Origin of the sequence: Pseudomonas sp. 32_A (assembly GCF_017490905.1) — a bacterium.
GTDB classification, from domain to species: Bacteria; Pseudomonadota; Gammaproteobacteria; order Pseudomonadales; family Pseudomonadaceae; genus Aquipseudomonas; species Aquipseudomonas inefficax.
The window spans coordinates 57,672-102,363 of sequence record NZ_JAFGYI010000021.1; the positions used below are offsets into that span (position 1 = coordinate 57,672).

Consider the following 44,692-nt stretch of genomic DNA (forward strand, 5'->3'; position numbering starts at 1 on the left):
TGCTGGCCAACTCCGAACAGATCAACAAGGTCATGGACACCTTGGTGCGCATCAACACCGACCAGACCCGCGCCACCAACGAGAAGGCTGCCAACCAGTATGCCGCTGCCTTCGCCCTGGTGATCGGCCTGCTGGTCGCCGCCACCGTGCTGACTTTCGTCTGCGCCTTCCTGCTGACCCGCAGCATCGTCAAACCGATTGAAGAAGCACTCAAAAGCGCCGAACAGGTCGCCGACGGAGACCTGACCCACATCATCCGCGCCGAAGGCACCGATGAAGCCGCGCGCCTGCTGCGCGCCATGGCCCGCATGCAGGACAAGCTGCGCGACACCCTGCAACAGATCGCGGGCTCCGCTACCCAGCTGGCCTCGGCGGCCGAAGAATTGAATGCCGTCACCGACGAAAGTGCCCGTGGCCTGCAGCAGCAGAACAACGAGATCGAGCAGGCTGCCACTGCGGTGACTGAAATGACCAGCGCTGTGGAAGAAGTGGCGCGCAATGCCGTAAGCACCTCGGAAGCGTCCAGTGAAGCCAGCCGCTCCACCGGCGATGGGCGTGACCTGGTAATGGAGACCGTGGGTGCCATCGAGCGCATGAGCGGCGATGTGCAGGCCACTGCCAGACTAATTACTCACCTGGCCGAACAGTCGCGCGATATCGGCAAGGTGCTGGACGTGATCCGTGGCCTGGCCGACCAGACCAACCTGCTGGCGCTGAACGCCGCCATCGAGGCGGCACGTGCCGGTGAGGCGGGCCGTGGTTTTGCCGTGGTGGCCGATGAGGTGCGGGCGCTGGCTCATCGTACCCAGCAGTCGACCAGTGAGATCGAGCGGATGATCGGCAGTATTCAGGGGGGTACGGAAGAAGCGGTGGAATCGATGCGCACCAGCACCGAGCGCGCCGAATCCACACTGAACATTGCACGTGGCGCAGGTATGGCGCTGGACACCATCGCCGGGGCGGTGGCGCAGATCAACGAGCGTAACCTGGTGATTGCCAGCGCGGCGGAAGAGCAGGCGCAGGTGGCGCGGGAAGTGGACCGCAACCTGGTGAACATCAATGATCTGTCGGTGCAAAGTGCTACCGGGGCGCATCAGACCAGTGCGGCGAGTGCGGAGTTGTCGCGCCTTGCTGTAGACCTCAACGGCCTCGTAGCCCGTTTCCGCACCTGAAGAAGCTGGGGCCGCTTTGCGGCCCATCGCCGGCAAGCGCGGCTCCCACACCGGCCGCAAGCGCAGTACCTGTGGGAGCCGCGCTTGCCGGCGATGGGCTGCAAGGCAGCCCCCTGCATAGCCGGATCAGTAATCGATCCGCACATCCCCTTTCGGCACGCTGCAGCACGACAGGATGTAGCCCTCGGCTTCGTCTTCTTCGGTAATGCCGCCGTTGTGTTCCATCTCCACTTCGCCGCCCAGCTTGAGCACCTTGCAGGTGCCGCAGATACCCATGCCACAGGCTTTCGGGATCATCAGGCCAACCTTGGCAGCCGCCGCGTGCACGGTCTCGCCCGGGGCGATGCGGATGCTCTTCTCGCTGCCGATGAACTCCACCAGGTTGAGATCGGCCGCATCCAGCTCCGGTGCGTCGGCCGCCTGCTCGGCATGCTCCACCGCATCGGCCTTGGCCTCGGGCGGCGTCGCACCGAACGATTCCTCGTGATAGTTCTTCATGTCGAAGCCGACCGCTTCGAGCATGCGCTTGACCGCGCTCATGTAGGGTGTCGGGCCGCAGCAGAACACCGTGCGCTCCATGTAGTCCGGCGCGATCAGCTCCATCAGGCGCTGGTTGAGGTAGCCGCGATAACCCGCCCAAGGCTCACCCAGGCCGTGCTTTTCACAAATGATGTGCAGGCTGAAGTTGGGGATGCGCGAGGCCATCTGCTCCAGCTCGCGGTGGTAGATGATGTCCTTCGGCGAACGGGCGCTGTGCACGAAGACCATGTCGACATTGCCGTTGGTATCGTAGAACCAGCGGGCCATCGACATCACTGGCGTAATACCGACACCGCCGGAAAGGTACAGCACCTTCTGCGCCGGGAAATCGATGGCGTTGAACAGCCCCACCGGGCCGTGCACCGGCAGCTCGGCACCTTCGTGCATGGTGTCGTGCAGGAAGTTGGAAACCAGGCCACCCGGCACGCGCTTGACGGTGATCGAGAAGCTGTACGGCACCGACGGCGAACTGGAAATGGTGTAGGAGCGCATCACCGGCTTGCCTTCGATCTCAAGCTCCAGGGTGACGAACTGCCCTGGCTTGAAGAAGAACATGATCGGCTGGTCGGCCATGAAGCAGAACGTGCGCACGTCCCAGGTCTCCTGGATGACCTTGACGCAGCGCACGATGTGGCGGCCGTTGGCCCAGGTCTGGGTAGTGACCGGATTGAGAAAGGTATCGGACATGTTCATCTCCAGCAGCCGACTATTGGCCTTTTTATGGCTTGGATAATGCGCAAGCTGAAGACGACGTACATTCCTGCCTGCGACATCGGCGTGCTTATCGCGACCAGCCCCGCGCTGCAAGGGCTGGCGCGTCGTAATTCAAATCGGCCATGTCGCCCATGGATACGGTTCATGACGCCTTCGGACGCACACTCCACGGCAAAACAACCAGCCTGCTGTTGAAACAAAGAGCCGTGAGAACAGCCTTGCGGCACAACAACGATTAGCCACCTTTTGCCGGCCGCACACGGCCCCGAGGAATACACGATGGACGTCACCGCAACCCTGAGCCTGGGCGATCCACTGGAACCTGCACGCAAGGCCACCGCCGAAATGCTGCAGACCCGCGAACGCACCTATTCGCTGCCCCAGCCTTTCTACACCGACGAGCGTCTGTTCCAGATCGACATGCAGGAGATCTTCCACAAGGAGTGGTTGATCGCCGGCATGACCTGCGAGATCCCGGCCAAGGGCAACTACATCACCCTGCAGATCGGCAAGAACCCGATCATCGTGGTGCGTGGCGCCGAAGGTAAGGTGCATGCCTTCCACAACGTCTGCCGCCACCGTGGTTCGCGCCTGTGCGTCAGCGAAAAGGGCAAAGTGGCCAAGCTGGTCTGCCCATACCACCAGTGGACCTACGAGCTGGACGGCCGCCTGCTGTTCGCCGGCACCGAAATGGGTGCCGACTTCGACATGAACCAGTATGGCCTGAAGCCAGTGAACGTGAAGGTTGCCGGCGGCTACATCTTCATCAGCCTGGCGGAAAACCCGCCTGCCATCGACGAGTTCCTGGCCACCCTGGACCACTACATGGAACCGTACGACATGGAAAACACCAAGGTGGCGGTACAGACCACCTTGATGGAAAAGGCCAACTGGAAGCTGGTGCTGGAAAACAACCGCGAGTGCTACCACTGCAACGGTTCGCACCCGGAGCTGCTGCAAACCCTGCTGGAATGGGACGACACCAACGACCCGCGCGCCAGCCAGGAATTCAAGGACCACGTGGCCGCCTCCGCCGCCGCCTGGGAAGCCGAGAAGATCCCGTACCTGCACAAGAGCCATGGCCTGCGTAACCGTATCGTGCGCATGCCGCTGCTCAAGGGCACCGTGTCGATGACCATGGACGGCAAGCAGGCCTGCCAGAAGCTGATGGGCCGCATCAAGAACCCGGACCTGGGCTCGATGCGCATCCTGCACCTGCCGCACTCCTGGAACCACTGCATGGGCGACCACATGATCGTGTTCACCGTGTGGCCGATCAGCGCCCAGGAAACCATGGTCACCACCAAGTGGCTGGTGCACAAGGACGCTGTGGAAGGCGTGGATTACAACCCGGAAAACATGCGCAAGGTGTGGGACGCCACCAACGACCAGGACCGTCGTCTGGCGGAAGAGAACCAGCGCGGGATCAACTCCACCGCTTACCAGCCAGGGCCGTACTCGAAGACTTATGAGTTTGGCGTGGTGAACTTCATTGACTGGTACAGCCAGCGAGTGTTGAACAACCTGGGGGCGGAGCCGGCGGCGTATTTGAAGGAAGTGCAGGCGCAGTAATACATACACACCCGCCATGCTTCGGCAGCAGGCCGAAGCATGGCGCTTTTACACCGCTGTATCTGGCCGCTGTGCGTCTGTACGCACATGATAAGCCATCGGTTGTATCGGATAGCGCCGTTCGGCAGACGACGTTGCCAACCCATAAAGCTCATAAGCTGACAGGGCCGTAGCAACTGAGGACATCCCAAAATCAACCCAGGCCAACCCCTCTGCCGCCGGTGTGAACAGCCGTCCGATAGCCGTGCCAATACTCATCGAGGCGATGACGCCTCCAGCGACCGAAAGCGCCTTATCCTGCTTAGTCCATGGTGCGACGGGTTGCTCTGCCGTGTTGTAAGTCAAAACCCCAGAGCGGCTTGCCGGGTAACCACTATTCAGGGCGAAGTCTCGCTCGACACGGTAGTTCCGGTACGCTTTCACGGCACTGATTGCCAGGTTGATCACCCCCGTGACGATGTTCCTGATCGGCGCCATGATGGCGGGGAAACGACCACTTGGGTCAACAAAGTTGACAGGGTCGCCTTGGCAGTAGGCATAAGCATTGAGCCCCCCCTTGCCGAACGGGCTTAACGCGTCAGGGCCAATGAACCGCCCCAGGCTCGGGCTGTAGACGCGGTGGCCATTGCCCAACGGGTAGCCACCCGTCAGTGGATCACGATACTGACCACAGAACGCCAGACCCGGCACAGCGGCAGCTGCCATGACGCCATAGGGTGAATATGCATTCACTTGAAAAGGAATGCCGCTCAAAATCGAATGCTGCCGATCGGTCCCCAACAAACGTCTGGCCATGATTTATCCACAATTAGGCGCTTTCGTGGATACGCTAACCAGCGCCTGCAAGTTTTGCTACTGGCAAAAATATCAGGCCGTACATTGATCATTATTTGATCATAACGGCCAACGCGGTGTCATTCCTGGGCTACAGCGGAGTTCGTACACCTTGTCCACAGAGCCACCAACAGAGTTTGTGAGCAACCCATAAGTGTTTTGCGATCGCCCTGTTGATAAGTCACCCAAGAGCTTGATTTTCAGGCATTCCGGAGGATCCTGGCGGAATTGATCAATTTTTGAGCAAGTCTGTCAAACCCTTTCACTACGCCGCTTACAGGAGATACCGAACAGATTATCCACAGACCGGCTAACAGCGATTGTGGGCAAAATCAGGAGGGTGCTGCCGCGCGTTGCATGCGAAGGCAGGATAAGACTGATCGTTTTTTGATCAAAAGCTTGGAAACCCCGTCATACAAGGGCTGCGGCTATGCGCCAACACTTTATCCACATGTTGGCGAACAGATTTGGTGGGCAAAATACGCAGTGGTTCTGGATATTGAGTGGGAGCTAATGTGTTGGGTTGTCTGTAAGGGCCTCATCGCTGGCAAGCCAGGCTCCTACAGGGACTGCGCATGGCTTGAGGCAATGCGATCTATGTGGGAGCGGCCTTGTGTCGCGAAAGGGCTGCGTAGCAGCCCGGCAATTTCTGCGATATTGCAGAAACCTGGGGCCGCTATGCGGCCCTTTCGCGACACAAGGCCGCTCCCACAAAGAGTTACATGACGCTTCAGGCTCTAGCGCAGCACGCCCTCTTCCACCAGCAGCTTGAGGATGGCCTCGGCGCCTTCCTGAGGCGAAACATCCTTCAGCACCTTGCCACCGCCGCCACTGGCCTTGGCCGTCGCTGCCTTCATCCGGTCGGCGCCGCTCTTGGCCTTGATCACCTTAAGCCGCTTGGGCCGCGGGCGAGCTGGTTGCAGTTCGGCTTCGGCCAGCAGTTCATCTTCGACAATCGCTACGTTGCGCGCCGCCAGTACGCCCCGGCGCGCCGGCCCGAAAGCGCTCTGGCGCGGCTTGGGCGCAGCGTTATCCACAGTCGCCAGCAACGGCAGGCGCACTTTCAGCCGACGCCGCTGACCACGCGGCAGCGCCTGCAGTACCTGGGCGGTGCCGTTGTCGATCGACTCCACTTCGGCCAGCCCTACAATCAACGGCCAGCCGAGCTTTTCGGCCAGCAGGAACGGCAACATGCCCGACCCTTCGCCGGTCTCGGCCTGGCTGCCGGTCAGCACCAGTTGTGCTCCGGCATCGCGCAGGTAATCCCCGAGCACCCCCAGCACATCGGCACCGGCCGGCTGCTCCAGCACATCCAGATGGTCCAGGCCCATGCCCAGGTAGGCGCGCAGCGCTTCTTCCCGAGGGTCGCCGGCATGCACCACCTGCAAGTTATCCCCAGCCAGCTGCAAACCCAGCTCCACCGCCCGCGCATCCTGCTCGGCGCGGCGAGCGCGGCCGGAGCTGGGGTGGGCACCGATGGAAACCAGGCTGATCACTTTCGTACTCATGCTCGTGCCCTTATGCCGCGTCGCGCTGGCCGCCGCTGCGGTAGTTGTCCACAGCCTCGATCAGTGCCTGGAGAATCGCCGAACTGTCGCCAATCACCGACAGGTCAGCCCGTTTGATCATGTCGCAGCCCGGATCCATGTTGATCGCCACCACCTTGTCGCAGGCACCGATGCCCTGCAGGTGCTGGATCGCGCCCGAGATACCCACAGCCACGTAGACCCGCGCGGTAACCCAGGTGCCGGTGGCGCCCACCTGGCGATTGCGCGGCATGAAGCCGTCATCCACCGCCACCCGCGAGGCGCCTTCGGTGGCGCCCAGGGCCGCGGTGGCCCTGTGGTACAGGTCCCAGTCCTTGACGCCGTTGCCGCCCGAGACGATGAACTCGGCCTCGGCCATGGCAATGGTGGCCGGGTCCACGGCCACCGAACCAAGGTCTTCGATGCGCGACAGGCTGCGCGCCACGCTTGTGGACAACTCCACGGGCAGCGCTTCGTGACGGGTCTCGCTGACTGGCTCGGCGCACTCGGCCGCCGCCAGGATCAGGCGTGGTACGGCGCGCTGCAGGTCTTGCTGGCCGGCACCGGCACGGCCGATGCACTGGCCGTCCTTGACCTGCCAAACCCGCGTCGCCGGGCGCTCGCCCAGTGCCGCGCCCAGGCGCCGGCCCAGTTCGCCACCACCGGTGCGGCTGTCGGGCAGCAGCCAGTGACGTGGCGTGAACTGGTTATCCACAGCACGCAGGCCCTGCACCAGTTGCTCCGGTGCATAACCTTCGAAGGCTTCGCCCTCGATAACCAGCAGGCGGTCGACCCCGGCTGTGGAAAAGTTGCTTTCCTTGTGCTCGCCAAACACCACTGCCAGCACCGCACCGTCGCTGCCGGCCAGGCTGTGGGCCAGGCCGAGCAGGTCACGGTCGTGGCTGCTCAGGCGGCCACCGACCATGTCGGGTACAACGGCGATGTAGAACGTCGGCGCCGGCACCTGGTGCAGCGGCAGCTTGACCTCGGCCGCCGCCGTGCGTCGCCCGCCCACAGCGGTGCCCTGCTGGGCGCCGCTGCGGTCGATGCGCTTGAGCCCGGCCGGGCCGATGAAACCCGCAGCAATCGCATGGGGGTTCTTGCGGATGAGGCCGTTGGGCCCCATCCAGCTGGTCTGCTGCGTCTGCATCGCTGCATGCAGCGGGTGCAGACGGTTACGGGCGATCCACTCGGCGCGCGGGTCGCGGCGGATAATGTCGCTCATCAGTGCACCTCCGCAGGTTCACGTTTGGCCGTTTGCGGCTTTGCGGTGGCCGGCGCATCCTCTTCGATCAATACGTCGGCAACCAGCTCGGCCAGGTCCTTGATCTGTGGGCGCGGTTCGACCACGCCTTCGAGCATCGCGGTGCACTGTGGGCAACCCACGGCTACCAGCTCGGCCTCGGTCTGGCGAATGTCGTCCATGCGCATGTCCGGGATACGCTGCTTGCCAGGGATATCGGTGATCGGCGCACCGCCGCCACCACCGCAGCAGCGGGAGCGGAAGCCCGAGCGCTCCATTTCGCGCACTTCGATGCCCAGCGCCTTGAGTACTTCACGCGGGGCTTCGTATTCGCCGTTGTAACGGCCCAGGTAGCAAGGGTCGTGGTAGGTGACGCTGCCACCCTTGTGCTGGCCCAGGTTGAGTTTTTTCGCTGCGATCAATTCGGCGATGTAGGTGCTGTGGTGCTGCACCTGATAGTCGCCGCCCAGGGCGCCATACTCGTTCTTCAGCACATGGAAGCTGTGCGGGTCGCAGGTGACGATGCGCTGGAACTTGTACTTGGCCAGTGTCTGGATATTGCGTTTGGCCAATTGCTGGAAGGTCGCTTCATCGCCCAGACGACGCGCCACGTCGCCGCTGTCGCGCTCTTCCAGGCCGAGCACGGCAAAGTCCACGCCAGAAGCCTTGAGCACTTTGACGAACGAGCGCAGGGTGCGCTGGTTGCGCATGTCGAACGCACCGTCACCGACCCAGAACAGCACTTCGGTGGATTTCACCTCCGACAGCAGTTGCAGATTGAGGTCGGCGGCCCAGTTCATGCGCCCGCCAGGAGCGAAGCCGCCCGGGTTGTCGGTGGCGATCAGGTTGTCCAGCACTTCGGCGCCCTTGTTCGGGGTGGCGCCTTTTTCCAGGGTGAGGTGACGGCGCATATCGACGATGGCATCGACGTGCTCGATCATCATCGGGCATTCCTCGACGCAGGCACGGCAGGTGGTGCACGACCACAGCGTTTCGGCGTCGACCAGGCCATTGACGATCGGCTGGTGCGGATGGCCGCCATGCTCACCGATCGGTTTGCCCGGGTATGGGCTGCCGGCGAACTGCGCGTCGGTGCCACCGGCCAGGCCGATGACCATGTCCTGAATGAGCTTTTTCGGGTTCAGCGGCTGGCCGGCAGCAAAGGCCGGGCACATGGCTTCGCATTTACCGCACTGCACGCAGGCGTCGAAGCCCAGCAGCTGGTTCCAGGTGAAGTCCACCGGCTTTTCCACGCCCAGCGGCGCGTTCGGGTCTTCCAGGTCCAGCGGCTTGAGGCCGGTGGAACGGCCGCCGCCGAAGCGTTCGGCGCGGCGGTGCCAGGCCAGGTGCAGGGCACCGGCGAAGGCGTGTTTCATCGGGCCGCCCCAGGTCATGCCGAAGAACAGCTCCGACACGCCCCACAGCACGCCCAGGCCGAGAATGCCCACCATCACCCAACCGCCGGTGTTGGCCGGCAGGATGCCGGCGACTGGCAAGGTGGCGATGAAGAAGCTCACGGCAAACGCCAGCAGGCTCTTCGGCAGGCGCATCCACGGGCCTTTGGACAGGCGCGAAGGCGGGTTGAGGCGGCGCTTGAAGACGAAGATGGCGCCGCTGAACATGATCACGGTGGCCACCAGCAACGCGTAGCCGAGGATCTTGCTCTGCAGGCCGAAACCGTGCACCAGGATCGCCAGCACGGCTGACAGCACGAAGCCGCCAGCAGTGGCCACGTGAGTCTTGGACATGTACTTGTCGCGTTCGACCACATGGTGCAAGTCCACCAGGTAGCGGCGCGGCATGGCCAGCAGGCCGCCGATCAGGTTGACCTTGGAAGGCCGGCCACGCCGCCACATGCGCACCCGGCGCAGGGCGCCGAGCGCCGCCAGGCCAAGGGCAGCGAACAGCAGGATGGGTAGAAGGGTGTTCAACATGGGAGGCTCCCACAACAGCTGGATTCTTGCGCCACTCTGAAGAGGGGGCGCGGACCCTGTGGGAGCGGGTTCACCCGCGAATGCGTCCGATCAGGCAACGATGTTGTCAGTGCTGACGCATTCGCGGGTAAACCCGCTCCCACAGGGGGCCAATCCCGCCCTCGGGGGCGGTGTTCATGCCAGTGCGATCAGAAGTCCTTGCACAGGCGCAAGGCGTCGTAGATCGCCGCATGCACGTTGCGCTGGGCCACGCAGTCGCCGATGCGGTACAGCAGGTAGCCTTCGCCCGGCTGGCTGAGGATCGGCTGTGGCTTGATGGCGAACAGCGCCTCCACGTCGATCTGGCCTTTGTTGCGCGAACCTTCCTTCAGCGCGTAATACAGCTGCTCGTCAGGACGCACGCCGTTCTCTACAACCACCTGGTCGACCACGCGCTCTTCCTTGGCGCCGGTGTATTCGTTCTCCAGCACCGCCACCAGCTTGTCGCCTTCGCGGTAGACCTTTTCCAGCATCATGTCGCCGGTCATGATCACTTCTTTCGGGTACATGCTGCGGTAGTAGGTCGGGAAGGTAGTACCGCCCATGGCCACACCCGGTTTGATGTCGTCGGTGACGATCTCGACCTGGCTGCCCTTGTCGGCAATGAAGTCCGCCACCGACATACCGGTGAACTCGCAGATGGTGTCGTACACCAGCACGTTCTTGCCCGGCGCAACCTTGCCGTCGAGCACGTCCCAGCTGCTGACCACCAGCCCTTCGGCAGCGCCCCAGTGCTCGTTCTGCTCCAGGAAGGAATGCCCACCCACCGCCAGCACGATGATGTCCGGGCGCAGGTCCTGGATGGCGGCCACGTCGGCGGCGGTGCCCAGGCGCAGGTCGACCTTCAGGCGCGCCAGCTCCAGCTGATACCAGCGGGTGATACCGGCGATCTGGTCACGCTGCGGCGCCTTGGCGGCGATGGTGATCTGCCCGCCGATCTGCTCCTTCTTCTCGAACAGGGTCACGTCATGGCCACGTTCGGCAGCCACGCGGGCCGCTTCCATGCCGGCCGGGCCGGCGCCAACCACCACCACCTTGCGCTTGGCGCCAGTGGTCTTCTCGATGATGTGCGGCACGCCCATGTATTCACGGGAGGTCGCGGCGTTCTGGATGCACAGCACATCCAGGCCCTGATACTGGCGGTCGATGCAGTAGTTGGCACCGACGCACTGCTTGATCTGGTCGATCTGGCCCATCTTGATCTTGGCGATCAGGTGCGGGTCGGCCATGTGCGCACGGGTCATGCCGACCATGTCCACGTAGCCGCCTTCGAGGATACGCGTGGCCTGGTTCGGGTCCTTGATGTTCTGCGCGTGCAGCACCGGGACCTTGACCACTTCCTTGATGCCGGCCGCCAGGTGCAGGAACGGCTCCGGCGGGTAGCTCATGTTCGGGATGACGTTGGCCAGGGTGTTGTGGGTGTCGCAACCCGAGCCGACCACGCCGATGAAGTCGAGCATGCCAGTGGCATCGTAGTAGGCGGCGATCTGCTTCATGTCCTCGTGGCTGAGGCCATCGGGGTGGAACTCGTCGCCACAGATACGCATGCCCACGCAGAAGTCGTCACCGACCTCGGCGCGCACAGCCTTCAGTACTTCCAGGCCGAACTTCATGCGGCCTTCGAAGGTACCGCCCCACTCGTCGGTACGCTTGTTGACCCGCGGGCTCCAGAACTGGTCGATCATGTGCTGGTGCACGGCCGACAGTTCAACGCCGTCCAGGCCGCCTTCCTTGGCGCGACGCGCAGCTTGGGCGTAGTTGCCGATCACGCGCCAGATCTCTTCCACCTCGATGGTCTTGCAGGTGGCGCGGTGCACGGGTTCACGGATACCCGACGGCGACATCAGGGTCGGCCAATTGAAACCGTCCCAGCGCGAGCGACGGCCCATGTGGGTAATCTGGATCATGATCTTGGCGCCATGCTTGTGCATGGCGTCGGCCAGGTTCTGGAAGTGCGGGATGATGCGGTCGGTCGACAGGTTGACCGATGCCCACCACTCCTGCGGGCTGTCGATGGCCACCACCGACGAACCGCCGCAGATCGCCAGGCCGATACCGCCCTTGGCCTTTTCTTCGTAGTACTTCACATAGCGGTCGGTAGTCATGCCGCCGTCAGTGGCGTAGACCTCCGCGTGCGCGGTGCTGAGCACACGGTTGCGGATGGTCAGTTTGCCGATCTGGATCGGCTGGAACATTGCTTCGAATGCCATGACGCTATCTCCGGCTTACAACGGCTTTGTAACGAACAGGCCATCTTCGTGGCCTTCTTCCGACCCGCCATAGACCTGTTCGGCCACGGTGCGGATCGAGCTGCCGCGGGCAGCGAGAATCTGGTCCATGGCGCCGGCGAACCAGCCGGTGAACATGTAGTCGACCTTGCGGCCGCACTTGCCATAGACGTACACGAACGCAGAGTGCTTGAGCTTGACGCTGCAGGTGCCCTTGTCGAGGTCGATGTCCTGGATTTCGAACAGGCCCCAGCCACGCTGGCTCAGGCGCTTCATGTAGTGCTCGAACACCGCCACGCCTTCCAGACCGTGGCACTCGGCTTCTTTTTCACACCAGTGCCAGGCGGACTTGTAGCCGGCCTTGTAGAGAATCTCGGCGTACTTGTCAGCGCCCAGGACTTCTTCGATACCCATGTGGTTGTTGACGAAGAAATGGCGCGGCACATACAGCATCGGCAAGGCGTCGCTGGTCCAGACACCGGTCTCGCTGTCTACTTCGATTGGCAATTGCGGGGCGATCTTGGCCATGGAAACTCAACTCCATAAAATTTTTTATTGGGATGCCCCGGCGTTGCTGGCAGGGGCTTTCAGGCTTGGAGAGCGGCTTACTCGCCCCACACGTCCTTGAGGACGTTGACCCAGTTCTCACCCATGATCTTGCGCACCACGCGCTCGGAGTGGCCGCGCTTGAGCAAGGTTTCGGTGAGGTTGGGGAATTCGCCCACGGTGCGGATGCCCAGCGGGTTGATGATCTTGCCGAAGTTGGTCAGGCGACGGGCGTAACCCTTGTCATGGGTCAGGTACTCGAAGAAGTCCTGGCCGTGGCCCTGGGTGAAGTCGGTACCGATACCGATGGCGTCTTCACCGACGATGTTCATGGTGTACTCGATGGCTTCGGCGTAGTCGTCGATGGTCGAGTCGATGCCCTTGGCCAGGAACGGCGCGAACATGGTCACGCCGACGAAGCCGCCGTGGTCGGCGATGAACTTCAGCTCTTCGTCCGACTTGTTGCGCGGGTGCTCTTTCAGGCCAGATGGCAGGCAGTGTGAATAGCAGACCGGCTTTTTCGACTCGAGGATGACTTCTTCGGAGGTCTTGGAGCCTACGTGGGACAAGTCGCACATGATGCCGACGCGGTTCATTTCGGCAACGATCTCGCGGCCGAAGCCCGACAGGCCGCCGTCACGCTCGTAGCAGCCGGTGCCGACCAGGTTCTGGGTGTTGTAGCACATCTGCACGATGCCCACGCCCAGCTGCTTGAACACGTCGACGTAGGCGATCTGGTCTTCGAAGGCATGGGCGTTCTGGAAGCCGAAGAGGATACCGGTCTTGCCCAGCTCCTTGGCCTTGCGGATGTCGGCAGTGGTGCGTACCGGCATCACCAGGTCGCTGTTGTCGCGGATCAGCTTCTGGCTGGCGGCGATATTGTCGACAGTTGCCTTGAAGCCTTCCCAGACCGATACCGTGCAGTTGGCCGCAGTCAAACCGCCTTTGCGCATGTCCTCGAACAGCTCGCGGTTCCATTTGGCAATGATCAGGCCGTCGATGACGATGCTGTCGGCGTGAAGTTCGGCTGGGCTCATCAGGCTGTCCCCTTTTATTGAATGGGTTTGCGCCAAACCTTGTGTCGGCGCTTTGGGGCCAGCATATGCCTGTGCCCAAAGGCGCCCCGATGCAAAAACGACAGGGGGTTTGCCGAAAGCGTCAATGCGCGACATCGCGCCCTCTGGCACGCTGTCTGGCGATGAGAGACAGTCTCGATAACGACATTTCCGGCCGTTTCATGAACATTTCTTCAGGGAGCTATCGTCTTGTCTGCGGCTGAGCGAGAATCCAGCCGATTCGTCAGCCTTGTTGAGGAGAAAACGGATGAAATCAATGGCATGGCTGGTATTACTGGCTGTGGTATCGGGCGCCCAGGCCGGCGAGGAAGAAAGCACCCCGTGCGACAACGTTGAGAGCGACCAACAGACATTCGCTTGCGCGGCGTTCAACAAGCAGACGGCGGAGCGTGAACTGAAGTCCGCGTATGACGACCTGATCCAGCGCATTCGCGACCAGTACGCCGACGAAGGCGACAAGGCTGCGGCCTTGGCCGGGCGCATGGAGGCGGCCGAGAAACTGTGGACGCAACTGCGCGATGCCGACTGCAAGGTCGAAACCTACGCCGAGAAGCCCGGCAGCAAGGCGTTCGAAGCGGCGTGGAACACCTGCGTGGCACAGCGCAGCGATGATCGCTCGGAGTACCTGCAGTCCATCGGCCAGCAGTAGGGGGACTTCCTCCGCAGGAAAGGCTTTCGGCTTATCTGTCTTGACGCCCCGAACCAAAGTACGTCCCAGGCGCCTCGCCCGAGGCGCCGATGATGAACTTGATCGGAAACCAAGACATGACCACCACTATCAGCAAGACCGACATGAACAGCGCCATCGCCGCCCTGAAGAAAGAAGGCGAAGAACGCGCCGTCATGGTTGCCAACACCGTCTGCATCTTTGCCCCTGATGTGCCCGCCAGCGTTGCCGAAGATGTGCTTGATGGCATGCGCCTGATGAACCTGTCGGCGAACAAGAAGTTCGACAAGGAAACCCAGCAGCGCGAGTGGTACAACTTCTACAACGACGGCCTGGGCAAGTTCGGCTGGACGCTGACCGGCGCCGCCCATGTCGAGGAAGCTATCGACAAGGACACCCACACGCTGGCCACCCTGGTGCCTGAAATCGTCACCGTCCAGATCGGCGCCAGCCACCGCCTGAGCCGCTGTGTAAAACGCTCCTTCGAAGTGATCGTGAAAACACCGAAGGCGCAGCAACTGCTTGAAGAAAGCAGCGTGAGCGTTTCGGGCAAATCCAGCACCATTCAGATTTCGGCTTGCGAGATGACACCTCAAGGCCTGCCGATCATGCACATGACCAGCGTTCAGCTGAGCTATGACAAGGCCGAGAAAACCGCAGGGTCCGCTGGCCGCATCATCGACAAGTCGAACACCCGGGTATATCGGGCCTCGCAACAGGGCTCGTTCAGTGTTCGCCACTTCGCCGCCATGCGCGAAGCCGTCAGGCTGAAGCTGGCCAGCCAGGCGTTCGACATCCTGGCGCTGGACATCTGACCTGGACCTGGCGCCGCCCTGCGGCGCCAGGCCCCCCCTCCTCCTGCCGCGAGGCCAGAAGCATGCCCACCAAACCTGCCGACCAACCCTGGGAAGACCTTCATGCCTGCCTGCGCCTGGCGCAACTGGAGGCCAACCAGGTTCACGATCGCCAACAGGATGGCCAGCGCTGGTTCAGCCGTTTTCTGCAGGGCCTGGAAGACAGCGGTGTCAAACTGATCGAACGGACGACGAAAAGCCTAGACTACGTACCCACGGATGCCGTGTTCGAAGACGTCTTCAGCGGCTGGATTCCAGCGCCCCAGAGGCGCAACCTCAAATTCGAGCGGGCTGCCAAGGACATACTCCATGGCTTGCAACAGCCAGACCTCGCCCTGCTGCGCAGCACCTCGGCCAGCTCGCACCTGCGCATCGAATTTGACCTGGATGACAGCGGTAGCCCGGTAGCGATCGTCTTTAACCTTTGCTGTTCGACCGACCCGGATACCCCGCGGACGCGCCTTGCCCTGCAGCTGGACCACATGGGCGCGAAGCTCGACGCCCGGGCTTTCGAGATGCGGCGAGAACAGGTCGAAAAACGCCTCCAGGCGCTATCCGATCTCGATCAGTTCTAGCCAGGCGGCATTGCACGCTGCGCGGGGTCCCACCTCGTCTAACCAAACAGGTTTTCCAGTAACGCGAGAGTTGAACCTCGAAGACTAACGAGGACCAGTCACACCACTCGGACCAACCGATCCTCCCGCGGACACCGCTCGAACCGTGCCCGGTAACTCCGTGTGAAATACGACGCCGACTCGAACCCGCACGCCACCGCCACCTCCAGCACACTCATGTCGGTCTGGCGCAATAGCTGCCGAGCCTTGTCCAGTCGCAATCGCAGATAGAAGCCACTGGGCGTGTCGTCCAGATGCAAGCGGAACAGGCGCTCCAGCTGCCGCCGGGTCACCTGCACTGCATCGGCCAGCACCTGGGTATTGAGCGGCTGCTCGATATTTCGCTCCATCTCGCCGATCACCTTCACGAGCTTCTTGTTGCTGATGCCGTAACGGCTGGCGATCTGCATGCGCTGGTGGTCCTGGCGTTGGCGAATGCGCCCGAGCACGAACTGCTCGGATACCTGCACAGCCAGCTCGCTGCCATGGGCCTGGCCGATCAGGTCAAGCATCAGGTCGATTGACGCGGTACCGCCTGCGCAGGTAATGCGCCGCCGATCGATCTCGAATAGCTCCTGGGTCACCTGCAAGCGTGGATAGCGCTCCTTGAATGCCTCCAGCGCCTCCCAGTGCACGGTGGCGCGGTGGCCGTCGAGCAGGCCGGCCTCGGCCAGTACCACCGCGCCGGTATCGATGCCACCCAGAACAACTCCCTCATGGTCCAGGCGGCGTAGCGCCTGCTGCAGTGCCGGCCCGTAACAGGCCAACGGCTCGAAGCCCGCGACGATCAGCAGGATGCCGCCAGGTTCGCCCGCCGCCAGCGCTGCATCGGCGTTTACCGACATGCCATTGCTGGCCAGCACCGGCCCGCCGTCCAGGCTCAACACCTGCCAGCGATACAACGGGCCCTTGAAACGATTGGCCACCCGCAGTGGTTCCAGAGCACTGATGAAACCCATGGCCGAGAACCCGGGCAACAACAGGAAATGAATGATTTGCGGCATTGCATGCTCCACGGCAAAGGTGGTCGCCTCCGTGCAAATGTTGGTCGCCAGGGTGCGATTTACCACCCTGGCAGCAGCGTAGCGTGTTCACACGGCCCAGAGAGGCCGGCCCCTATAAAAAATGCCCTGCCGATGGAGAGCCACCATGCAACGCTTGATCCGCCGCAGCCTGTTATCCGTAGCCCTGACCACTATCGTCGCTTCCCCGCTGTATGCCGCGGAACCCGCGGCCTGCAAGAACGTCCGTCTGGGCGTGGTCAACTGGACCGATGTCATCGCCACCAGCGCCATGGCGCAGGTGCTGCTCGATGGCCTTGGCTACCAGACCAAGCAGACCAGCGCTTCGCAGCAGATCATCTTCGCCGGCATCCGCGACAAACGCCTGGACATGTTCCTGGGTTACTGGAACCCGATCATGACCCAGACCATCACCCCGTTCGTCGATGCCAAGCAGGTCAAGGTGCTCGACAAGCCCAGCCTGGAAGACGCCCGCGCCACCCTGGCGGTGCCCAAGTACCTGGCCGACAAGGGCCTGAAGACGTTCGCCGATATTCACAAGTTCGAAAAGGAACTGGGCGGGAAAATCTACGGCATCGAACCAGGCTCCGGCGCCAACACCCAGATCAAGGCGATGATCACCAAGAACCAGTTTGGCCTTGGCAAGTTCCAGCTGGTCGAATCCAGCGAGGCCGGCATGCTCGCCGCCGTCGACCGCGCGGTGCGGCGCAACGAAGCTGTGGTGTTCTTTGGCTGGGCACCGCACCCGATGAACGTGAATATCGACATGGTCTATCTGGGCGACAGCCAGGACGCCCTGGGCCCTGACGAAGGCCGCGCGACAGTGTGGACGGTGACTGCGCCGGACTATGCCGAACGCTGCCCCAACGCCCACCGCCTGCTGGCCAACCTGAACTTCAGCGCCGAGGACGAGAGCCGCATGATGCAGCCGCTGCTCGACCACAAGGACGCGCTGGAATCGGCCCGCCAGTGGCTCAAGGACCACCCCGAGGACAAGGCCCGCTGGCTGGAGGGTGTGACCACCTTCGATGGCAAGCCGGCTGCGGACAACCTCAAGCTCGGCGCCAACTGATCCGGCCCCTTCGCGGGTAAACCCGCTCCCACAGGTTACGCGCATGCCAGGAACACCACGGTGCTCCTGTGGGAGCGGGTTCACCCGCGAAAAGGCCACCACAGACACCACAAGGACCCCCGCCATGAACCACGACGTCATCATCACCTGCGCCCTCACCGGCGCTGGCGACACCGCCTCGAAAAGCCACCTTGTTCCAGTCACCCCCAAGCAGATCGCCGAGTCTGCCGTAGAGGCCGCCAAAGCCGGCGCCACCGTAGTCCACTGCCACGTGCGCGACCCGCAAACCGGCCGCTTCAGCCGTGACGTGGCGCTGTATCGCGAAGTCATGGAACGCATCCGCGAAGCTGACGTGGACATCATCGTCAACCTTACCGCCGGTATGGGTGGCGACCTGGAAATCGGCCCGGGTGAAACACCACTGGAATTCGGCCCGGGCACCGACCTGATCGGCCCACTGGAACGTCTGGCCCATGTCGAAGCGCTGCTGCCGGAAATTTGCACCCTCGACTGCGGCACCCTCAATTTCGGCGATGGCAACTCGATCTACGTCTCTACCCCGGCGCAACTGCGCGCCGGTGCCAAGCGCATCACCGAGCTGGGAGTGAAAGCCGAGCTGGAAATCTTCGACACCGGCCACCTTTGGTTCGCCAAGCAGATGATCAAGGAAGGCCTGCTCAACGACCCGCTGTTCCAGCTGTGCCTGGGCATCCCGTGGGGTGCGCCGGCCGATACCACCACCATGAAGGCCATGGTCGACAACCTGCCAGCCAACGTCACCTGGGCCGGCTTCGGCATTGGCCGCATGCAGATGCCGATGGCCGCCCAAGCGGTGCTGCTGGGTGGCAACGTGCGGGTGGGCCTGGAAGACAACCTGTACCTGGACCGTGGCGTACTGGCCAGCAACGGTCAGCTGGTCGAGCGGGCGGCAGAGATCATCACCCGCATGGGTGGCCGCGTGCTCAGCCCGGCAGAAGGCCGGGAAAAAATGAACCTCAAGCGCCGCTGATTCCCTTTCAGGAGACCGATATGCCCTTCATCACCGAGATCAAGTCCTTCGCCGCCCTGGGTAGTGGCGTGATCGGCAGCGGCTGGGTCGCCCGCGCCCTGGCCCATGGCCTGGACGTGGTCGCTTGGGACCCGGCGCCCGGCGCCGAGCACGCCCTGCGCAAACGCATCGCCAACGCCTGGCCTGCACTGGAGAAACAAGGCCTGGCGCCAGGTGCAGCGCAAGACCGGCTGAAATTCGTGGCCACCATCGAGGAATGCGTGCGCGACGCCGATTTCATCCAGGAAAGCGCACCCGAGCGCCTGGACCTCAAGCTCGACCTGCACGCGAAGATCAGCGCTGCCGCCAAGCCCAATGCAATCATCGGCTCCAGTACCTCGGGCCTGCTGCCCAGCGAGTTCTACGAGTCATCCACTCACCCTGAGCGTTGCGTGGTCGGTCACCCGTTCAACCCGGTTTACCTGCTGCCGCTGGTGGAGATCGTCGGCGGCAACCGCACGGCACCCGAAGCTATCGAGGCCGCGAAAACCATCTACACCGCACTCGGCATGCGCCCGCTGCATGTGCGCAAGGAAGTCCCTGGCTTCATCGCCGACCGCCTGCTCGAAGCGCTGTGGCGCGAGGCCCTGCACCTGGTCAACGACGGCGTGGCCAGCACTGGCGAGATCGACGACGCGATCCGCTTCGGCGCCGGCCTGCGCTGGTCGTTCATGGGCACCTTCCTCACCTACACCCTGGCCGGTGGCGACGCCGGCATGCGCCACTTCATGGCCCAGTTCGGCCCGGCGCTGAAGCTGCCCTGGACCTACCTGCCGGCACCGGAGTTGACCGACAAGCTGATCGACGATGTGGTCGAAGGTACCTCCGAGCAACTGGGTGATCGCAGCATCGCTGCGTTGGAGCGCTATCGTGATGACACCCTGTTGGCAGTGCTGGAGGCCGTGAAGACCAGCAAGGCCAGGCACGGTATGGCTTTCGGCGACTGAGGAGACTGCGATGCCCGCACTGATCACCTACCGCACCCCGGTCCAGGAGGACTGGGTAGACTACAACGGGCATCTGCGCGATGCCTTCTACCTGCTGATCTTCAGCTACGCCACCGATGCGCTGATGGAGCGCATCGGCCTGGATGCCGACAGTCGCGGCCAGAGCGGTAACTCGCTGTTCACCCTGGAGGCGCACATCAACTACCTGCATGAAGTGAAGCTGGGCACCGAGGTGTGGGTGCAGACGCAGATCATCGGTTTCGATCGCAAGCGCCTGCATGTCTACCACAGCCTGCACCGGGCAGGGTTCGACGAGGTGCTGGCGGCCAGCGAGCAGATGCTGCTGCATGTGGACCTGGCGGGGCCGAAGTCGGCGCCGTTCAGTGAGCGTAGCGTCGGGTTGCTGCAAGGGTTGGTGGATGAGCAGCAGGGCCTGCCGTCGGCTGAATTCCTGGGCAGGGTAATAGGCCTGAACACAAAATCCTGAAGGTGACTGCGCGCCCTGTGGGAGCGGGTTCACCCGCGAATGCTTTGGTAGCTTCACCATCGCATTCGCGGGTAAACCCGCTCCCACAGGGATTTGTGCATCCTTCAAGTGTTGCTTCGGGAAAAAATAACCCCGGAAAGCCGTGAGCATCCGGGGCCAAGAGCGAGCAACATCCACTGTGCATGAACGAGGGTGACCAAACCCTCAGGTACCGTGAATGGCTTCAGTGTGCGGCCTTCCAAGGTGCTCGATTTAGCCGGAAACGACCTGTTCTTAGCCAATGCAGCCATGGCGCCATTCTGTTGTTGCGGGCATGTCGCCGGCGTCACAGAATCGGTCGTAAATCACAGCAGCACTCTCTTAGCGATAAAAGGGACAACAGCCATGATGCATGCGGATTTGATTGACCAGGACGATCTGGCAGGCCACCTGCGCGCGCGCGGGTTCGAGATTCCGGCCGGGGCAACTGCCGAGCAGGCCTGCGAGGCGGTGGTGCGCGGGCTGACCGAGCCCAATGCACGGGCGCTGAAGGGGATGGTGGAGCAGATGTATACCGGTAGTGCGACGATCCTGCCGGCGGTGCGCCAAGCCATCGACAAACAGCTGTTGCCGGCGTTGGCGCAGTTCAACAAGCGCGCCTGAATCGTTTTCCTGTACTGGCCTCTTCGCGGGTGAACCCGCTCCCACAGGTACTGCACTGAACTCGAAAGCAGTGCAGTACCTGTGGGAGCGGGTTCACCCGCGAAGAGGCCAGTGCCATTTCAGAGCCTCACACTGGCAAAGGTCGACTCGTTGCGCGCCTGGCTCAGGGCCGCCATCGGCCCGCTGTGCGGCGACAGAGTCATGGCCTGCGGGATCGGCATCATCGCCACCTGCTGCGCGGTGTTGGAGCCCACGCGCTCATCACGCGGCGGAATGCCGAAGTACTCGCGGTAGCACTTGGAGAAGTGCGGGGTCGACACGAAGCCGCATACCGACGCCACCTCGATGATCGACATCGGCGTCTGCTTCAGCAACTGCCGGGCGCGGATCAGGCGCAGCTTCAGGTAGTAACGCGACGGCGAACAGTGCAGATACTTCTGGAACAGGCGCTCGAGCTGCCGGCGCGATACCGACACGTATACCGCCAGTTCGTCCAGGTCGATCGGCTCTTCGAGGTTGGCCTCCATCAGCGCGACGATTTCCTGCAGCTTCGGCTGGTTGGTGCCAAGCATGTGCTTGAGCGGCACGCGCTGGTGATCCTGCTCGTTGCGGATGCGTTCGTAGACGAACATTTCGGAGATTGCCGCCGACAGTTCACGGCCGTGATCGCGGCTGATCAGGTGCAGCATCATGTCCAGCGGCGCAGTGCCGCCGGAGCTGGTGAAGCGGTTACGGTCGAGGGTGAACAGGCGGGTGCTCATGTTGACCCGCGGGTAGGCCTCCTGCATGGCAGCCAGGCATTCCCAGTGCACGCTGCAATCAAAGCCATCGAGCAGGCCGGCGCAGGCCAGGGCCCAGCTGCCGGTGCACACTGCACCCAGGCGTCGCGACTGGCGAGCCTGGGCCTGCAGCCAGGTGACATGCTCACGGGTAACGGTGCGCTGGATGCCGACGCCGCCACAAACAATCACTGTATCCATCGGCGGGGCGCTGTGCATGGCCGCGTCGGGAGTGATCTGCAGGCCGTCGCTGGCCCACACCTGGCCGCCATCGACAGTCAGGGTGTGCCAGCGGTACAGCTCGCGGCCGGAAAGCTGGTTGGCCATGCGCAGCGGCTCGACGGCCGACGCCAGGGAAATGAGAGTGAAATTGTCCAGTAGGAGAAACCCGATGGACTGGGGGGCTGTGCGGTTCTGGGTTGGGGTCCCGGAGGTGTACGACGTCATCGCGATTTCTCCTCACACAAATGCAGGGTGTGCCTCAGGCGAGCACTGATTTCTTGTTATGTACGGCCCCGGTTTCATGTGCAGGGGCCTTGGTGCCAATCTCAACGCAAACGCCGTGCCTGAAATTGAACGGCTATCCAAAAAAACCTGAAAACGACGCCTTTATCAGGCAAATCAAGCGCTTTGATCGAGCTGGCCAATCTTCGTGGAACGGGCGTGCTAGGCGCTGTGCCTGTAACGGCTGAGCAATTTGGTGACACGCGCAGTGTAGGATGCCCAGAAACGACACTCTTGAGTGTCACCGACAACGCCCACACTGATAACGACACCCGACGATCGGTATGCGTCGCGCTGCACCATAAAGAGACATTTGTGGCTGTGCTGCACCTGTTTCAATCTCAAGGGCCCCTTCGCGGGTGAACCCGCTCCCACAAGGATGATGCAGTCCCTGTGGGAGCGGGTTCACCCGCGAAGAGGCCCTTAAGGTCAGATCAAGAGTCAGCATTCAATGGCGCTGACCGCCAGGCCACCACGCGAGGTCTCTTTGTACTTGTCGTGCATGTCGGCCCCGGTATCGCGCATGGTGCGGATCACCTGGTCGAGGGAAATGAAGTGCTCGCCGTCACCACGCAGGGCCATCTGCACCGCGTTGATGGCCTTGACCGCGGCAATCGCGTTGCGCTCGATGCACGGCACCTGCACCAACCCGCCGACCGGGTCGCAGGTCAGGCCCAGGTTGTGCTCCAGTGCAATCTCGGCAGCGTTCTCCACCTGCGGTGGGGTCGCGCCCAGCACCTCAGCGAGGCCCGCCGCGGCCATGGCGCAAGCCGAACCGACTTCCCCCTGGCAACCCACTTCGGCACCAGAGATCGACGCGTTCTTCTTGCACAGAATGCCCACCGCGGCGGCAGCGAGGAAGAAATCGACCACGCTGGACTCGTCCACCGCATCACTGAAGCGCATGTAGTAGTGCAACACCGCCGGGATGATGCCCGCCGCGCCGTTGGTCGGCGCGGTAACCATGCGCCCGCCGGCGGCGTTTTCTTCGTTGACCGCCAGGGCGAACAGGTTGACCCACTCCATGGCGCTCATGGTCGAGCCGATCACGTTGGGCTTGCCGATTTCCTGCAGGCTGCGGTGCAGCTTGGCGGCGCGGCGGCGTACGTTCAGCCCGCCGGGCAGCGTGCCTTCGTATTTCAGGCCATTGTTGACGCATTCCTGCATGGCTTCCCAGAGCTTGTGCAGGCCGGCGCGGATCTCTTCCTCGCTGCGCCAGACCTTCTCGTTGGCCATCATCAATTGCGACACGCTGAGGTCGTTTTGCTTGCACAGGCGCAGCAGTTCGGCGGCGCTGTCGAAGTCGTACGGCAGCACCGTCTGGTCGGCATCCAGCACGCCGCTGGCGGCCTGGGCGGCATCGACCACAAAGCCGCCACCCACCGAGTAATAGGTGTCGCGGTGCAGCTCGCCCTGCTCGCCTTCGGCAATCAGGGTCATGGCGTTGGGGTGGTACGGCAGGTTCTCGTCCAGCAGCAGCATGTCGCGGGCCCAGACGAATTCGATGGGCAGGCGGCGGTCCAGCTGCAGGGTATTGGTTTCGCGCAGGTCGGCGATACGCGGCGCGATCTGGGTCGGGTCGATGGCGTCCGGCCATTCGCCCATCAGGCCCATGATGGTGGCATTGTCGGTGCCATGCCCCACACCCGTGGCCGACAGCGAGCCATACAGGCGCACTTCGATCCGCTTCACACGTTCCAGCTCGCCACGCTCGCGCAGGCCCTGGACGAACAGGGCGCCAGCACGCATGGGGCCGACGGTGTGGGAGCTGGAGGGCCCGACACCGATCTTGAACAGGTCGAACACGCTGATGGCCATTGTTGAATCACCTCTTGCTGGGCTTGTCTCTGCGCGCCATGCGCAGGGCGGGGCAGCTGCTAGGCTGAAGCAGCGGGCCGCCTTGAATGCACGCATCATCGGGCTTTTACCGCACCCCTCGCCGTCTGCAACCGACGTACTTTTGTCCAGCAGCGCCGCGCTGTTTTCTACCGGGGAGTAGCCCTCACCAGGCCGCTTTCCGGCGGCCTGGCGACGTAAAAATGCGGCTGAGGGGGTGGAAAAACCCATAAACGACATCGCCCATACTGGATACGACCCGTTCCGTACTGGTTACGACCCCACCAGTAGGCGATTGCCCGGCGCTGGAGGATTATCGAAAGCGACTCGTAAAGCACGGCCACGCATCCTGCCCTCTGCAGGCCTGGTCGACCGGACCCTGAGAAAGCCCGGCGACCCACGCGAACCCGAAGACAAAATCACAGGAGTCCATCCATGAAAGGTTCACCCTCGCTGTTGCTGGTTGCGATGCTGTCCGCGCCTTTGCTGGCCCAGGCCGCCGAACCCGAGCAATGCAAGACGGTACGGTTCTCGGATGTCGGCTGGACCGACATCACGGTCACCACCGCGACCACCAGCGTTGTGCTCGAAGCACTGGGTTACAAGACCCACACCACCATGATCTCGGTACCGGTGACCTACAAGTCGCTGGCCACCGGCAAGGACCTGGACGTGTTTCTCGGCAACTGGATGCCGACCATGGAGAACGACATCAAGCAGTACCGCGACGCAGGTACTGTGGAAACCGTGCGCGCCAACCTGGAAAACGCCAAGTACACCTTGGCTGTGCCCCAGGCGCTGTATGACAAGGGCCTGAAGGACTTCAGCGACATTCCCAAGTTCAAGCAGGAACTGGGCGGCAAGATCTACGGCATCGAGCCTGGCAACGATGGCAACCGCACCATCCAGAGCATGATCGACAAGAACGCCTTCGGCCTGAAGGACGCCGGCTTCAAGATCGTCCAGTCCAGCGAGGCCGGCATGCTGTCGCAGGTCGACCGCGCGCAGAAACGCGGCGAGGCGCTGGTGTTCCTCGGCTGGGAACCGCACCCGATGAACACCCGCTTCAAGATGCAGTACCTGACCGGTGGGGACGAGTTCTTCGGCCCCGACTTCGGCAAGGCGACCGTATTGACCAACACCCGCAAGGGCTATGTGCAGGAATGCAGCAACGTTGGCCAGCTGTTGAAGAACCTGTCGTTCGAGCTCAAGGATGAAAGCACCATGATGGGCTATGTCCTGGACGACAAGATGAAACCCGAGGCGGCTGCCAAGAAGTGGCTCAAGGACAACCCTGGCAAGCTGGATGCCTGGCTGGCCGGTGTCACCACCGTTGATGGCAAACCAGGCCTGGAGGCGGCCAAGGCCAAGCTGACGCAATAACGCAATACGCCATAGCGCTACCTCGGGGCAGGCCGTGCCTGCCCCGGGTTGATTTCAATCTATGCAGGTGGAAGCTCGCTATCATGCTTATCGATCAGAAAATACCCCTGGGTGAGTACATCGCGTCGTTCGTCGAGTGGCTGACCCAGAACGGCGCGAACTACTTCGACGCCATCGCGCAGGGCCTGGAGTTCATGATCCATGGCGTCACCAGTGCCCTGACCTTCTTCAATCCGTTCGTGCTCATCGCTCTGTTCGCCGCCCTGGCGCATTTCATCCAGCGCAAGTGGGCGCTGACCGCATTCGTCGCCCTGTCGTTCCTGCTGATCCTCAACCTGGGTTACTGGCAGGAAACCATGGAAACCCTGGCGCAGGTCACCTTCGCCACGGTGGTTTGCGTGGCCATCGGCGTGCCACTGGGCATCGTCGCCGCGCACAAACCGATGTTCTATACCGCCATGCGCCCGGTACTCGACCTGATGCAGACGGTACCTACATTCGTCTACCTGATCCCCACCCTGACCCTGTTCGGTCTGGGTGTGGTGCCGGGGCTGATCTCGACGGTGGTGTTCGCCATCGCCGCGCCGATCCGCCTCACCTATCTGGGCATCTGCGATGTCCCGCAGGAGCTGATGGACGCCGGCAAGGCCTTTGGCTGCTCGCGGCGCCAGCTGCTCACCCGTATCGAACTGCCGCACGCGATGCCGAGCATCGCCGCCGGCGTTACCCAGTGCATCATGCTGTCGCTGTCGATGGTAGTGATTGCCGCCCTGGTCGGTGCTGACGGCCTGGGCAAACCTGTGGTCAACGCACTGAACACCGCCGATATTTCCCTGGGCTTCGAAGCGGGCCTGGCGATCGTGCTGCTGGCGATCATGCTCGACCGTATCTGCAAGCAACCGGACCTGCCGGTAAGGGGTGAAGCATGAGCATCATTCGTTTCGAAGACGTCGACGTCATCTTCTCCAACAAGCCGCGCGAAGCGCTGGCCCTGCTCGACCAAGGCCAGACCCGCGAGCAGATTCTCAAGCAGACCGGCCTGGTTGTGGGGGTCGAGAAGGCCAACCTGGATATCCAGAAGGGCGAAATCTGCGTGCTGATGGGCCTGTCCGGTTCGGGCAAGTCGAGTTTGCTGCGCTGCATCAACGGCCTCAACACCGTCAGCCGCGGCAAGCTGTTTGTCGAGCACGAAGGCAAGCACATCGACATTGCCCACTGTACCCCCGCCGAACTGAAGATGATGCGCACCAAGCGCATTGCCATGGTGTTCCAGAAATTCGCCCTGATGCCCTGGCTGACGGTACGCGAGAACATCAGCTTTGGCCTGGAAATGCAGGGCCGCCCCGAGAAGGAACGGCGCAAGCTGGTCGACGAAAAGCTCGAGCTGGTGGGCCTGACCCAGTGGCGCAACAAGAAGCCGGACGAACTGTCAGGCGGCATGCAGCAGCGCGTGGGCCTGGCCCGGGCGCTGGCGATGGATGCCGACATCCTGCTGATGGACGAACCGTTCTCGGCACTGGACCCGCTGATCCGCCAGGGCCTGCAAGACGAGTTGCTTGGCCTGCAGGCCAAGCTGAGCAAGACCATCGTGTTCGTCAGCCACGACCTGGACGAAGCGCTGAAGCTGGGTAGCCGCATCGCCATCATGAAGGACGGGCGGATCATCCAGTACAGCAAGCCGGAAGAGATCGTGCTCAACCCGGCCGACGAGTATGTGCGTACCTTCGTCGCCCATACCAACCCGCTGAACGTGCTGTGCGGGCGCAGCCTGATGCGTAGCCTGGACAACTGCAAGCGGGTGAATGGCTCGGTGTGCCTGGACCCGGGTGGCGATTCGTGGCTGGACCTGGGCGAAGGCAACTCGATCAAGCGTGCGCGCCAGGGGCAGAACGGGCTGGAGATGCAGAACTGGGCACCGGGGCAGTCGGTGGAAGGGCTGGGCCGCAAACCGACCCTGGTGCATGCGGATATCGGCATGCGCGATGCGCTGCAGATTCGCTACCAGACCGGGAACAAGCTGGTGCTGCAGGAGAATGACAAGGTGGTGGGGATTCTGGGCGACAGCGAGCTATATCACGCGCTGCTCGGCAAGAACCACGGTTGATGCCATTGGGGCCGCGTTGCGGCCCTTTCGCGACACAAGGCCGCTCCTACAGGGGAACGCATATCCCTGTAGGAGCGGCCTTGTGTCGCGAAAGGAGGGCAAAGCCCTCCCAACAATGGGTCAGCGAACGACGATCCCGCGCGAAGCCATGTAGGCCTTGGCCTCCGGCACCGTGTACTCGCCAAAGTGGAAGATACTGGCCGCCAGCACCGCACTGGCATGCCCTTCCAGAATGCCGTCAGCCAGGTGCTGCAGGTTACCCACCCCGCCCGAGGCAATCACCGGAATACCCAGCGCATCACTGATCGCGCGGGTAACGCCAAGATCGAAGCCGTTCTTCATGCCGTCCTGGTCCATGCTGGTCAGCAGAATCTCGCCGGCCCCCAGGCCTTCCATCTTCTTCGCCCATTCAACGGCATCCAGCCCGGTCGGCTTGCGCCCGCCGTGAGTGAAAATCTCCCAACGCGGCTGCTCACCCGGGCCGGATACCTTCTTGGCGTCGATGGCCACAACGATGCACTGCGAACCGAAACGGTCCGCGGCCTCGCCAACAAACTCCGGGTTGAACACCGCGGCCGTGTTGATCGAGACCTTGTCGGCACCGGCATTGAGCAGGTTGCGGATGTCCTGTACGGTGCGCACGCCACCGCCCACGGTCAGCGGGATGAACACCTGGCTGGCCATACGCTCGACGGTATGCAGGGTGGTGTCACGGCCATCGACGCTGGCAGTAATGTCGAGGAAGGTGATTTCGTCGGCACCTTGCTCGTCGTAGCGACGGGCGATTTCCACCGGGTCGCCGGCATCACGGATGTTCTCGAACTTGACGCCCTTGACCACCCGGCCGTTGTCCACGTCCAGGCAAGGGATGATGCGCTTGGCCAGTGCCATGGTTCAGTCCTCAGCCTTGGTAGTTGTCGCAGAAGGCTTGGGCCTCGGCGACATCGAGGGTGCCTTCGTAGATGGCACGGCCGGTGATGGCGCCGATGATGCCCGGGGCCTTGGCGTCCAGCAGGGCCTTGATGTCACCCAGGTTGTGGATGCCGCCCGAGGCGATCACCGGGATCGAGGTGGCTTCTGCCAGCGCCTTGGTGAACGGCACATTGCAGCCCTGCATCATGCCGTCCTTGGCGATGTCGGTGTAGACGATCGCCGAGACGCCATCGGCCTCGAAACGCTTGGCCAGGTCGATGACCTGCACCGAGCTCACTTCAGCCCAGCCGTCGGTGGCGACGAAGCCGTCCTTGGCGTCCAGACCGACGATGACCTTGCCCGGGAAGGCCTTGCACGCTTCAGCGACGAATTCCGGCTGCTTGACCGCCTTGGTACCGATGATCACGTAGCTGACGCCAGCCTTGACGTAGTGCTCGATGGTTTCCAGCGAGCGGATGCCACCGCCGATCTGGATCGGCAAAGTCGGATAGCGCTTGGCGATGGCAGTGACCACTTCACCGTTGACCGGCTGGCCTTCGAAGGCGCCGTTGAGGTCGACCAGGTGCAGGCGGCGGCAGCCACCCTCGACCCACTTGGCGGCCATGCTCACCGGGTCGTCGGAAAATACCGTGGAGTCTTCCATGCGGCCTTGGCGCAGGCGCACGCAGGCACCGTCCTTCAGATCGATAGCGGGGATAATCAGCATCTTGGGAACCTGTCTGTTCTTGGGGTTTCAGGGCTTTTCGAGCGCCCACAGATCGCTTTCGATGCTCTCGAACCGCTCCTTGAGGTGCAGCTGAACATCGGCAATCGCCCTGTTGTAGTAATGGGGTGCAATTTCTTTGCTGAACAGCTCGAGGACCTCGGCCACTTCGAACGACCCCAGCTCCAGCTCGAAACGGTCTTCGAGGAAGCGCTTGAGCGTGTGCAGCGCTTCGCGCTCCTGCTCGGGGGCCAGGGTGATGACCGGGGCCTTGGTCTTCGACCTGCTCATTTACCAGCGCCCGTCCCAGGCGACGAAGTTCTGCAGCAGCTGCAGGCCATGGGTATGGCTCTTCTCCGGGTGGAACTGCACGGCAAAGCGCGAGCCATCGGCCAGCGCAGCGGCGAAATCGACACCGTAATGGCCGCGGCCGACCACCTGGGCCGGTTTGCCGGCATTGATGTAGTAGCTGTGCACGAAGTAGAACCGCGCACGGTCGGGGATGTCGTGCCACAGCGGGTGGTCGTTGGTCTGGCCGACTTCGTTCCAGCCCATGTGCGGCACCTTCAGGTGCTCGCCGTCTTCCTGCAGGTCTTTGCCGAAGAAGCGCACCTGGCCCGGGAACAGGCCGATGCAGTCGACACCGTCGTTTTCTTCGCTGTGGTCGAGCAGTGCCTGCATGCCCACGCAAATGCCGAGGAACGGGCGGTCCTGGCTGACTTCGCGCACCAGGCTGTCGAAGCCCAGGCGGCGGATTTCTGCCATGCAGTCGCGAATTGCGCCCACGCCCGGGAATACCACGCGGTCGGCTTCGCGGATGACTGTGGCATCGCTGGTGACCAGCACCTTACCGGCACCTACATGCTCGAGTGCCTTGGCCACCGAGTGCAGGTTACCCATGCCATAGTCGATTACGGCTACCGTCTGCATTTACAGGCACCCTTTGGTGGAAGGCATCTGCCCGGCCATGCGCTCGTCGAGGGTGATGGCCATGCGCAGGGCGCGGCCGAAAGCCTTGAACACGGTTTCGATCTGGTGGTGGGTGTTGTGGCCACGCAGGTTGTCGATGTGCAGGGTCACCAGGGCGTGGTTGACGAAGCCCTGGAAGAACTCCTGGAACAGGTCGACATCGAAACCGCCGACGCTGGCACGGGTGTACGGCACGTGCATCTGCAGGCCCGGGCGACCGGAGAAGTCGATGACCACGCGCGACAGTGCTTCGTCCAGCGGCACGTAGGCGTGGCCGTAGCGGAAGATGCCCTTCTTGTCACCGATGGCCTGGGCGAATGCCATGCCCAGGGTGATGCCGACGTCTTCGACGGTATGGTGATCGTCGATATGCGTGTCACCCTTGCACTCGATATCCAGATCGATCAGCCCATGGCGGGCGATCTGGTCCAGCATGTGTTCAAGGAAAGGCACACCGATATCGAATCGGGCCTTGCCACTGCCATCGAGGTTGATCGAGCACTTGACCTGGGTTTCCAGGGTATTGCGCTCGACGGAAGCCTTACGTTCGACCATCACCAGCTCCGCAAAATCATTAGGCGAAAAGGGCTTCATTATAGGCCTAGAACGCGCCGGCTTGAAACGCGGATGACATATGGCAAAGCACGTAATTACGGGGACTGGATGCCGTTACCGGTCTATACAACCAGGTGGTTCGGGAGGGTATGGGGCTGCTTTGCAGCCCATCGCGACACAAGGCCGCTCCTACAGGGGACCGCGCTCGAAGATGAAACGGGGACCAATGTAGGAGCGGCCTTGTGTCGCGATGGGGCGCAAAGCGCCCCAAATCAATGGAACAGCACAGCCGTCTTCTGCAGGGTAATCCAAACGCCCCAAGCCAACGGCACGACCACCACAGCCCAGGCCAGCAGCACCAGCGGCAGGCTGCCCGGTGCCGCCTTCCACTCCAGCGAGCGCGCCCCATCGGCGCCCTTGTCATGGCTCAACGCCCGCTCGGCAGCCAGTTCGGCATCGCTCATGAAATGCTTGTCTGCCACTGGTCGCACCAGTATGTTGCAGACAAAGCCCAGCACCAGCAGGCCGGCGAGGATGTACAAGGTCATGTCATAGGCAGCCGCACGCTCCACCCCGGCTGCCAACTGGTACTCGCGCAGGTAGGTGATAAGCACCGGCCCCAGCACTCCCGCCGCCGCCCAGGCGGTCAGCAGGCGGCCATGAATGGCACCGACCATCTGCGTGCCGAACAGGTCGGCGAGGTAGGCCGGTACCGTGGCAAAGCCACCGCCGTACATCGACAGGATGATGCAGAACGCCGCCACGAACAGCGCCACGTTACCCAGGTGCCCCATGTTCGGTACCAGGCTGTACAAGCCCACGCCCAGGGCGAAGAAGGCGAAATAGGTGTTCTTGCGGCCAATGTAGTCCGAGAACGACGCCCAGAAGAACCGCCCGCCGATGTTGAACAGGCTCAGCAGGCCGGTGAAGCCGGCGGCGATCGCGGCAATCTGCGCCAGCTGGGTGCTGTTCAGCTCGCTGAAGCTCAACCCGTTGCCCAGCAGCTTGCCGGCGAACACTTCCTGCAGCAACGGCGAAGCCATGCCGAGGATGCCGATACCCGCCGACACGTTCAGGCACAGCACCAGCCAGATCAGGGCGAACTGCGGGGTCTTCCAGGCCACGCTGACGTGCACGTGGCGGTCGGTGACCATGGTGTTGCCAGCTTTCTTCACCGGGGCGCTCCAGCCTTCGGGCTTCCAGCCGGTTGGCGGTACGCGATACGCCAGGGCACCGGCGGTCATGAACACGAAGTAGATCGCCGCCATGACGACGAAGCTCTGCCACACGCCCACTTCCTGCGCATTGCCGAAATGGCCCATCAGCGCGGTGGCCAGCGGTGCACCGACCATGGCCCCGCCACCGAAGCCCATGATCGCCATGCCGGTGGCCATGCCGCGCTTGTCCGGGAACCATTTGATCAGGGTCGACACCGGCGAGATGTAGCCCAGGCCCAGGCCGATACCGCCGATTACGCCGGAGCCCAGCCACATCAGCCACAGCTGGTGGGTCTTCACGCCAATGGCTGAAATAAGCATGCCGCCGCACCAGCACAACGCCGACACCAAGCCGGCCTTGCGCGGGCCGGCGTGTTCCAGCCAACCACCCAGCACGGCTGCCGAGCAACCGAGGAAGACGAAGAACAGGGTGTAGATCCAGCTCAGCATGGAAATTGGCCAATCGCATTCGGCGCTGAACATTCGGGCCATGAAGCCCATGTCCGCTGCGCAGGCGACCGGGGCGGTGATGCCGAGGGCTTGTGACAGTGGCAGCCAGAACACCGAGAAGCCATAGGCCATGCCGATGCACAGGTGGATGGCTAGCGCGGCTGGCGGGACCAGCCAGCGGTTGAAGCCCGGGCGGGCGATGATGCGCTCCTTCGACAGGAAGCCTGGCGCACTGGCCAAGGTCCCCGCCGCGACGGTACTGCTCATAGGATTAGATCCTTCTTATAGGGAGGGTGCAGGCAAAGCGGCGCAAGGGTAGCAGCACCAAGTAGCGTGAAAGCAATCTGATATCGTTAATTTTTGCTCGGCTGAAACGGTCATGTGGCCTGTACCGGCCCTATCGCCGGCAAGCCAGCTCCCACAAGTACCCCACCGACCTCGGGAACAGCGGGATCCCTGTGGGAGCTGGCTTGCCGGCGATAGGGCCAGTACAGGCCACACATTCGGAACTGACAAAATCGTGGCTGTCGAAAGCCGTACCATCTGCTGTACACGTAGGAAATGCCCCGTATCTCTGGTCGAATACGCAGGGGCAACCACTGCGGCGCTATACTCTGCCGCCTGAATTTCAAAAACGGACTACAAGGACTCGCCCATGAAAGCGTTCGGCAAAATCCTGGGACTTGGGCTTCTCGGGTTGCTGCTGATCATCGTGGCACTGGGCTTCGCCCTGACCCACCTCTTCGATCCCAACGACTACAAAGACGAGATTCGCCAGCTGGCACGTGACAAGGCTCACGTCGAGCTGACCCTCAACGGTGACATTGGCTGGAGCCTGTTCCCGTGGCTGGGCCTGGAGCTGCACGAGGCGAGCATCGCCACCTTGAACAAACCCAAGGAGCCATTCGCCGACCTGCAGATGCTCGGCCTGTCGGTACGTGTGCTGCCACTGCTGCGCCGCGAAGTGCAGATGAGCGACGTGCGCGTGGAGGGCCTGAACCTGACCCTGGCTCGTGACGAACACGGCCATGGCAACTGGGAAGACATCGGCAAGCCGCTGCCTGCGCAGAACGGTGCCAGCGCCGATACGCAGGCCGGTGCCCCGGCCCAGGCGCCGGCCGAACAGCCGTCGGCACCGGTCGCCAGCAACGAGCGCGCCGTCAAGCTGGACATCGACAGCCTGACCGTAAACAACGCCCGCGTGCAGTACACCGATGCCAAGACCGGCCAGAGCTACAGCGCCGAAAGCATCCAGCTGAGCACCGGCCCGGTCCACGAAGGGGCGAACATTCCGCTCAAGGCCAGCGCCTTCCTCAGTGCCAGCCAGCCGAACATCAAGGCTCGCACCGAACTGGCCGGCGAACTGCGCTTTGACCGCAAGCTCAAGCGCTACAACTTCGAAGACATGCGCCTGTCGGGCGAAACCTCGGGTGAGCCCACCGGCGGCAAGACCGTGACCTTCGCCGCCCAAGGCCAGTTGCTGGTCGACCTGGCCGCCAATGTCGCCTCGTGGAACGGCCTGAAAGTCTCGGCCAACCAGCTGCGCGCCCTGGGCGAACTGAACCTGCGGGACCTGGACAAGGCGCCACAGCTGAGCGGCGGCCTGTCCATCGCCCAGTTCGACCTGCGCACCTTCCTCGACAGCATCGGCCGCCCGCTGCCGGCCACCAACGACCCGGCGGCCTTCGCCAAGCTGGAACTGGTCACCCGCCTGCAGGGCACGCCGAACAGCCTGGCCCTGGAAGACCTGGCGGTGAAGCTGGACGACAGCACCTTCAGTGGCCGCGTGGCCATCGATGACTTCGCCAAGCAGGCCCTGCGCCTGCAGCTCAAAGGCGACACCTTCAACGCCGACCGCTACCTGCCGGCCAAGAGTGAAGAAGCCAAGGGCGCCACCGCCGCGCGTCAGGCCGAGGTCAAGCAACAGGAAGCCAGCGCGGTCGCCGGCCCTGGTACCACGCCGCTTCCCAACGCCCCGACCCAGGTCGCCTGGAGCGACGACAAGCTGCTGCCGGTCGACCGCCTGCGCGCCCTCGACTTGCAGGCCGACCTGGCCTTCGGCTCGCTGACCCTGGACAAACTGCCGATCGAAGACGCCCAGCTCAAGGCTATCGGCCAGGGCGGCCTGCTGACCTTGCAAACCCTTCGCGGTGAACTGTACAACGGCACCTTCGAGGCCAAGGGCACCGTCGACGTGCGCCCTGCCGTGCCGCAACTGGGCGTCAACACCAGCATCCAGCGGGTGCCGGTGGAACATTTCATCAAGACCGAGGGCAAGGAACAGACGCCACCGGTCAAAGGCCTGCTGACGCTGACCAGCGACCTGACCGCCACCGGCAACAGCCAGAAGGCCCTGGTCGATACCTTGAACGGCAACGCCAACTTCGTCATCAACGACGGCGTGCTGGTCAATGCCAACCTGGAACAGCAGCTGTGCAAGGCCATCGCCACGCTGAACCGCAAATCGCTCACCGGCGAGCCACGCGGCAAGGACACCCCGTTCCAGGAACTGCGCGGCAGCCTGGTGGTGCGTAATGGCGTCGCCAGCAACCCGGACCTCAAGGCGCGCATTCCGGGCCTGACCGCCAATGGCCATGGTGACCTCGACCTGCGTGTACTGGGCATGGACTACAACGTTGGCGTGGTCGTCGAAGGCGACCAGCGCGCCATGCCGGACCCGGCCTGCCAGGTCAACGAACGCTATGTCGGTGTCGAAATACCGCTGCGCTGCCGCGGCCCGCTGGAGCTGGGCGCCAAGGCCTGCCGCCTGGACCAGGACGGCCTGGGCAAGGTAGCTGCCAAACTGGCCGGCAACCGCCTGCAAGACAAGATCGATGAAAAACTCGGAGACAAAGTGAGCCCGGAACTGAAAGACGCGCTCAAGGGGCTGTTCAAGCGATGAGCCCCGAGCAGTTCTCCAGCGCAGTGCTGGACTGGTATGACGAACACGGCCGGCACGACCTGCCCTGGCAACAGGGCATCAACCCGTACCGGGTGTGGGTGTCGGAAATCATGTTGCAGCAGACCCAGGTCAGCACCGTGCTCAACTACTTCGACCGCTTCATGCAGGCCCTGCCGACCGTGCAAGCCCTGGCCGAAGCGCCGGAGGACGAAGTGCTGCACCTGTGGACGGGCCTGGGCTACTACACCCGGGCACGTAACCTGCAAAAGGCCGCGAAGATCGTGGTCGAACAGCATGGCGGCGAATTCCCGCGCAGTGTCGAGCAGCTCACCGAGCTGCCCGGCATCGGCCGCTCGACTGCCGGTGCCATCGCCAGCATCAGCATGGGCATCCGCGCACCGATCCTCGACGGCAACGTCAAACGCGTACTGGCCCGCTACACCGCCCAGGCCGGCTACCCCGGTGAGCCCAAGGTGGCCAACCAACTGTGGGCCACGGCCGAGCGCTTTACCCCGCAACAGCGGGCCAACCACTACACCCAGGCAATGATGGACATGGGCGCCACGCTGTGCACCCGCAGCAAACCCAGTTGCCTGATCTGCCCGCTGCAGCGCGGCTGCGAAGCGCACCTGCACGGTGAAGAAACCCGTTACCCAGAGCCAAAGCCGCGCAAGGCACTGCCGCAACGCCGCACACTGATGCCACTGCTGGCCAACCACGAAGGCGCCATCCTGCTTTACCGCCGCCCGTCCAGCGGCCTTTGGGGTGGCTTGTGGAGCCTGCCGGAGCTGGACGACATCGCCCAGCTCGACGACCTGGCCTACCAGCACGGCCTGCGCCTGGCTGGCAGCCGCGCCATGGACGGCCTGACCCATACCTTCAGCCACTTCCAGCTGGCGATCGAGCCCTGGCTGGTGCGCGTCGACCCGGTCGGCCAGCACGTGGCCGAGGCCGACTGGCTCTGGTATAACCTCGCCACCCCGCCGCGCCTGGGCCTCGCCGCCCCGGTGAAAAAGCTGCTCAAACGCGCGGCCGACGAACTGACTGCAGGAGACGCCCGATGACCCGCACCGTGATGTGCCGCAAGTACAAAGAAGAACTGCCAGGCCTGGAGCGCCCGCCCTACCCCGGCGCCAAGGGCCAGGACATCTTCGAACACATCTCGCAGAAGGCCTGGGCCGACTGGCAGAAGCACCAGACCATGCTGATCAACGAAAAGCGCCTGAACATGATGAACGCCGAGGACCGCAAGTTCCTCCAGGGCGAGATGGACAAGTTTTTCGCCGGCGAAGAATACGCCCAGGCGGAAGGCTACGTTCCACCGTCGGAATGACCCCACGGAACGTAAGCGACGGAATTAATTTAAAATTTTTTCAAAAAGTCGTTGACGAGCGGTCTGAAAGTCTATTTAATTCACCTCGTCGCCCAGATAGCTCAGTCGGTAGAGCAGAGGATTGAAAATCCTCGTGTCGGCGGTTCGACTCCGTCTCTGGGCACCACCTTCAAGCTTCTGGTGGTTGCAAAGTTACCCGAAGCGACAACAAGAAACCCGCCTAGTGCGGGTTTTTTGTTGTCTGTCATTTTTGCTGAAAGAATGGCAGCCTACCGGCCTTGCTATCCATCCCAAGCACCAACCTTATCCCGCTGCGCGCGGGAGCACCTCGGCATGAAGCCTTACCCCCAGCGCCGCCATCACTTTCATGATGGTCGCCAGACTCGGGTTACCTTCCGCAGACAACGCCTTGTACAGCCCTTCCCGTGTCAGCCCGGTGTCACGTGCCAACTGAGCCATACCTCGGGCCCGGGCGATGTCGCCCAAGGCAGCAGCAAGCAGTGCCGGGTCGTTTTCCTCCAGACACGCCTCAAGGTACAAGGCCATGTCTTCCTCTGTCTTCAAATGGTCAACGGCGTCCCATTTGCTCAGCTTGATATTTGTCATGGTGGCCTCCTAAAGGTCGCGTGCCAGCTTGAGGGCAGATTTGATATCTCTGGATTGGCTGGCCTTATCGCCACCCGCCAAGAGGATGATCACCTCATAGCCTCGTTGAACGAAATACACCCGATAGCCCGGACCATAATCGATCCGCAGTTCGAATACTCCCTCAGCAACCGGCTTACAGTCACCCATCACTCCTAGCTCCGCTCGACGCAACCTGACGTTGATGCGAGCCTTTGCCCGCGGATCACGCAAAGCAGCGAACCACCGTCGGTAAGTTTCGGTTTGGATTAGTGTATGCATGAGCAAAATGTAAACCGTAGTTCACACTACATTCAATTTGCAGCTGTTTCAAACTGTTTATCGACACACTGTTGACCAGCATCAAAAGGCCATTAATCGCTGGGCCTAAAATGCCGGAGGCTACCCGACTCGACCAGCAAGGACCTCCATGAGCGAAGAATCCCCCCTCCTGCTCCCCGCCCCCAGCGAGCCCGCCATCACCACAGCCCGCACGCGCCGCCCACGCCAGCGCAAGCCGGAGCCGACGATCACCAGCATCAGCCAGCAACCCGCAGCACTGGAAGTTGCCACCGCCCCCAAGGGCAGCAACGAAGACAGCACATCAGCCCGTCTGCCAGGCAGCTACCCCTACCGCACCCGTATGCGACGCCAAGACTACGAAAAGGCCAAGCATGCGTTGCAGATCGAGCTGCTGAAGGTGCAGAGCTGGGTGAAGGAAACCGGCCAGCGCGTGGTGATCCTGTTCGAGGGGCGCGATGCTGCGGGCAAGGGCGGCACCATCAAGCGCTTCATGGAACACCTGAACCCGCGTGGCGCGCGCATCGTCGCCCTGGAAAAGCCTTCCGAGCAGGAAAAAGGCCAGTGGTACTTCCAGCGCTACATCCAGCACCTGCCCACGGCGGGCGAAATGGTGTTCTTCGACCGCTCCTGGTACAACCGCGCCGGGGTCGAGAAGGTGATGGATTTCTGCACGCCGCTGCAGTACCTGGAATTCATGCGCCAGGCCCCGGACCTGGAACGGATGCTGTGCAACAGCGGTATCCTGCTGTTCAAGTACTGGTTCTCGGTGAACCGCGAAGAGCAGCTGCGCCGTTTCATCTCGCGCCGGGACGACCCGCTCAAGCACTGGAAGCTGTCACCCATCGACATCAAGTCGCTGGACAAGTGGGACGACTACACCGCCGCCAAGGAGGCAATGTTCTTCCATACCGACACGGCCGATGCACCGTGGACGGTGATCAAGTCCGATGACAAGAAACGGGCGCGGATCAACTGCATACGCCATTTCCTGCATTCGCTGGACTACCCGGGCAAAGACCCACAGGTGGCACACGCCCCGGACCCGCAGCTGGTAGGCCGGGCTTCACGTGGTTTCGAAGAAGACGAGACACCACAGCCAGCAGGCTGACGCCCGACCTGCCATCGACAAACGCCGCAGCCCGAGACGGGCTGCCGGCGCATCTTAGTCGCCTGACATGGAGCGAAGATGCTCGAAAGCATCTTGGGTCATGCAGCCCATATAGGAGATTCCGTGCAGACCAAGCGGAAACTCACTGTCTTTCTCGGCTTTTTCGCTAATTGCAAGAACGTCAGCCTTTGTGATCGACTGTCGGTCGCACTCGGCGAAACCGGTGGCATAAAAAAGCTTACCCTCCTCGTCATAGCCATACAGGGTTACAAGATAATAATGCTTCATGGCTCTCTCCTTACGCGCAGCTGCGCGCATTTTGCAAACGCCGATTGACATAGCAGTGAGCCGCCATCCAGACATGGATGACGGTGCAGAGACGTTATGCAGTTCAGGCAGCGGGCATAAGCAGGAGGCATGTCCATAGCAGAATGCATCAGCCCAGTGTCGGCACACGGCTTGGGTTTATCGGGCAATTGCGCTTCAATACGCGCAATTTTCAGCAGCCTCAGGATTGCCCCATGGCCACCCCAACCAAGCAACAGAAACGCGCCAAGCGCGCCGCCAGCAAGGCCAAGCAGAACCGCATGGTGCGCAGCGGCCAGGCGGTCAAGGCCAGTGCCGGTGACAGCGCCAGCGTCGAGCAGGTGTACAACAAGGCCATGGAGTCGGGCAGCTACGACCCGCTGTTCAAGAAAATGAAGGAAGCCCAGGAAGGCGGCCTGGTGCCGATGATTTCGGTATTCCTGGTGGACCCGCTGTTGGCCCTGGTGCTCAAGGGGCACAAGGAAGAACACGCCACCGACTACATCGTGCTGGTGTTCAACGCCTACCGTAAATGGCTGGATGGGGCCGATGAAGAAGCCACCATGGCCTGGCTGGAAAGCGATGAGTTCCAGGCAGCCTATGTGGCGGCTTCGGAGGCGGTGGCCAAGCAGCAGCAACAGCAGAAGCAGTTTGGCTGATATGGCTGCGTGAACTGTGTCGGCCTTTTCGCGGGTAAGCCCGCTCCCACAAGGATCCCACTGGCATCCAGGCCTGTGATGAACCTGTGGGAGCGGGTTCACCCGCGAAAGGGCCGGTACAGGCAACAAAAAAGGCCGCGCCCTGCACAGGACGCGGCCTTTTCATTTCAACCAGCGCGGATCAGTTATCCAACGCCACCCGCCCGGCAGCTTCGCGCTTGCGGTGCACCAGCAAGCCAGCCGCCACCACACCAATGCTCAGCAGTGCGGTCGCGATGATTTCGGCGCGGTGGTCCTCACGCAGCGCCATTACCACCAGGATGGCAACGATGAAGGCAATGGTTGCCCAGGTCAGGCCCGGGAACAGCCACATCTTGAAGGTGATCTTCTCGCCACGGGCCTCGCGCTGGGCACGCATGCGCAGCTGCGACACGGCAATCACCAGGTAAACCAGCAGGGCAATGGCGCCCGAGCTGGCCAGCAGGAACTCGAACACCTGGGCCGGGGCCACGAAGTTGGCGAACACACAGAGGAACGCCGCTGCAGTGGACAGCAGAACCGCCACATGCGGGGTAGCCGACTTGGTGGTGCGCTGGGCAATGGCCGGGGCGTCACCACGCTTGCTCAGCGAGAACAGCATGCGCGACGAGGTGTACAGCGCCGAGTTCAGGCAGCTGGTCACGGCAATCAGCACGACGATGTCGACGATCAGCTTGGCATTCGGCACGCCAATGCGGCTCAGCACGGTCTGGTAGGAACCGGTCTCGGCCAGCGCCGGGTCGTTCCACGGTACCAACGCCACGACCAGGAAGATCGACACCAGGTAGAACAGGCAGATACGCCAGATTACCGAGTTGGTGGCGCGGCTGATCTGCTTGCCCGGGTCTTTCGACTCGGCAGCGGCGATGGTGACGATTTCGGTACCCATGAACGAGAACATGGTGGTCAGCATGGCTGCCAACACCGCGCCCAGGCCGTTAGGCATGAAGCCCTGGGTGTCGAACAGGTGGCTGGCACCGCTCACCTGGCTGCTCGGCACAAAGCCGAACATGGCCGCACAACCCACAGCAATGAAGCCAATGATTGCCAGCACCTTGAGCAGGGCGAACCAGAACTCGAACTCGCCGTAGTTCTTCACGCTGCACAGGTTGGTCAAGGTCAGCGCCAGGGTGATGACCAGCGAGAACGCCCAGAGGTCTACCGCAGGGAACCAGGCATGCAGGATGGCCGCGGCGGCGTTGGCCTCCAGCGGAATCACCAGCACCCAGAACCACCAGTACAGCCAGCCAATGGTGAAACCGGCCCAGCGCCCGATGGCGCGGTCGGCATATGTAGAGAACGAACCGGTGTCAGGCGAGGCGACTGCCATTTCACCCAACATGCGCATGACCAGCACGACCAGCGTACCGGCGGCAGCGTAAGCCAGCAGAACGGCAGGACCGGCAGCAGCGATGGCGTGGCCGGAGCCAACGAACAGGCCGGCACCGATGACGCCAGCGATGGACAGCATGGTCACATGCCGTTGTTTGAGCCCCTGAGCGAGGTCATTGGAATTGTTACCGCTCATTGAAACTACCTTTGTAAGGAGTGGACCACTCCGACTGCGTTTACAGAGCGCGCCCGGGGTTGACCTGGGCGTCGCTGCAATCGGCGGTTTCCTACTGGCAATAAGCGCGCCATGTGCTGAATGCATTCGTCAGAAAAGTCGGCGGCCCTTTTGGCATGCGGTTTGGAGGGCTTTCGGCCAGTGGCTGACCGAAAGGCCGCCAAATCATCGGATTACTGAAATACCCACTTACAAACGCACCAAAGGTGCTCCACGGTAACACCTGTGCACCAGCGCAATGCAGAAAAGTGCAACCGCGGGGTACAACTTCGAGATCTGGGCGGCCCCTTCGCGGGCGCGCCCGCTCCCACAGGTAAGGTGCAACCATTTCGGCTATTTACAGATGCAGTGGGAGCGGGCATGCCCGCGAATGGTCTAAAACCGCTTCCATGAGCGGGCCAAAGCTGGCACCATCGCGCCTTTTTTCATCAAGGCTCTGGTGCTGGGCGACACCTGCGCGGACATCCGCGCGACGTTGCGCTGCAGCGATGCGACAAACTGCCCCACCAGCGCCCCGAGTCCCCAGCAACCCTGTTGGCCGTGATAATGCCGCTATGCTAGCTTGGCGCACGCCAGGAAGGCCGCCAACAGCTGGGAACGCACCCGTACACATGAGGACCGCACATGGCTCAGGCCACGCCCGCGCTGGAAATCCGCAATCTGCACAAACGCTACGGCGAGCAGGAAATTCTCAAGGGCATTTCGCTGACCGCGCGCGACGGTGACGTGATCTCTATCCTGGGGTCGTCCGGCTCCGGCAAGTCCACCCTGCTGCGCTGCATCAACCTGCTCGAAAACCCGCACCAGGGCGAAATCCTGGTCGCCGGTGAAGCCCTCAAGCTCAAGGCCGCCAAGAACGGCGACCTGATCGCCGCCGACAACCGCCAGATCAACCGCCTGCGCAGCGAGATCGGTTTCGTCTTCCAGAACTTCAACCTGTGGCCGCACATGTCGATTCTCGACAACATCATCGAGGCGCCACGCCGCGTGCTCGGCCAGAGCAAGGCCGAGGCCATCGAAGCCGCCGAAGCCCTGCTGAACAAGGTGGGCATCTACGACAAGCGCCACAGCTACCCCGCCCAGCTTTCCGGTGGCCAGCAACAGCGCGCCGCCATTGCCCGTACCCTGGCCATGAAGCCCAAGGTCATCCTGTTCGACGAGCCAACTTCGGCACTCGACCCGGAAATGGTCCAGGAAGTGCTAAACGTTATCCGCGCATTGGCCGAAGAAGGCCGTACCATGCTGCTGGTGACGCACGAGATGAGCTTTGCCCGCCATGTGTCCAGTGAAGTCGTCTTCCTGCACCAGGGCCTGGTAGAAGAGCAGGGATCGCCGCAGCAGGTCTTCGAGAACCCGACCTCGGCGCGTTGCAAGCAATTCATGTCCAGCCACCGCTAACGGAGCAATACATGCACACTTACAAGAAGTTCCTCCTGGCAGCTGCTGCCACGCTGGTGATGTCGGCCAACGCCCTGGCCGCAGAAAAACTGCGCATGGGTATCGAAGCTGCCTACCCACCGTTCAACAACAAGGATGCCAGCGGTAACGTGGTCGGCTTCGACAAAGACATCGGCGACGCCCTGTGCGCCAAGATGAAAGTCGAGTGCTCGGTCGTCACCTCCGACTGGGACGGCATCATCCCGGCCCTGAACGCCAAGAAGTTCGACTTCCTGGTGTCGTCGCTGTCGATCACTGACGAGCGCAAGCAGGCCGTGGACTTCACCGAGCCGTACTACTCCAACAAGCTGCAGTTCATCGCGCCGAAAAACGTCGACTTCAAGACCGACAAGGCCTCGCTCAAAGGCAAGGTGATCGGCACCCAGCGCGCCACCCTGGCTGGCACCTGGCTGGAAGACAACTACGGTGACGACGTAGAGATCAAGCTGTACGACACCCAGGAAAACGCCTACCTCGACCTGGTTTCCGGCCGCATCGACGGCATCCTGGCCGACAAGTACGTGCAGTACGAGTGGCTGAAGAGCAAAGACGGTTCGAACTTCGAGTTCAAGGGCGAGCCGGTGATGGACAGCGACAAGATCGGCATTGCCGTGCGCAAGGGTGACACCAAGCTGCGCGACGACCTGAACAAGGCCCTGGCAGAGATCAAGGCCGACGGCACGTACAAGAAGATCAACGACAAGTACTTCCCGTTCAGCATCGAATGATCCGCCCCGACCGGCGCGCCCTTGCGGCGCGCCAGTCCCTAGAATGACCTGCCCATGAATATCGACCTGCACGGATTCGGTCCGGCCATGATGGCCGGCACCCTGATGACCGTAAAACTGGCGCTTTGCGCCTTGCTGCTGGGCCTGGTCCTGGGCCTGCTCGGCGCCCTGGCCAAGACTTCCACGATCAAGCCGCTGCAATGGCTTGGTGGCTTCTATTCCACCCTGGTTCGCGGCGTGCCCGAACTGCTCTGGGTACTGCTTATCTATTTCGGCACCGTGGGCTTGATGAATGCCCTGGGTGAAGCCCTTAACCTGCCTGGCCTGGAACTCAGCGCCTTCGCTGCGGGTGTGATTGCCTTGGGCCTGTGCTTCGGCGCCTATGCCACCGAGGTGTTCCGTGGCGCCATCCTGGCAATCCCCAAGGGCCACCGCGAAGCCGGCTTGGCGCTGGGCCTGTCCAAGGGCCGCATCCTGTCGCGGATCATCCTGCCGCAGATGTGGCGCATCGCCCTGCCCGGCCTTGGCAACCTGTTCATGATCCTGATGAAGGACACCGCCCTGGTGTCGGTGATCGGCCTGGAAGAAATCATGCGCCACGCACAAATCGGCGTGACCGTGACCAAAGAGCCGTTCACCTTCTACATGGTCGCGGCCTGCATTTACCTGAGCCTGACCGTCATTGCCATGACCGGCATGCACTTCATGGAAAAACGCGCCGCTCGCGGCTTTGCGAGGGCCGAATAATGAATTGGGAAGTCATCATCAAGTGGCTGCCACGCCTGGCCCAGGGCGCCACCTTGACCCTGGAGCTGGTGGCCATCGCGGTAGTTGCCGGGTTGATCCTGGCCATCCCGCTGGGCATCGCCCGCTCCTCGCGCCACTGGTACGTGCGCGCGGTGCCGTTCAGCTACATCTTCTTCTTCCGTGGCACGCCGCTGCTGGTGCAGCTGTTCCTGGTCTACTACGGCCTGGCGCAGTTCGACGCGGTGCGTTCGAGTTCGCTGTGGCCGTACCTGCGCGACCCGTTCTGGTGCACCGTGCTGACCATGACCCTGCACACTGCTGCCTACATCGCCGAGATCCTGCGCGGCGCATTGCAGTCGATCCCCAAGGGTGAGATCGAGGCAGCACGGGCGCTGGGCATGTCGCGGGGCAAGACGCTGTTCTACATCATGCTGCCACGCGCCGCGCGCATCGGCCTGCCGGCGTACAGCAACGAAGTGATCCTGATGCTCAAGGCCAGCGCCCTGGCCAGTACCGTGACCCTGCTGGAACTGACCGGCATGGCCCGTACCATCATTGCCCGCACCTACCTGCCGGTGGAGATCTTCTTTGCCGCCGGGGTGTTCTACCTGGTGATCTCGTTCGTGCTGGTGCAAGGCTTCAAGTTGCTGGAGCGCTGGTTGCGCGTGGATGCGTGCCAGGGCCGCTGACACTACTTAGCCTTCTTCGCGGGTAAACCCGCTCCCACAG

The 44,692-nt window shown here is 62.4% G+C and carries 43 protein-coding genes and 1 tRNA gene (1 of these 44 running past the window's edge); 23 read left to right on the forward strand and 21 right to left on the reverse strand.

The genetic code is table 11. The annotated features are described in order from the left end of the window. On the forward strand, positions 1-1,172 hold the 3' portion of the coding sequence (locus tag J5M58_RS14780) for a methyl-accepting chemotaxis protein (protein ID WP_207878595.1). 454 nt of this gene lie to the left of the window's left edge; only the last 1,172 of its 1,626 coding nucleotides appear in the window; its start codon lies beyond the left edge, outside the window; the stop codon is at positions 1,170-1,172. A gap of 126 nt (positions 1,173-1,298) precedes the next feature. On the opposite strand, the gene gbcB is transcribed toward J5M58_RS14780, so the two are convergent. Next, on the reverse strand, positions 1,299-2,399 hold the full coding sequence (gbcB, locus tag J5M58_RS14785) for a glycine-betaine demethylase subunit GbcB (RefSeq protein ID WP_085626183.1): 1,101 nt from the start codon (positions 2,397-2,399) through the stop codon (positions 1,299-1,301). Between the two features lie 306 nt (positions 2,400-2,705). Here gbcB and gbcA point away from each other — a divergent pair, with 306 nt between their 5' ends. Continuing rightward, complete coding sequence (gene gbcA / locus J5M58_RS14790; protein ID WP_112251420.1) at positions 2,706-3,998, forward strand: glycine-betaine demethylase subunit GbcA; 1,293 nt, start codon at positions 2,706-2,708, stop codon at positions 3,996-3,998. Between the two features lie 48 nt (positions 3,999-4,046). On the opposite strand, the gene J5M58_RS14795 is transcribed toward gbcA, so the two are convergent. The 7 genes from J5M58_RS14795 to J5M58_RS14825 all read right to left on the reverse strand — a co-directional run bounded on the left by J5M58_RS14795 (position 4,047) and on the right by J5M58_RS14825 (position 13,385). Further along, entirely contained in the window at positions 4,047-4,793 is a 747-nt protein-coding gene (locus tag J5M58_RS14795) for an RHS repeat-associated core domain-containing protein (protein WP_112251419.1), read from the reverse strand. Positions 4,794-5,569: 776 nt separating this feature from the next. Beyond that, on the reverse strand, positions 5,570-6,340 hold the full coding sequence (locus J5M58_RS14800; RefSeq protein ID WP_003257512.1) for an electron transfer flavoprotein subunit beta: 771 nt from the start codon (positions 6,338-6,340) through the stop codon (positions 5,570-5,572). A 10-nt stretch (positions 6,341-6,350) separates the two neighbouring features. Continuing rightward, a complete protein-coding gene (locus J5M58_RS14805; RefSeq protein ID WP_112251417.1) occupies positions 6,351-7,583 on the reverse strand; it encodes an electron transfer flavoprotein subunit alpha/FixB family protein in 1,233 nt (410 codons plus the stop codon). Then, complete coding sequence (gene dgcB / locus J5M58_RS14810; protein ID WP_112251416.1) at positions 7,583-9,535, reverse strand: dimethylglycine demethylation protein DgcB; 1,953 nt, start codon at positions 9,533-9,535, stop codon at positions 7,583-7,585. Before dgcB ends, J5M58_RS14805 begins: the two co-directional genes overlap by 1 nt. A gap of 188 nt (positions 9,536-9,723) precedes the next feature. Continuing rightward, on the reverse strand, positions 9,724-11,784 hold the full coding sequence (dgcA, locus tag J5M58_RS14815) for a dimethylglycine demethylation protein DgcA (protein ID WP_025337383.1): 2,061 nt from the start codon (positions 11,782-11,784) through the stop codon (positions 9,724-9,726). A gap of 15 nt (positions 11,785-11,799) precedes the next feature. Continuing rightward, complete coding sequence (locus tag J5M58_RS14820) at positions 11,800-12,330, reverse strand: DUF5943 domain-containing protein (RefSeq protein ID WP_013970507.1); 531 nt, start codon at positions 12,328-12,330, stop codon at positions 11,800-11,802. Between the two features lie 77 nt (positions 12,331-12,407). After that, entirely contained in the window at positions 12,408-13,385 is a 978-nt protein-coding gene (locus J5M58_RS14825) for a dipeptidase (protein ID WP_003257506.1), read from the reverse strand. A gap of 286 nt (positions 13,386-13,671) precedes the next feature. Between J5M58_RS14825 and J5M58_RS14830 the strand changes: the two genes are divergently transcribed. The 3 genes from J5M58_RS14830 to J5M58_RS14840 all read left to right on the forward strand — a co-directional run bounded on the left by J5M58_RS14830 (position 13,672) and on the right by J5M58_RS14840 (position 15,520). Then, complete coding sequence (locus tag J5M58_RS14830; RefSeq protein ID WP_112251414.1) at positions 13,672-14,073, forward strand: lysozyme inhibitor LprI family protein; 402 nt, start codon at positions 13,672-13,674, stop codon at positions 14,071-14,073. A gap of 116 nt (positions 14,074-14,189) precedes the next feature. Then, a complete protein-coding gene (locus J5M58_RS14835) occupies positions 14,190-14,906 on the forward strand; it encodes a hypothetical protein (protein WP_243432350.1) in 717 nt (238 codons plus the stop codon). A 62-nt stretch (positions 14,907-14,968) separates the two neighbouring features. Next, positions 14,969-15,520: a hypothetical protein gene (locus J5M58_RS14840; protein ID WP_112251410.1), complete on the forward strand. Its 552-nt coding sequence runs from the start codon at positions 14,969-14,971 to the stop codon at positions 15,518-15,520. Between the two features lie 98 nt (positions 15,521-15,618). Here J5M58_RS14840 and J5M58_RS14845 read toward each other — a convergent pair whose 3' ends face one another. Beyond that, positions 15,619-16,563, reverse strand: a complete 945-nt coding sequence (locus J5M58_RS14845) for a GlxA family transcriptional regulator (protein ID WP_112251408.1) — start codon at positions 16,561-16,563, stop codon at positions 15,619-15,621. 145 nt (positions 16,564-16,708) lie between these two features. On the opposite strand from J5M58_RS14845, the gene choX reads away from it, so the two are divergent. The 5 genes from choX (at position 16,709) to J5M58_RS14870 (ending at position 20,777) form a co-directional block, all read left to right on the forward strand. Then, a complete protein-coding gene (gene choX, locus J5M58_RS14850) occupies positions 16,709-17,653 on the forward strand; it encodes a choline ABC transporter substrate-binding protein (protein ID WP_112251406.1) in 945 nt (314 codons plus the stop codon). Positions 17,654-17,777: 124 nt separating this feature from the next. Next, positions 17,778-18,662 (forward strand): 3-keto-5-aminohexanoate cleavage protein, encoded by an 885-nt coding sequence (locus tag J5M58_RS14855; protein WP_207878597.1) that lies wholly within the window; start codon positions 17,778-17,780, stop codon positions 18,660-18,662. A gap of 20 nt (positions 18,663-18,682) precedes the next feature. Continuing rightward, positions 18,683-19,648, forward strand: a complete 966-nt coding sequence (locus tag J5M58_RS14860) for an L-carnitine dehydrogenase (protein ID WP_207878599.1) — start codon at positions 18,683-18,685, stop codon at positions 19,646-19,648. 10 nt (positions 19,649-19,658) lie between these two features. Then, entirely contained in the window at positions 19,659-20,135 is a 477-nt protein-coding gene (locus tag J5M58_RS14865; RefSeq protein WP_207878601.1) for a thioesterase family protein, read from the forward strand. Positions 20,136-20,519: 384 nt separating this feature from the next. Continuing rightward, a complete protein-coding gene (locus J5M58_RS14870) occupies positions 20,520-20,777 on the forward strand; it encodes a hypothetical protein (protein WP_046614493.1) in 258 nt (85 codons plus the stop codon). A 119-nt stretch (positions 20,778-20,896) separates the two neighbouring features. On the opposite strand, the gene J5M58_RS14875 is transcribed toward J5M58_RS14870, so the two are convergent. Continuing rightward, positions 20,897-22,003: a GlxA family transcriptional regulator gene (locus J5M58_RS14875; RefSeq protein ID WP_112251398.1), complete on the reverse strand. Its 1,107-nt coding sequence runs from the start codon at positions 22,001-22,003 to the stop codon at positions 20,897-20,899. 498 nt (positions 22,004-22,501) lie between these two features. After that, positions 22,502-23,878, reverse strand: a complete 1,377-nt coding sequence (locus J5M58_RS14880; RefSeq protein ID WP_112251396.1) for an L-serine ammonia-lyase — start codon at positions 23,876-23,878, stop codon at positions 22,502-22,504. Positions 23,879-24,331: 453 nt separating this feature from the next. On the opposite strand from J5M58_RS14880, the gene J5M58_RS14885 reads away from it, so the two are divergent. The 3 genes from J5M58_RS14885 to choV all read left to right on the forward strand — a co-directional run bounded on the left by J5M58_RS14885 (position 24,332) and on the right by choV (position 27,383). Next, on the forward strand, positions 24,332-25,279 hold the full coding sequence (locus tag J5M58_RS14885) for a choline ABC transporter substrate-binding protein (RefSeq protein WP_112251394.1): 948 nt from the start codon (positions 24,332-24,334) through the stop codon (positions 25,277-25,279). Positions 25,280-25,359: 80 nt separating this feature from the next. Beyond that, entirely contained in the window at positions 25,360-26,208 is an 849-nt protein-coding gene (choW, locus tag J5M58_RS14890) for a choline ABC transporter permease subunit (protein WP_181457319.1), read from the forward strand. Next, on the forward strand, positions 26,205-27,383 hold the full coding sequence (gene choV / locus J5M58_RS14895) for a choline ABC transporter ATP-binding protein (protein WP_112251390.1): 1,179 nt from the start codon (positions 26,205-26,207) through the stop codon (positions 27,381-27,383). Before choW ends, choV begins: the two co-directional genes overlap by 4 nt. 120 nt (positions 27,384-27,503) lie before the next feature. Here the strand turns inward: choV and hisF are convergent, their stop codons facing one another. The 6 genes from hisF to J5M58_RS14925 form a co-directional block, all read right to left on the reverse strand. Then, positions 27,504-28,274 (reverse strand): imidazole glycerol phosphate synthase subunit HisF, encoded by a 771-nt coding sequence (hisF, locus tag J5M58_RS14900; RefSeq protein ID WP_025337372.1) that lies wholly within the window; start codon positions 28,272-28,274, stop codon positions 27,504-27,506. A 10-nt stretch (positions 28,275-28,284) separates the two neighbouring features. Continuing rightward, positions 28,285-29,022 carry a 1-(5-phosphoribosyl)-5-[(5-phosphoribosylamino)methylideneamino]imidazole-4-carboxamide isomerase gene (gene hisA, locus J5M58_RS14905; RefSeq protein WP_003257484.1) on the reverse strand — a complete coding sequence of 246 codons (738 nt, stop codon included), beginning with the start codon at positions 29,020-29,022 and terminating at the stop codon, positions 28,285-28,287. A gap of 27 nt (positions 29,023-29,049) precedes the next feature. Further along, the gene (locus J5M58_RS14910; RefSeq protein WP_046614499.1) at positions 29,050-29,310 is read right to left on the reverse strand and encodes a DUF2164 domain-containing protein; all 261 of its coding nucleotides are present in this window, start codon (positions 29,308-29,310) and stop codon (positions 29,050-29,052) included. Then, a complete protein-coding gene (hisH, locus tag J5M58_RS14915) occupies positions 29,311-29,949 on the reverse strand; it encodes an imidazole glycerol phosphate synthase subunit HisH (RefSeq protein WP_013970493.1) in 639 nt (212 codons plus the stop codon). It lies immediately after the preceding gene. After that, positions 29,950-30,543 carry an imidazoleglycerol-phosphate dehydratase HisB gene (hisB, locus tag J5M58_RS14920; protein ID WP_003255736.1) on the reverse strand — a complete coding sequence of 198 codons (594 nt, stop codon included), beginning with the start codon at positions 30,541-30,543 and terminating at the stop codon, positions 29,950-29,952. Positions 30,544-30,815: 272 nt separating this feature from the next. Beyond that, entirely contained in the window at positions 30,816-32,477 is a 1,662-nt protein-coding gene (locus tag J5M58_RS14925) for an OFA family MFS transporter (RefSeq protein WP_207878603.1), read from the reverse strand. Between the two features lie 388 nt (positions 32,478-32,865). Between J5M58_RS14925 and J5M58_RS14930 the strand changes: the two genes are divergently transcribed. The 4 genes from J5M58_RS14930 to J5M58_RS14945 all read left to right on the forward strand — a co-directional run bounded on the left by J5M58_RS14930 (position 32,866) and on the right by J5M58_RS14945 (position 36,611). Next, on the forward strand, positions 32,866-35,112 hold the full coding sequence (locus tag J5M58_RS14930; protein WP_207878605.1) for an AsmA family protein: 2,247 nt from the start codon (positions 32,866-32,868) through the stop codon (positions 35,110-35,112). Beyond that, positions 35,109-36,176 (forward strand): A/G-specific adenine glycosylase, encoded by a 1,068-nt coding sequence (gene mutY, locus J5M58_RS14935; protein WP_133969967.1) that lies wholly within the window; start codon positions 35,109-35,111, stop codon positions 36,174-36,176. Before J5M58_RS14930 ends, mutY begins: the two co-directional genes overlap by 4 nt. Continuing rightward, positions 36,173-36,445, forward strand: a complete 273-nt coding sequence (locus J5M58_RS14940; RefSeq protein WP_003257478.1) for an oxidative damage protection protein — start codon at positions 36,173-36,175, stop codon at positions 36,443-36,445. The genes mutY and J5M58_RS14940 overlap by 4 nt, the downstream gene beginning before the upstream one ends. Positions 36,446-36,535: 90 nt before the next feature. Then, positions 36,536-36,611: transfer RNA gene (locus tag J5M58_RS14945), tRNA-Phe, on the forward strand. A 137-nt stretch (positions 36,612-36,748) separates the two neighbouring features. Here J5M58_RS14945 and J5M58_RS14950 read toward each other — a convergent pair. Together J5M58_RS14950 and J5M58_RS14955 are read right to left on the reverse strand one after the other, a co-directional pair. After that, positions 36,749-37,051 carry an addiction module antidote protein gene (locus tag J5M58_RS14950; protein WP_112251382.1) on the reverse strand — a complete coding sequence of 101 codons (303 nt, stop codon included), beginning with the start codon at positions 37,049-37,051 and terminating at the stop codon, positions 36,749-36,751. Positions 37,052-37,060: 9 nt separating this feature from the next. Further along, positions 37,061-37,351, reverse strand: coding sequence for a type II toxin-antitoxin system RelE/ParE family toxin (locus J5M58_RS14955; RefSeq protein WP_112251380.1), 291 nt, complete (start codon positions 37,349-37,351; stop codon positions 37,061-37,063). 148 nt (positions 37,352-37,499) lie between these two features. On the opposite strand from J5M58_RS14955, the gene ppk2 reads away from it, so the two are divergent. Beyond that, complete coding sequence (gene ppk2, locus J5M58_RS14960; RefSeq protein WP_112251378.1) at positions 37,500-38,480, forward strand: polyphosphate kinase 2; 981 nt, start codon at positions 37,500-37,502, stop codon at positions 38,478-38,480. A 54-nt stretch (positions 38,481-38,534) separates the two neighbouring features. On the opposite strand, the gene J5M58_RS14965 is transcribed toward ppk2, so the two are convergent. After that, positions 38,535-38,768, reverse strand: coding sequence for a hypothetical protein (locus tag J5M58_RS14965; RefSeq protein ID WP_112251376.1), 234 nt, complete (start codon positions 38,766-38,768; stop codon positions 38,535-38,537). 233 nt (positions 38,769-39,001) lie between these two features. Between J5M58_RS14965 and J5M58_RS14970 the strand changes: the two genes are divergently transcribed. Then, on the forward strand, positions 39,002-39,445 hold the full coding sequence (locus tag J5M58_RS14970) for a hypothetical protein (protein WP_112251374.1): 444 nt from the start codon (positions 39,002-39,004) through the stop codon (positions 39,443-39,445). Between the two features lie 181 nt (positions 39,446-39,626). Here the strand turns inward: J5M58_RS14970 and gabP are convergent, their stop codons facing one another. Continuing rightward, positions 39,627-41,012, reverse strand: a complete 1,386-nt coding sequence (gabP, locus tag J5M58_RS14975; RefSeq protein WP_112251372.1) for a GABA permease — start codon at positions 41,010-41,012, stop codon at positions 39,627-39,629. A 663-nt stretch (positions 41,013-41,675) separates the two neighbouring features. On the opposite strand from gabP, the gene J5M58_RS14980 reads away from it, so the two are divergent. The 4 genes from J5M58_RS14980 to J5M58_RS14995 are packed head-to-tail and all read left to right on the forward strand — an operon-like array spanning position 41,676 to position 44,652. Further along, complete coding sequence (locus tag J5M58_RS14980; protein WP_003255746.1) at positions 41,676-42,449, forward strand: ABC transporter ATP-binding protein; 774 nt, start codon at positions 41,676-41,678, stop codon at positions 42,447-42,449. Between the two features lie 11 nt (positions 42,450-42,460). Then, positions 42,461-43,216, forward strand: a complete 756-nt coding sequence (locus J5M58_RS14985; protein ID WP_075044342.1) for an ABC transporter substrate-binding protein — start codon at positions 42,461-42,463, stop codon at positions 43,214-43,216. A 54-nt stretch (positions 43,217-43,270) separates the two neighbouring features. Beyond that, positions 43,271-43,963 carry an ABC transporter permease gene (locus J5M58_RS14990; protein WP_112251370.1) on the forward strand — a complete coding sequence of 231 codons (693 nt, stop codon included), beginning with the start codon at positions 43,271-43,273 and terminating at the stop codon, positions 43,961-43,963. Continuing rightward, entirely contained in the window at positions 43,963-44,652 is a 690-nt protein-coding gene (locus J5M58_RS14995; protein ID WP_015268628.1) for an ABC transporter permease, read from the forward strand. Before J5M58_RS14990 ends, J5M58_RS14995 begins: the two co-directional genes overlap by 1 nt. Positions 44,653-44,692 lie beyond the last annotated feature (40 nt).

Bases quoted from the DNA above. Each gene is read 5' to 3' on its own strand.
- J5M58_RS14980 (WP_003255746.1), top strand. From the start codon at position 41,676: ATGGCTCAGGCCACGCCCGCGCTGGAAATCCGCAATCTGCACAAACGC.
- J5M58_RS14795 (WP_112251419.1), bottom strand. From the start codon at position 4,793: ATGGCCAGACGTTTGTTGGGGACCGATCGGCAGCATTCGATTTTGAGC.
- J5M58_RS14910 (WP_046614499.1), bottom strand. From the start codon at position 29,310: ATGAGCAGGTCGAAGACCAAGGCCCCGGTCATCACCCTGGCCCCCGAG.
- hisF (WP_025337372.1), bottom strand. From the start codon at position 28,274: ATGGCACTGGCCAAGCGCATCATCCCTTGCCTGGACGTGGACAACGGC.
- J5M58_RS14845 (WP_112251408.1), bottom strand. From the start codon at position 16,563: ATGCCGCAAATCATTCATTTCCTGTTGTTGCCCGGGTTCTCGGCCATG.
- J5M58_RS14825 (WP_003257506.1), bottom strand. From the start codon at position 13,385: ATGAGCCCAGCCGAACTTCACGCCGACAGCATCGTCATCGACGGCCTG.
- J5M58_RS14990 (WP_112251370.1), top strand. From the start codon at position 43,271: ATGAATATCGACCTGCACGGATTCGGTCCGGCCATGATGGCCGGCACC.
- J5M58_RS14855 (WP_207878597.1), top strand. From the start codon at position 17,778: ATGAACCACGACGTCATCATCACCTGCGCCCTCACCGGCGCTGGCGAC.
- choV (WP_112251390.1), top strand. From the start codon at position 26,205: ATGAGCATCATTCGTTTCGAAGACGTCGACGTCATCTTCTCCAACAAG.
- J5M58_RS14940 (WP_003257478.1), top strand. From the start codon at position 36,173: ATGACCCGCACCGTGATGTGCCGCAAGTACAAAGAAGAACTGCCAGGC.
- J5M58_RS14805 (WP_112251417.1), bottom strand. From the start codon at position 7,583: ATGAGCGACATTATCCGCCGCGACCCGCGCGCCGAGTGGATCGCCCGT.
- J5M58_RS14885 (WP_112251394.1), top strand. From the start codon at position 24,332: ATGAAAGGTTCACCCTCGCTGTTGCTGGTTGCGATGCTGTCCGCGCCT.
- mutY (WP_133969967.1), top strand. From the start codon at position 35,109: ATGAGCCCCGAGCAGTTCTCCAGCGCAGTGCTGGACTGGTATGACGAA.
- J5M58_RS14930 (WP_207878605.1), top strand. From the start codon at position 32,866: ATGAAAGCGTTCGGCAAAATCCTGGGACTTGGGCTTCTCGGGTTGCTG.
- J5M58_RS14970 (WP_112251374.1), top strand. From the start codon at position 39,002: ATGGCCACCCCAACCAAGCAACAGAAACGCGCCAAGCGCGCCGCCAGC.
- hisB (WP_003255736.1), bottom strand. From the start codon at position 30,543: ATGGTCGAACGTAAGGCTTCCGTCGAGCGCAATACCCTGGAAACCCAG.
- J5M58_RS14835 (WP_243432350.1), top strand. From the start codon at position 14,190: ATGACCACCACTATCAGCAAGACCGACATGAACAGCGCCATCGCCGCC.
- J5M58_RS14985 (WP_075044342.1), top strand. From the start codon at position 42,461: ATGCACACTTACAAGAAGTTCCTCCTGGCAGCTGCTGCCACGCTGGTG.
- J5M58_RS14800 (WP_003257512.1), bottom strand. From the start codon at position 6,340: ATGAGTACGAAAGTGATCAGCCTGGTTTCCATCGGTGCCCACCCCAGC.
- gabP (WP_112251372.1), bottom strand. From the start codon at position 41,012: ATGAGCGGTAACAATTCCAATGACCTCGCTCAGGGGCTCAAACAACGG.
- J5M58_RS14820 (WP_013970507.1), bottom strand. From the start codon at position 12,330: ATGGCCAAGATCGCCCCGCAATTGCCAATCGAAGTAGACAGCGAGACC.
- J5M58_RS14880 (WP_112251396.1), bottom strand. From the start codon at position 23,878: ATGGCCATCAGCGTGTTCGACCTGTTCAAGATCGGTGTCGGGCCCTCC.
- J5M58_RS14870 (WP_046614493.1), top strand. From the start codon at position 20,520: ATGATGCATGCGGATTTGATTGACCAGGACGATCTGGCAGGCCACCTG.
- J5M58_RS14830 (WP_112251414.1), top strand. From the start codon at position 13,672: ATGAAATCAATGGCATGGCTGGTATTACTGGCTGTGGTATCGGGCGCC.
- J5M58_RS14860 (WP_207878599.1), top strand. From the start codon at position 18,683: ATGCCCTTCATCACCGAGATCAAGTCCTTCGCCGCCCTGGGTAGTGGC.
- ppk2 (WP_112251378.1), top strand. From the start codon at position 37,500: ATGAGCGAAGAATCCCCCCTCCTGCTCCCCGCCCCCAGCGAGCCCGCC.
- J5M58_RS14925 (WP_207878603.1), bottom strand. From the start codon at position 32,477: ATGAGCAGTACCGTCGCGGCGGGGACCTTGGCCAGTGCGCCAGGCTTC.
- J5M58_RS14875 (WP_112251398.1), bottom strand. From the start codon at position 22,003: ATGACGTCGTACACCTCCGGGACCCCAACCCAGAACCGCACAGCCCCC.
- hisH (WP_013970493.1), bottom strand. From the start codon at position 29,949: ATGCAGACGGTAGCCGTAATCGACTATGGCATGGGTAACCTGCACTCG.
- gbcA (WP_112251420.1), top strand. From the start codon at position 2,706: ATGGACGTCACCGCAACCCTGAGCCTGGGCGATCCACTGGAACCTGCA.
- dgcA (WP_025337383.1), bottom strand. From the start codon at position 11,784: ATGGCATTCGAAGCAATGTTCCAGCCGATCCAGATCGGCAAACTGACC.
- J5M58_RS14950 (WP_112251382.1), bottom strand. From the start codon at position 37,051: ATGACAAATATCAAGCTGAGCAAATGGGACGCCGTTGACCATTTGAAG.
- dgcB (WP_112251416.1), bottom strand. From the start codon at position 9,535: ATGTTGAACACCCTTCTACCCATCCTGCTGTTCGCTGCCCTTGGCCTG.
- J5M58_RS14995 (WP_015268628.1), top strand. From the start codon at position 43,963: ATGAATTGGGAAGTCATCATCAAGTGGCTGCCACGCCTGGCCCAGGGC.
- J5M58_RS14955 (WP_112251380.1), bottom strand. From the start codon at position 37,351: ATGCATACACTAATCCAAACCGAAACTTACCGACGGTGGTTCGCTGCT.
- hisA (WP_003257484.1), bottom strand. From the start codon at position 29,022: ATGCTGATTATCCCCGCTATCGATCTGAAGGACGGTGCCTGCGTGCGC.
- choX (WP_112251406.1), top strand. From the start codon at position 16,709: ATGCAACGCTTGATCCGCCGCAGCCTGTTATCCGTAGCCCTGACCACT.
- gbcB (WP_085626183.1), bottom strand. From the start codon at position 2,399: ATGTCCGATACCTTTCTCAATCCGGTCACTACCCAGACCTGGGCCAAC.
- J5M58_RS14865 (WP_207878601.1), top strand. From the start codon at position 19,659: ATGCCCGCACTGATCACCTACCGCACCCCGGTCCAGGAGGACTGGGTA.
- J5M58_RS14840 (WP_112251410.1), top strand. From the start codon at position 14,969: ATGCCCACCAAACCTGCCGACCAACCCTGGGAAGACCTTCATGCCTGC.
- J5M58_RS14965 (WP_112251376.1), bottom strand. From the start codon at position 38,768: ATGAAGCATTATTATCTTGTAACCCTGTATGGCTATGACGAGGAGGGT.